59 protein-coding genes (1 of these 59 running past the window's edge) are annotated in these 57,173 nt (G+C 40.8%); 31 read left to right on the forward strand and 28 right to left on the reverse strand.

The window, feature by feature from the left end; genetic code table 11:
- Positions 1 to 122: 122 nt before the first annotated feature.
- Both ACFX4I_RS18580 and ACFX4I_RS18585 read right to left on the reverse strand, forming a co-directional pair.
- Positions 123 to 1,523, reverse strand: a complete 1,401-nt coding sequence (locus tag ACFX4I_RS18580) for a sensor histidine kinase (RefSeq protein ID WP_377422237.1) — start codon at positions 1,521 to 1,523, stop codon at positions 123 to 125.
- Positions 1,520 to 2,230, reverse strand: coding sequence for a response regulator transcription factor (locus ACFX4I_RS18585; protein WP_230300430.1), 711 nt, complete (start codon positions 2,228 to 2,230; stop codon positions 1,520 to 1,522). The genes ACFX4I_RS18580 and ACFX4I_RS18585 overlap by 4 nt, the downstream gene beginning before the upstream one ends.
- A gap of 372 nt (positions 2,231 to 2,602) precedes the next feature.
- Here ACFX4I_RS18585 and ACFX4I_RS18590 point away from each other — a divergent pair, with 372 nt between their 5' ends.
- Entirely contained in the window at positions 2,603 to 3,778 is a 1,176-nt protein-coding gene (locus ACFX4I_RS18590) for an MFS transporter (protein ID WP_377422239.1), read from the forward strand.
- A gap of 73 nt (positions 3,779 to 3,851) precedes the next feature.
- Here ACFX4I_RS18590 and ACFX4I_RS18595 read toward each other — a convergent pair whose 3' ends face one another.
- The 7 genes from ACFX4I_RS18595 to ACFX4I_RS18625 form a co-directional block, all read right to left on the reverse strand.
- The gene (locus tag ACFX4I_RS18595) at positions 3,852 to 4,589 is read right to left on the reverse strand and encodes an amino acid ABC transporter ATP-binding protein (protein WP_377422241.1); all 738 of its coding nucleotides are present in this window, start codon (positions 4,587 to 4,589) and stop codon (positions 3,852 to 3,854) included.
- A gap of 29 nt (positions 4,590 to 4,618) precedes the next feature.
- Entirely contained in the window at positions 4,619 to 5,323 is a 705-nt protein-coding gene (locus tag ACFX4I_RS18600) for an amino acid ABC transporter permease (protein ID WP_061461694.1), read from the reverse strand.
- On the reverse strand, positions 5,307 to 6,131 hold the full coding sequence (locus ACFX4I_RS18605) for an amino acid ABC transporter substrate-binding protein (protein WP_283932584.1): 825 nt from the start codon (positions 6,129 to 6,131) through the stop codon (positions 5,307 to 5,309). The genes ACFX4I_RS18600 and ACFX4I_RS18605 overlap by 17 nt, the downstream gene beginning before the upstream one ends.
- Positions 6,132 to 6,444: 313 nt before the next feature.
- The gene (locus ACFX4I_RS18610; RefSeq protein ID WP_377422243.1) at positions 6,445 to 8,034 is read right to left on the reverse strand and encodes an S-layer protein; all 1,590 of its coding nucleotides are present in this window, start codon (positions 8,032 to 8,034) and stop codon (positions 6,445 to 6,447) included.
- A 229-nt stretch (positions 8,035 to 8,263) separates the two neighbouring features.
- Positions 8,264 to 8,848 carry a YjgB family protein gene (locus ACFX4I_RS18615; RefSeq protein ID WP_309519431.1) on the reverse strand — a complete coding sequence of 195 codons (585 nt, stop codon included), beginning with the start codon at positions 8,846 to 8,848 and terminating at the stop codon, positions 8,264 to 8,266.
- A 371-nt stretch (positions 8,849 to 9,219) separates the two neighbouring features.
- Positions 9,220 to 9,690: a DinB family protein gene (locus ACFX4I_RS18620; protein ID WP_377422245.1), complete on the reverse strand. Its 471-nt coding sequence runs from the start codon at positions 9,688 to 9,690 to the stop codon at positions 9,220 to 9,222.
- Positions 9,691 to 10,192: 502 nt separating this feature from the next.
- A complete protein-coding gene (locus tag ACFX4I_RS18625; RefSeq protein WP_377422247.1) occupies positions 10,193 to 10,603 on the reverse strand; it encodes a GNAT family N-acetyltransferase in 411 nt (136 codons plus the stop codon).
- A gap of 537 nt (positions 10,604 to 11,140) precedes the next feature.
- Here ACFX4I_RS18625 and ACFX4I_RS18630 point away from each other — a divergent pair.
- From ACFX4I_RS18630 to ACFX4I_RS18645, 4 genes are all read left to right on the forward strand, one after another.
- Positions 11,141 to 12,031 (forward strand): TIGR01777 family oxidoreductase, encoded by an 891-nt coding sequence (locus ACFX4I_RS18630; RefSeq protein ID WP_230300438.1) that lies wholly within the window; start codon positions 11,141 to 11,143, stop codon positions 12,029 to 12,031.
- 62 nt (positions 12,032 to 12,093) lie between these two features.
- Positions 12,094 to 13,272 carry an LL-diaminopimelate aminotransferase gene (locus tag ACFX4I_RS18635; RefSeq protein ID WP_377422249.1) on the forward strand — a complete coding sequence of 393 codons (1,179 nt, stop codon included), beginning with the start codon at positions 12,094 to 12,096 and terminating at the stop codon, positions 13,270 to 13,272.
- A gap of 310 nt (positions 13,273 to 13,582) precedes the next feature.
- Positions 13,583 to 13,855, forward strand: a complete 273-nt coding sequence (locus tag ACFX4I_RS18640) for a phage holin (RefSeq protein ID WP_230300440.1) — start codon at positions 13,583 to 13,585, stop codon at positions 13,853 to 13,855.
- A 192-nt stretch (positions 13,856 to 14,047) separates the two neighbouring features.
- Positions 14,048 to 14,527, forward strand: a complete 480-nt coding sequence (locus tag ACFX4I_RS18645; RefSeq protein WP_377422252.1) for a C40 family peptidase — start codon at positions 14,048 to 14,050, stop codon at positions 14,525 to 14,527.
- A gap of 84 nt (positions 14,528 to 14,611) precedes the next feature.
- Here ACFX4I_RS18645 and ACFX4I_RS18650 read toward each other — a convergent pair whose 3' ends face one another.
- Entirely contained in the window at positions 14,612 to 15,148 is a 537-nt protein-coding gene (locus ACFX4I_RS18650) for a GDYXXLXY domain-containing protein (RefSeq protein WP_230300442.1), read from the reverse strand.
- Positions 15,141 to 16,199: a DUF2157 domain-containing protein gene (locus ACFX4I_RS18655; protein ID WP_377422254.1), complete on the reverse strand. Its 1,059-nt coding sequence runs from the start codon at positions 16,197 to 16,199 to the stop codon at positions 15,141 to 15,143. Before ACFX4I_RS18655 ends, ACFX4I_RS18650 begins: the two co-directional genes overlap by 8 nt.
- A gap of 226 nt (positions 16,200 to 16,425) precedes the next feature.
- On the opposite strand from ACFX4I_RS18655, the gene ACFX4I_RS18660 reads away from it, so the two are divergent.
- The 5 genes from ACFX4I_RS18660 to ACFX4I_RS18680 all read left to right on the forward strand — a co-directional run bounded on the left by ACFX4I_RS18660 (position 16,426) and on the right by ACFX4I_RS18680 (position 24,919).
- A complete protein-coding gene (locus tag ACFX4I_RS18660) occupies positions 16,426 to 16,746 on the forward strand; it encodes a PadR family transcriptional regulator (RefSeq protein ID WP_061461705.1) in 321 nt (106 codons plus the stop codon).
- Positions 16,743 to 17,297 (forward strand): DUF1700 domain-containing protein, encoded by a 555-nt coding sequence (locus ACFX4I_RS18665; RefSeq protein ID WP_377422256.1) that lies wholly within the window; start codon positions 16,743 to 16,745, stop codon positions 17,295 to 17,297. Before ACFX4I_RS18660 ends, ACFX4I_RS18665 begins: the two co-directional genes overlap by 4 nt.
- Complete coding sequence (locus tag ACFX4I_RS18670) at positions 17,290 to 18,084, forward strand: DUF4097 family beta strand repeat-containing protein (protein ID WP_377422258.1); 795 nt, start codon at positions 17,290 to 17,292, stop codon at positions 18,082 to 18,084. The genes ACFX4I_RS18665 and ACFX4I_RS18670 overlap by 8 nt, the downstream gene beginning before the upstream one ends.
- Before the next feature lie 786 nt (positions 18,085 to 18,870).
- Positions 18,871 to 20,076 (forward strand): MFS transporter, encoded by a 1,206-nt coding sequence (locus tag ACFX4I_RS18675; RefSeq protein ID WP_377422260.1) that lies wholly within the window; start codon positions 18,871 to 18,873, stop codon positions 20,074 to 20,076.
- 172 nt (positions 20,077 to 20,248) lie between these two features.
- Positions 20,249 to 24,919: a hypothetical protein gene (locus ACFX4I_RS18680; RefSeq protein ID WP_377422262.1), complete on the forward strand. Its 4,671-nt coding sequence runs from the start codon at positions 20,249 to 20,251 to the stop codon at positions 24,917 to 24,919.
- Positions 24,920 to 25,328: 409 nt separating this feature from the next.
- Here the strand turns inward: ACFX4I_RS18680 and ACFX4I_RS18685 are convergent, their stop codons facing one another.
- Complete coding sequence (locus tag ACFX4I_RS18685) at positions 25,329 to 26,255, reverse strand: glycine-rich domain-containing protein (RefSeq protein WP_377422264.1); 927 nt, start codon at positions 26,253 to 26,255, stop codon at positions 25,329 to 25,331.
- Between the two features lie 249 nt (positions 26,256 to 26,504).
- Between ACFX4I_RS18685 and ACFX4I_RS18690 the strand changes: the two genes are divergently transcribed.
- The 5 genes from ACFX4I_RS18690 (at position 26,505) to ACFX4I_RS18710 (ending at position 30,591) form a co-directional block, all read left to right on the forward strand.
- Entirely contained in the window at positions 26,505 to 26,735 is a 231-nt protein-coding gene (locus ACFX4I_RS18690; RefSeq protein WP_230300451.1) for an excisionase family DNA-binding protein, read from the forward strand.
- Positions 26,736 to 26,955: 220 nt separating this feature from the next.
- Complete coding sequence (locus ACFX4I_RS18695) at positions 26,956 to 27,975, forward strand: AI-2E family transporter (protein WP_230300452.1); 1,020 nt, start codon at positions 26,956 to 26,958, stop codon at positions 27,973 to 27,975.
- Positions 27,976 to 28,315: 340 nt separating this feature from the next.
- On the forward strand, positions 28,316 to 29,137 hold the full coding sequence (locus ACFX4I_RS18700; protein ID WP_377422266.1) for a basic amino acid ABC transporter substrate-binding protein: 822 nt from the start codon (positions 28,316 to 28,318) through the stop codon (positions 29,135 to 29,137).
- A gap of 78 nt (positions 29,138 to 29,215) precedes the next feature.
- A complete protein-coding gene (locus ACFX4I_RS18705; RefSeq protein WP_230300454.1) occupies positions 29,216 to 29,872 on the forward strand; it encodes an amino acid ABC transporter permease in 657 nt (218 codons plus the stop codon).
- Positions 29,869 to 30,591: an amino acid ABC transporter ATP-binding protein gene (locus tag ACFX4I_RS18710; RefSeq protein WP_230300455.1), complete on the forward strand. Its 723-nt coding sequence runs from the start codon at positions 29,869 to 29,871 to the stop codon at positions 30,589 to 30,591. Before ACFX4I_RS18705 ends, ACFX4I_RS18710 begins: the two co-directional genes overlap by 4 nt.
- 63 nt (positions 30,592 to 30,654) lie before the next feature.
- Here ACFX4I_RS18710 and ACFX4I_RS18715 read toward each other — a convergent pair whose 3' ends face one another.
- The 3 genes from ACFX4I_RS18715 to ACFX4I_RS18725 form a co-directional block, all read right to left on the reverse strand.
- Positions 30,655 to 31,026 carry a hypothetical protein gene (locus ACFX4I_RS18715; protein WP_230300456.1) on the reverse strand — a complete coding sequence of 124 codons (372 nt, stop codon included), beginning with the start codon at positions 31,024 to 31,026 and terminating at the stop codon, positions 30,655 to 30,657.
- Positions 31,027 to 31,188: 162 nt separating this feature from the next.
- On the reverse strand, positions 31,189 to 32,070 hold the full coding sequence (gene cidR / locus ACFX4I_RS18720; protein ID WP_377422269.1) for a cidABC operon transcriptional activator CidR: 882 nt from the start codon (positions 32,068 to 32,070) through the stop codon (positions 31,189 to 31,191).
- Positions 32,071 to 32,237: 167 nt separating this feature from the next.
- Positions 32,238 to 32,663: a universal stress protein gene (locus ACFX4I_RS18725; protein ID WP_137020306.1), complete on the reverse strand. Its 426-nt coding sequence runs from the start codon at positions 32,661 to 32,663 to the stop codon at positions 32,238 to 32,240.
- A 164-nt stretch (positions 32,664 to 32,827) separates the two neighbouring features.
- On the opposite strand from ACFX4I_RS18725, the gene ACFX4I_RS18730 reads away from it, so the two are divergent.
- The 5 genes from ACFX4I_RS18730 (at position 32,828) to ACFX4I_RS18750 (ending at position 38,183) form a co-directional block, all read left to right on the forward strand.
- Positions 32,828 to 33,223, forward strand: a complete 396-nt coding sequence (locus tag ACFX4I_RS18730) for a MerR family transcriptional regulator (RefSeq protein ID WP_098370602.1) — start codon at positions 32,828 to 32,830, stop codon at positions 33,221 to 33,223.
- Between the two features lie 74 nt (positions 33,224 to 33,297).
- Positions 33,298 to 34,065: a 3-hydroxyacyl-CoA dehydrogenase gene (locus ACFX4I_RS18735; RefSeq protein WP_283932588.1), complete on the forward strand. Its 768-nt coding sequence runs from the start codon at positions 33,298 to 33,300 to the stop codon at positions 34,063 to 34,065.
- 80 nt (positions 34,066 to 34,145) lie between these two features.
- Positions 34,146 to 35,291 carry an acyl-CoA dehydrogenase family protein gene (locus ACFX4I_RS18740; RefSeq protein WP_377422271.1) on the forward strand — a complete coding sequence of 382 codons (1,146 nt, stop codon included), beginning with the start codon at positions 34,146 to 34,148 and terminating at the stop codon, positions 35,289 to 35,291.
- Between the two features lie 27 nt (positions 35,292 to 35,318).
- Entirely contained in the window at positions 35,319 to 36,470 is a 1,152-nt protein-coding gene (locus tag ACFX4I_RS18745) for a thiolase family protein (RefSeq protein ID WP_230302715.1), read from the forward strand.
- Between the two features lie 132 nt (positions 36,471 to 36,602).
- Complete coding sequence (locus ACFX4I_RS18750) at positions 36,603 to 38,183, forward strand: fatty acid--CoA ligase (protein ID WP_377422274.1); 1,581 nt, start codon at positions 36,603 to 36,605, stop codon at positions 38,181 to 38,183.
- Between the two features lie 409 nt (positions 38,184 to 38,592).
- On the opposite strand, the gene ACFX4I_RS18755 is transcribed toward ACFX4I_RS18750, so the two are convergent.
- The 3 genes from ACFX4I_RS18755 to ACFX4I_RS18765 form a co-directional block, all read right to left on the reverse strand.
- The gene (locus ACFX4I_RS18755) at positions 38,593 to 38,775 is read right to left on the reverse strand and encodes a YfhD family protein (protein ID WP_230302717.1); all 183 of its coding nucleotides are present in this window, start codon (positions 38,773 to 38,775) and stop codon (positions 38,593 to 38,595) included.
- A 108-nt stretch (positions 38,776 to 38,883) separates the two neighbouring features.
- Positions 38,884 to 39,006, reverse strand: coding sequence for a YfhE family protein (locus ACFX4I_RS18760; protein ID WP_081088510.1), 123 nt, complete (start codon positions 39,004 to 39,006; stop codon positions 38,884 to 38,886).
- 53 nt (positions 39,007 to 39,059) lie between these two features.
- The gene (locus tag ACFX4I_RS18765; RefSeq protein WP_377422296.1) at positions 39,060 to 39,980 is read right to left on the reverse strand and encodes a TIGR01777 family oxidoreductase; all 921 of its coding nucleotides are present in this window, start codon (positions 39,978 to 39,980) and stop codon (positions 39,060 to 39,062) included.
- 125 nt (positions 39,981 to 40,105) lie between these two features.
- Between ACFX4I_RS18765 and recX the strand changes: the two genes are divergently transcribed.
- Both recX and ACFX4I_RS18775 read left to right on the forward strand, forming a co-directional pair.
- Positions 40,106 to 40,903, forward strand: coding sequence for a recombination regulator RecX (gene recX, locus ACFX4I_RS18770; RefSeq protein WP_309519437.1), 798 nt, complete (start codon positions 40,106 to 40,108; stop codon positions 40,901 to 40,903).
- 75 nt (positions 40,904 to 40,978) lie between these two features.
- Complete coding sequence (locus ACFX4I_RS18775; protein WP_034305394.1) at positions 40,979 to 41,290, forward strand: YfhH family protein; 312 nt, start codon at positions 40,979 to 40,981, stop codon at positions 41,288 to 41,290.
- 42 nt (positions 41,291 to 41,332) lie between these two features.
- Here ACFX4I_RS18775 and ACFX4I_RS18780 read toward each other — a convergent pair whose 3' ends face one another.
- Positions 41,333 to 41,488: a small, acid-soluble spore protein K gene (locus ACFX4I_RS18780; RefSeq protein ID WP_034305387.1), complete on the reverse strand. Its 156-nt coding sequence runs from the start codon at positions 41,486 to 41,488 to the stop codon at positions 41,333 to 41,335.
- Between the two features lie 113 nt (positions 41,489 to 41,601).
- On the opposite strand from ACFX4I_RS18780, the gene ACFX4I_RS18785 reads away from it, so the two are divergent.
- Positions 41,602 to 41,868 (forward strand): YfhJ family protein, encoded by a 267-nt coding sequence (locus ACFX4I_RS18785; RefSeq protein WP_098370609.1) that lies wholly within the window; start codon positions 41,602 to 41,604, stop codon positions 41,866 to 41,868.
- A gap of 55 nt (positions 41,869 to 41,923) precedes the next feature.
- Here the strand turns inward: ACFX4I_RS18785 and ACFX4I_RS18790 are convergent, their stop codons facing one another.
- Positions 41,924 to 42,901: a metal-dependent hydrolase gene (locus tag ACFX4I_RS18790; protein WP_076371135.1), complete on the reverse strand. Its 978-nt coding sequence runs from the start codon at positions 42,899 to 42,901 to the stop codon at positions 41,924 to 41,926.
- 206 nt (positions 42,902 to 43,107) lie between these two features.
- Between ACFX4I_RS18790 and mutY the strand changes: the two genes are divergently transcribed.
- Together mutY and ACFX4I_RS18800 are read left to right on the forward strand one after the other, a co-directional pair.
- The gene (gene mutY, locus ACFX4I_RS18795; RefSeq protein WP_230302719.1) at positions 43,108 to 44,226 is read left to right on the forward strand and encodes an A/G-specific adenine glycosylase; all 1,119 of its coding nucleotides are present in this window, start codon (positions 43,108 to 43,110) and stop codon (positions 44,224 to 44,226) included.
- A gap of 49 nt (positions 44,227 to 44,275) precedes the next feature.
- Entirely contained in the window at positions 44,276 to 44,545 is a 270-nt protein-coding gene (locus ACFX4I_RS18800) for a hypothetical protein (protein WP_377422277.1), read from the forward strand.
- Positions 44,546 to 44,626: 81 nt separating this feature from the next.
- Here ACFX4I_RS18800 and ACFX4I_RS18805 read toward each other — a convergent pair whose 3' ends face one another.
- Positions 44,627 to 44,851, reverse strand: coding sequence for a hypothetical protein (locus tag ACFX4I_RS18805; RefSeq protein ID WP_076371141.1), 225 nt, complete (start codon positions 44,849 to 44,851; stop codon positions 44,627 to 44,629).
- 69 nt (positions 44,852 to 44,920) lie between these two features.
- Between ACFX4I_RS18805 and fabL the strand changes: the two genes are divergently transcribed.
- The 5 genes from fabL to ACFX4I_RS18830 all read left to right on the forward strand — a co-directional run bounded on the left by fabL (position 44,921) and on the right by ACFX4I_RS18830 (position 49,205).
- The gene (gene fabL / locus ACFX4I_RS18810; RefSeq protein WP_230302721.1) at positions 44,921 to 45,670 is read left to right on the forward strand and encodes an enoyl-[acyl-carrier-protein] reductase FabL; all 750 of its coding nucleotides are present in this window, start codon (positions 44,921 to 44,923) and stop codon (positions 45,668 to 45,670) included.
- Between the two features lie 81 nt (positions 45,671 to 45,751).
- Positions 45,752 to 46,027 carry a gamma-type small acid-soluble spore protein gene (locus tag ACFX4I_RS18815; RefSeq protein WP_230302722.1) on the forward strand — a complete coding sequence of 92 codons (276 nt, stop codon included), beginning with the start codon at positions 45,752 to 45,754 and terminating at the stop codon, positions 46,025 to 46,027.
- A gap of 161 nt (positions 46,028 to 46,188) precedes the next feature.
- On the forward strand, positions 46,189 to 46,443 hold the full coding sequence (locus ACFX4I_RS18820; protein WP_063577340.1) for a YgaB family protein: 255 nt from the start codon (positions 46,189 to 46,191) through the stop codon (positions 46,441 to 46,443).
- A gap of 234 nt (positions 46,444 to 46,677) precedes the next feature.
- Entirely contained in the window at positions 46,678 to 47,208 is a 531-nt protein-coding gene (ntdP, locus tag ACFX4I_RS18825) for a nucleoside tri-diphosphate phosphatase (protein WP_063234823.1), read from the forward strand.
- A gap of 248 nt (positions 47,209 to 47,456) precedes the next feature.
- On the forward strand, positions 47,457 to 49,205 hold the full coding sequence (locus ACFX4I_RS18830) for an ABC transporter ATP-binding protein (RefSeq protein ID WP_377422280.1): 1,749 nt from the start codon (positions 47,457 to 47,459) through the stop codon (positions 49,203 to 49,205).
- Between the two features lie 80 nt (positions 49,206 to 49,285).
- Here the strand turns inward: ACFX4I_RS18830 and ACFX4I_RS18835 are convergent, their stop codons facing one another.
- The 5 genes from ACFX4I_RS18835 to ACFX4I_RS18855 form a co-directional block, all read right to left on the reverse strand.
- Positions 49,286 to 50,203 carry an EamA family transporter gene (locus ACFX4I_RS18835; RefSeq protein WP_377422282.1) on the reverse strand — a complete coding sequence of 306 codons (918 nt, stop codon included), beginning with the start codon at positions 50,201 to 50,203 and terminating at the stop codon, positions 49,286 to 49,288.
- 293 nt (positions 50,204 to 50,496) lie between these two features.
- Positions 50,497 to 50,844 (reverse strand): hypothetical protein, encoded by a 348-nt coding sequence (locus ACFX4I_RS18840; RefSeq protein ID WP_309519441.1) that lies wholly within the window; start codon positions 50,842 to 50,844, stop codon positions 50,497 to 50,499.
- Positions 50,845 to 50,857: 13 nt separating this feature from the next.
- Entirely contained in the window at positions 50,858 to 51,388 is a 531-nt protein-coding gene (locus ACFX4I_RS18845) for an NAD(P)H-dependent oxidoreductase (protein WP_063234827.1), read from the reverse strand.
- A gap of 18 nt (positions 51,389 to 51,406) precedes the next feature.
- Positions 51,407 to 53,026, reverse strand: coding sequence for a DHA2 family efflux MFS transporter permease subunit (locus tag ACFX4I_RS18850; RefSeq protein ID WP_230302725.1), 1,620 nt, complete (start codon positions 53,024 to 53,026; stop codon positions 51,407 to 51,409).
- Between the two features lie 40 nt (positions 53,027 to 53,066).
- Entirely contained in the window at positions 53,067 to 53,705 is a 639-nt protein-coding gene (locus ACFX4I_RS18855) for a biotin/lipoyl-containing protein (RefSeq protein ID WP_230302726.1), read from the reverse strand.
- A 322-nt stretch (positions 53,706 to 54,027) separates the two neighbouring features.
- Between ACFX4I_RS18855 and ACFX4I_RS18860 the strand changes: the two genes are divergently transcribed.
- Positions 54,028 to 54,486, forward strand: coding sequence for a MarR family winged helix-turn-helix transcriptional regulator (locus tag ACFX4I_RS18860; RefSeq protein ID WP_081395760.1), 459 nt, complete (start codon positions 54,028 to 54,030; stop codon positions 54,484 to 54,486).
- 57 nt (positions 54,487 to 54,543) lie between these two features.
- Here ACFX4I_RS18860 and ACFX4I_RS18865 read toward each other — a convergent pair whose 3' ends face one another.
- Together ACFX4I_RS18865 and ACFX4I_RS18870 are read right to left on the reverse strand one after the other, a co-directional pair.
- Complete coding sequence (locus ACFX4I_RS18865; RefSeq protein WP_309519442.1) at positions 54,544 to 55,635, reverse strand: FUSC family protein; 1,092 nt, start codon at positions 55,633 to 55,635, stop codon at positions 54,544 to 54,546.
- Positions 55,636 to 55,964: 329 nt separating this feature from the next.
- Positions 55,965 to 57,173, reverse strand: partial view of a glutamate synthase-related protein gene (locus ACFX4I_RS18870; protein ID WP_377422286.1) — the 3' portion only. It continues 3,264 nt past the right edge of the window; only the last 1,209 of its 4,473 coding nucleotides appear in the window; its start codon lies off the right edge, out of view; the stop codon is at positions 55,965 to 55,967.

Raw genomic sequence — 57,173 nt, forward strand, 5'->3', positions numbered from 1 at the left:
CGTTCCAATCAACGTCCAAATTGTACAAGCCATAAAAATAGACAAACTCGATTTTCATCGAGTTTGTCTACAGTCTGGAAGGGCTGTCTGTATGGACAGCCCTTTCTCTGCAAGAAAAATAATTATAAAAGTATAGTGATCGTGGTTCCCTTATTTTCAATGCTAGTCAGATCAAGTTTACCTTTATGAGCCAGGATGATGTCCCTTGCAATGGCCATTCCTAAACCGGTCCCATGTGTACTGGAAGTATTCGTACCTCGATAGTAGCGTTCAAAAACCTGTTCTAAATCTTTGGCGGGAATACCGCGGCCATTATCGGCAATGGTAATTTGGGTATGCATTTCTGATTGTGGACCAATATCATCAATTTGTATTTTCACAACGACATTTTCCTCGTTATGCACGAGTGCGTTATAGATAAGGTTAAATATCGCCCGTTTCAGTAATTTTTTATCCACTTTATGTGTTGCTTTGTCCACATTTGCCACAAACTCAACCTGTTGATCTCCAAATTGTGAATCATTTAAAAGCTCGATCGTCATTTCTCTTATAAACCCAACGATATCAACATCTTCAAATTGCAAATGAAGCCGTTGGTTGCGCAAACGCATCGTTAAATTCAGGTCATCCAACAAATCTTTCATATAAATGGACTGTCTATTAATAATGGATGTAAACTCATACAATTCCTGTGGAGTTAATTCAGTGGCGTTATCTTTCATCCATTCTGTATAACCATGGATGGAAGCAAGTGGTGTCTTCATGTCATGAGAAACATTGCTAATCCATTCCTCACGCATTTGGTCTAGTTGATCACGTTCTTTTTCATACTGATTCAACTTCACCGATAGTTCATTCATATTGCGAAATACATCTTCATAAACGCCTTTTGGTATGCTCATTTTTTTAAAGCGCCGCTCCCGAAGCTGCTGAATTCCTTCTATTAATATGTTCAGCGGACTCGTTAATTTTTTTCCAAATAAGAATCCAATGACTAATGCAATGATGATATCCACGATTAAAAATATTACTAGGAAGATGTTAAAGTTCTTAAAAACTTTTTCATAATCATAGGTTATTACATAGCGGCCAATTTTCTGTTCCTTAACTCCTACAAAATAGCTGAAATTATGGGCTTCGCCGACAAAAACAGTCGTCTCTGCATCAATTTCCTTATACTTATACATTTGGACGATTTCAACAGGAGAATAAACGGTTTGCAATTTTTGAGGTGTATAAAAGGCTGCAACTTGCTCACCCTCATCATTCAAAATTTGTATCCAGGCGTTATTGTTCCGCAGCTTTTCCAGCCCTTCTTCATTTACGATCGGTTTGTTATCTATTAGTTCCACATATTGTGAAAAGGTTCTGCTAAAGTTTTCAGCAGATAATTCTTCTGCCTCGAAATTATGCATGGCTCGATAAAAGAGTAGAGATAAAAGTAAAATTGTATTTACGATCCCTACGATTACGACAATTGTCACAACGGATCCTAAAAAGCGCCGTGTCAATTTCCACTTCATCTTGTTTCACCCTTGGTTTGTAATTTATAACCAAGCCCTTTAACGGTTATTAAAAAAGAAGGCTTTGAAGGATCTGCCTCGATTTTTTCGCGTAAACGGCGAATATGTACCATTACTGTATTATCAGAGCCAAAGAAATCATCGCCCCACACATGTTCAAATAAAGTTTCCTTGCTCAAAATCTGGTTCGGGTGATGCATAAAACAGCTCATCAGTCCGATTTCTTTAGCTGTGAGCTCAAGCGTTTTACCATCCTTTTTCACTTCATTTTCATTTGCACTAAGCTCAAAAGGACCAACTTGCCGTTTTTTCGGAACGGCCTTTTCCTCTGAAAAGCCCGCACGCCTCAGCTGCGCCTTTACTCGATATGCCACTTCTTTCGGACTGAATGGTTTGGTGATATAATCATCCCCGCCAATCGCCAACCCTAGAAGCTTATCAATTTCCTCATCCTTTGCCGACAAAAATAAAATGGGCACATTCGACACTTCACGAATTTGTTTGCATAAATCATAGCCTTCACCATCAGGCAGCATAATATCAAGCAAGACCAGTGATGGATCGAACTTCTGAAACTTTGCCCACCCATCCGCAATCGTCCCCGCCGTAACAATATTCGGGATACCTTCTTTATGTAAAACTGTCTCCATGAGACGTGCCAAATCTATTTCATCGTCAATAATTAAAATCCACTGATCATTAGACATTCTGCTACCTCCCAAACATCAATCATACCCTACAGTATAGAGTACCCATTAAGAAAAAATAAGAGGGGGAAAGATATTTAACGAACTCATTCCATTATTTTCACGAAACAAAGTGGAAAAACGTAAGCCATTACCTGAAAAATTACTGTAAAGATCAGGATTCTGATGCCTGGCCTTTATTTAGTTAAGGTAGTTTCGGAAAGAAGAGCGTACTTCATACTGATTTGGTAAAGGTTGTATGATAAACTGTTTAAAGTATTGTTAGGAAGATTATGCTAAATAATATGATTAAGGAATTCGTTGCTGTTCTTTTTACCCAAACCTTTATAAAAGTATGCAGCGAATGTGGAAGAATAAAAGGAGAAAAAAATAATGGAAACAAAAAAGGTGTTACCCGTTCTTTTTTTAGTGATGTTTTTAGTCATGGTCGGATTTGGGATCATCATTCCCGTCATCCCGTTCCTTGCCGAAAAGGTTGGTGGCAGTCCTACTGAGCTTGGTCTTTTAATGGCTGTTTATTCATTAATGCAATTATTTTTTGCCCCGATTTGGGGACGTATATCTGACCGGATAGGACGTAAGCCTGTCATGATTATCGGGATTGCTGGACTGGCACTATCGTTTTTCATCATGGCCTCGGCAGATTCCTTATGGGTATTATTTGTAGCTAGGATCGTTGGCGGGATTTTGTCATCGGCAAACATGCCAACCGCAATGGCGTATGTGGCTGATATAACGACGCCGGAAGATCGGGGAAAAGGGATGGGAATCATCGGGGCCGCTACAGGGCTTGGATTCATCTTCGGACCGGCGATTGGCGGGGTATTCTCCAAATCAAGTTTGAACTTACCGTTTTACATTGCAGGAATATCCTCTTTGATCACTTTATTCTTAGTGATTGCGATACTAAAGGAATCACATACGGTTGAAAAGAGGGCCCAACAGTCAATAAATAAAGAGTCCATGTGGAAAGCATTTAAAGGGCCTCTTAAAACCATGTTCTTTCTGCAATTGATCGTCACCCTTTCAATGGCAGGACTCGAAACGACTTTTGCCTATTTTGCAGCCAAAAGGGCTGATATAAGTCTTGTACAATTAGGCTATATCTTCATGATCATGGGGTTTGGCAGTGCAATCGTTCAAGGTGGATTAGTGGGTAGGATGACAAAGAAATATGGGGAAGGCGCGGTTATCCGAATGGGAATCATCGTGTCGGCAGTTGGTTTCCTTCTCATCCTGTTTTCTTCCGGTTTTTGGACATCGGCGATCTTCCTGACTATCTTCGGATTGGGTAATGGGTTCATCCGGCCGGCAATTTCGGCACTGCTGACCAAAAGTTCCATGACGGGCCATGGCAGTGTCACTGGTCTGCTATCTTCATTCGACTCGTTCGGCAGAATTGCGGGTCCTCCGATAGGCGGTTGGTTATTTTCGATTTCGATTGATTTACCATTTATATCGGGCGCAATCCTTTCCGTTTTTGCTTTGATTCTTTTTCAGCTATACCATGCACGGTCACAGACTGAACAGGTCCAAGCATCTCATTAATTTAATGTATGCAAAAACCCCCCATTTCTAAAAATGGGGGGGGGCGCGGGCGGTGCTTGAATAGCACCGTTTTTTATTGGATCATATTGAGGAATTTACGTGTACGCGCTTCTTTAGGATTTGTGAAAATTTGCTCGGGTGTTCCCCGCTCCATTATTTTTCCTTCATCCATGAAAATGACTTCGTCGGCGACTTCACGGGCGAAACGCATTTCATGGGTTACCACGATCATTGTCATGCCTTCTTCTTTCGCCAGGTCTTTCATGACCTGTAACACGTCTCCAACTAGTTCTGGATCTAAAGCGGAAGTGGGTTCATCGAATAGCATGACCTTAGGCTCCATGGCCAGGGCCCTTGCAATTCCGACCCGTTGCTGCTGCCCGCCGGACAATTGAAACGGATAAAAATCGATTTTTTCACCTAAGCCCACTTTTGTAAGCAGGGCAGCAGCCGTTTCTTTCGCTTCATGTTTGGCTATGTTTTTTACAATGATGGGGCCTTCCATTACATTTTCCAATGCTGTTTTATGGGGGAAGAGGTTATAGCTTTGGAAAACCATCCCTGTCAAACTGCGAAAAGATGTAATCGATTTTTTTCTAACGGTTTTTTTGAATTCCATTACGGTTTCATCGATTTCAATCGTCCCGTCCGTGGGTATTTCAAGGAGATTCAAACACCGAAGAAAGGTTGTTTTACCTGAACCCGAAGGACCGATCAATACAATGACTTTACCTTGCTCCACTTCCAAATCGATGCCCCTTAATACTTCAAGGTCACCAAATGATTTATGAAGATTCTTAATGTTGATCATTTTAAAATCCCCTTTAATTACTGCGGTTCTTATTTTGCTACATAACGATTAAGTCTGTCCTCTAAACTTCCTTGAATGAAAGATAGAATGGTACACAAAATCCAATATAAAGCAGCTGCTTCCATGTAAAGTAGTAGAAATTCATAGTTTTTTGCAGCGATTTCCTGGGCTTTACGGAATAATTCCGTTACAAGAATGAGTGATGCAAGCGATGTATCTTTTAAAAGGCTAATGAACGTGTTGGATAATGGGGGAATGGATACACGAGCTGCTTGCGGCAAAATGATGCGCTTTAAAGCTTGGGTATATGTCATCCCGATTGAATAGCCTGCTTCCCATTGTCCTTTTGGTATGGATAAAATGGCTGCTCGGATAATTTCCGAAGCGTATGCTCCTACATTTAAAGAGAATCCTATAATAGCCGATATGAAAGGATTAATGGTTACACCTAAATTTGGAAGTCCATAGAAAATGATAAATAATTGCACAAGTAAAGGTGTCCCGCGGATGATTGACACATATACACGCGCAATTATTTGAAAGATTTTAATGGAAGATAGTCTAGCCAATGCTGTGAGTACAGCGAGAATAAGTCCGAGAACGAATGTGATCAATGTTAGTGGAATCGTATATTTAATAGCTCCCTCTATCATAGGATAGAGGGAGGTTTGAGCGATGGAAACAAGCTGGTTCATACGCTCAGGGTCACTGAAAATATTACTTAGGAGAAACATCTTCACCAAACCATTTATCCGAGATTTTCGCGTACGTGCCGTCGTCTTTCATGGCTTTAAGTGCTTTGTTTACTTCTTCCACTAATTTATCGCTGTCTTTTCTGAACATTAAACCACTGGCGACTCCGCTTTCTTCCTCATCAGCCACTTTGATAGGTGCATCCGGGTGTTGCTTTTTATAATCAAGGTACGACAATTTATCATTGATCGTGGCATCTACACGTTTAGAACCGATTAGCTGTACAGACTGGGAAAATCCTTCTATACCGGTAACTTTAGCACCATGTGATTTGGCTATTTTATTGTAGTTACTCGTTAAAGATTGAGCAGAAGTCTTACCTTTCAAGTCATCGAATGATTTAATATCCGAATTATCTTTGTGAACAAGTAAAACGGCTCCTGATTGGATATATGGATCAGAGAAATCATATTTCTTTTGACGGTCTTCATCGATGCCCACTTGGTTTGCAATCATATCAAAACGTTTTGCATCCAATCCTGCAAACATGCCGTCCCATTGTGTTTCTTTGAATTCAGCTTTCACTCCAAGGCGTTTTGCCACTTCTTTAGCAATTTCCACATCAAACCCTGTTAGTTTGTCCGAATCATCGTGGAATGTGAAAGGAGGGTATGTACCTTCTGTTCCGACTGTTAATACGCCATCTTTTTTAACTTTATCATATAGATTTTCTTTTGAAGAGGATTTATTGCCGGTATCATTTGCCTCATCTTTTGTACTTGTACCACAAGCGGCAAGTACAACCGTGAACGCTAACAATAGCGATAAAAGTGTAACCATTTTTTTCATTTCGGTAAACCTCCTAGTAATCTGATAGGGATTGATACTCTGTGATACTATACAAGAAAAGGTGAAAAGTCAATGAAAATAACTTGTATCTTTAGTGTTAATGAAACTTGGTGAATTATACGGATTTTCACGCATTGAAGTGAAATAATACTAAAAAAAAGATGTATCGTTATCCGAGAAAGGATTTTAAAGAAAGGGAAGTGATCATTAAGAATCCAAGGGGACAAAAAGCCCCTCATCCACGTCGAATATTAGCTAAGTGGAAAAGGGGGTTTTTGGGGCCGTCCGGAACTATTGCGGGATACTTTTTAACTTAGTGTTTATCATGATTCCTATCCTCTACGCTGACGAATATAGGGTTCGAATAGAACCAAAGGTCTTTATAGTTACGTTTGTTTATTTCCAAAAAACGCGTTTCGTTATTCTCGATTTCAGTCTTTTCATCGATCAGCGGTTCACCGTCCATCGTTTCTCCAGAGACATTTTCCCCTAGGTTCGTGCCACGTAAACGGAAATAATGGTCCTTATTTGCTTTGACTTTGTAAGTGATGGTATGAAAACCATCGCGATTGGTTTTCCAGTCTTTACTGGTAAAGCGTTTAACCACTTTTGTCGTATCATTGGTGGCTTTATTATAAGCAGGTGTTCCAGGCACTGCTTTCCCGGTTACTTCCCCGGAAATTAGATCCACGTGATCCACCTTGACGGAGTCCCCGTTATTGTTCTTTTGGGGGCTCTTAAATCGGATGGTGATCTTGACCATCTGTCCTTCCTTCACTTTAAGGTTCCCCCCCATATCAACCGCGTTGTTTCCGTTTTTAGCTTGGAAATCAAGGGCATCGATCAAGTCACCAAAAACGGAGAAGGATTTCCCAGATCGCATGCCATCAAGGACGGATTTTATTGATGAGCCATTTACCCATGTATAATTCTTGGTATATTCTCCTGGCCAGTAACCGCTGGAGTATAGGCGGTTTTCACTGATTTCAAAATGGGAGTCCGAATTGGAAAAATTCCAGAACTTACGACCTTCCCCAAGAAGTGCATCCCATGCACCCCCTACCTTAGCAAGCATGTAATCGGAACCGCCATAGGTCCGGTTTTCCGGTGTTGTCAGATTTAAACCGCCTCTATCTGGCTCCATCTGGTTACCTGGCATACCTTCAAATCCGAACATGACATCCGGAGCGATATTGTTGAAGTCACGAAAATCAGATATGTTGTACACCCTTTTTCTTGATGGGTGGTTCAATACGGCATAACTTGTATGCTTATAATTTTTCTCAAGCCATGCCAATGCTGTTCGGGCATCCTCGGATGTCTTATTGGCTCTTTGATCCTGTGCTTTCCAGACGGCTATATCCTTAGAATCAAACATCTTTTCATCCTGGTTGGTGAACAGATATTCGAACTGATTGCCAGCTTTCAGACTTTTAGGTGAGCCCGGCTGATCTCCCAAAATGCCTATGCCGACATGCTCGTATGTAGGCATATCCCATTCGAAGCCTGAAAAGATGACTTTATTTTTAAATTTGCCCTCTTTTTGCAGTTGTTCCATTTTCGGGGCTTGATATTGAATGATCCCTTGAGACAGCGGTATCGGCCCGCCTGGAATCAAATTCCCCTCTTCATCCCTTGAAGACATCCTCAAGTGGTCGGAAATTCCCATCCAATCCATGTCATACTTATCAAATGCGTTATTTAGCAAGCTTTCAAGGCTCTGTGATCCCTCGGTATCATCTGACTGAGTGGTATGGGCATGATATTCCCCCTTCATCCATCTGCCTCCCAGATTTGTCTGATTGTCTTCTGCATCTTTTGCAGCACCCGCGACCGGAAGACCCTGAGAAAGGATGGCTATGCCTAGAACCGATACTATGAAAGCCCTGAACTTATTAATCATCTTACCGACAACCTCCATATATTGAAATAATATTGAACAAGCTAATTTTATTGTAAAAATATTAAGAATCCGTTTGGGGTGAGTATGGTTTTTGTAAATGGAAAGACCGATTCTGGTAACAGTGTTTTGGAAATTGAAAGGGAAAGAAGGGGGAGGGGCTTGAAACAAAAAAGGTTGTAGAGAAAATTTTCTTTCTCTACAACCTGTAACGACTATTTTGCCGTAAATATTATTTAGCTTCGAGTAAATTGATATGATCTACAGTTCGATCTTCACCGACAATGAATTGCAGTTCATAATTTCCTGTCTTGTAAATGTAGTTGATTTCATTCGTACTGGAAATATGGCGTATTTCGTCAGCACTGCCGAGTTGTTTTCCTAAAACTTTAGGTGTGATGCTTCCTAGATTATGGTCCCGTTCTACATTTGTCCCAAAATATCGGATTTGTGAGATGGTCTTGTCATCGTTATAGGCAAATGCAAATCCCGGATGCCCCATTTCTGCATGGTAATAGTCAAAAGTTTCTGTGTTACCTGGTTCAGGGGGAGAACCAAATGTCTCATATACTTCTTTTTGGGTGTTTTCATTAATTTTCAAACCCATGGCAGTATAAGGCATTTCTCCTGAAAAAGCTTTGTTGTAGATTTCATGTAAGGTGGTAAGAGCGTGTTCCTTAGCTATGGCAGAAGCGGAATCGATTGTGGATGCAGCCTCAACCGGTTCTGTTGAAGACGATGCACCTGCCCCTAAGAGTGAACCGGTTAGAATAACGGCGCTAACCATTCTGGCCGCTGGTTTTTTAGATAACATCATTTCTTATCCCTCCTATCATTACTTTTCCACAATTTCCTAGCATGAAACATTTTCTTGGTGATCGATTGGAATGTTTGAAAATGGTGGAGCATCAGGGAATATGGTTGGGTTGTCTGCTAAAGAGAACTATTTGAAACCATCTCCCCGGAGTTCCGGTTTTATGGATCAGAGCCATTTCACAGTTTTTCATTCTGTAAAAATGATTGGACCGCTTTTCTTACACATTTAGAGAGTATATAACAATAATTATAGATTTGATTATGGTAAGGCTATCTTTGAACTCAGGTTATAGGTCAATAAGGGATGTTTATGCAGTCGAAAAAATAAAAAGGTGCTTCACCATGATGAAACACCCTTTGAAAATGATGTGATTAATCCCAAACGTTAATTCTAGGAACTCCAGCAGTTCTTAAGTAGTCTAATAATTGACCAGTATGTACAGACTCATGATAAGCGATTCTTAGCAACATGTCTCCTAAATCCCTGATATATCCCATATCGGAGCGATCAATTTTAATATTGGATAAGTCGTCCTCGCTGAAGGATCTGATCGTTTCCAAAAAATCACGCCTGTAAGGTTCGGCAAAGTTTAATTCCGCCTCAACAGTGATAAGTGGCTGTTTTTCAAATGGTGATTCGTAAACTGGTAGGCTACCTTGATTTTTAATGGATAAATGATAGTAATGCTCACTATCAAGGACATGCCTAACCATTTCTAAACAGCTCATTGCCTTGTCGTCCGGTTTCCAATGGAGTGTGCTTTTAGGTATTGAGGTCCATAGTTTAATGTTTCTTCTTCTAACCTCTTCCAGATTTAAGATGATTAGTTCTATCGATTTCATAATTATCTCCCCTTTTAGCAGGTATACATTAACTATACACGAATGGATGCTGAAAATATGGGGTTATTTTGAAAATATAGAAAATTTAATGATCTGTTCAGTTGTTAATCTTTGCGTATTCCTTCTATTATGTAAAGTTTTAATTCAATCAGGACAGTTTATGTTCCTGGTTGCCTTTTTTATGGGAGTTCTAATATAGAAACAGCCTGGAGTGGAATTAAATAAAGGACCAGGGTTTAAGAGACTACAGGGAAAATGCCTATGAATCCGTGTAGAATTTACAGGCGATTTCATTCCATAGTTGTTCCATTACGTGGGGAATACAAGATTTATATATCCGTATAACCCTTATCTCCCTTATTAGGATTAGTATGAGACAGGGAAATCCTTTTAATGAAGGGGAAAACTGATGAATGATTCGTAATAGTTGTACACTGTATTACAAGATTAAGAAGGTATTTTAATCAATCTTTCTTTGCAAATAGGTGGCAGGAGGACCTTTTTAAAGTAAGGATTGAATTAGAATGTCATCATGATAAATTAAAACCGGTTTAAACCCAAGGGCTTTAAACTTTTGTAATGCTTCTGGGTTGTTTTTGTTCACAAAACCGGACACTACAAGGATCCCTTTTTTTCTCACATAAGTTACTAATTCGGGTAAAAGGGATTGCAGAATTCCTTTCCCTCTAAATTTCTTGTCAAGTACTACATAATTAATATGAGCCACTTTATATAAGTAGAGATTATAACAAAGAAACCCCACTACTTTACCTTTATCATTACAAACTACAAGTACCTTATGTGACTCTTGCAATATTTCATTCACTTTATTAGGCGAAACCCGAAAATTACTTACCGTAATATCCGTTAATTTCTTGATATCTTTTTTAGGTTTCCATTCTCGAAAATACATCATGACTTCTCCTTTAGCTCTATTAGATATAACAGTTATTCACCAGAAATATACGGCTTTTACATGTGAAAAAATAACAAACAGAAATCAGTAATAATGATTTATTAAGATGAATTCCTTTAGAATAATTCTAAAGGAATTCATCTTAATCTCAAAAAAGCAATCTCTTAATCCCTTTTAAATTGCTTGATTGAAGTAGGTTCCTTGATTGATGTACCTCTATTATTGTTTAATAAATTATTTAAGATTCTTCTCAAGGCAGACCTACGGTTGTTATTGCTAGTTCCGGAATTGACAGTTTTTCTCAGTTTTTTGTTTGACACTGAAATCATCCCCTTCGTATATAAATTTCCACATTACTAATTTATGTGTAATATTCCTTTTTGCTTGGACAAGTTCACCAATTGTTGCACGCGTATGTTATGTATTCGTGATACCAATTAATGTAATAAGATGGTATAATTGTGAAGTAATTCACAAAAAGGATCGAAATAGTTATTCGACCTATTCACTCTTAAAAGAAAGCGGGTTGGTTATATGCTGAAGAAAGTAGTTTTAGCTGGCGGGACTGGTTTTGTCGGTCAATACTTTGAAAAGCATTTCAGGAATTTGGGATATGAAGTAAGGATCATCTCCAGGCAAACCCTGCATACTGGCTGGGAAGATAAAGAAGGAATAAGGGAAACGATCGATAATTCGGATATGTTAATCAACCTAGCAGGAAAAACGGTCAATTGCCGCTACAATGCCAAGAATAAGAAAGAAATATTGGATTCACGAACTGATACGACTGAAGTGCTAGGTAAGGCAATTGAACAATGTGAAAATCCTCCTCCATTATGGATAAACTCAAGTACGGCAACGATATACAGGCACGCTGAAGATAAACCAATGACAGAGGAGGAGGGGGTAATCGGTTCGGGCTTTTCCGTTGATGTAGCGAAAGCGTGGGAGCGCTCCTTTTTCGATTTCCGATTACCGAAGACGAGACAAATTGCTTTACGGATCGCCATTGTATTGGGCGATGGGGGAGTGATGACCCCATATAGGAATTTGGTTAAATTCGGAATGGGAGGCCATCAAGGATCAGGAAATCAGAAATTCAGTTGGATACATATAGAAGATTTATTTAACATTGTCCTTTTTCTGAGAAAGAATCAGGAGTTGAGCGGGGTGTTCAATTGTTCATCGCCGCATCCAGTTACAAATCGTGAACTGATGGCTCATTTGAGAAAGCTTATGAATATTAGGATAGGACTTCCCTGTCCAACACCCATGCTTGAAATGGGGGCTTTCTTTATGGGAACCGAAACGGAATTGATATTAAAAAGCCGGTGGGTCATACCTGAGAGGTTGGAAAAGGCTGGGTATGCATTTAAATTCCATCATCTAGATGAGGCTCTGGAACAGATACTGATGAATTCTTAAAATACTCGAGATTGATTGCTATAATGATAGATAGAAAATCATTAAGAGAGGGGAATCGTAGAATGAATATTACTCCATCTGAAAAAGTCGGAAGATTCACAACAGGAATATTTTCAGAGTTGGCGACCCGCAAGCAGGATGCAATGAAACGAGGGGTGGATGTTATCGATTTGAGTGTAGGAAGTCCGGATCTACCACCGCCTGATTTTGTAGTGGATACGCTTGTGAAGTATGCGCAGGATCGCAATTCCTACGGGTATACGTTAAAAGGTACGCCTGAATTCCATGAGGCAGTCCGTTATTTTTATCGGATGCGTTATGGAGTGGAGCTGGATGCAGAAAGGGAAGTCCTCCAACTGATGGGGTCACAGGATGGCCTTGCACACTTGGCAACGGCGATGATAAACCCTGGAGATTATGTGCTCGTGCCAGATCCGGGATATCCAATTTATGAAGCGAGTGTAGAACTTGCCGGCGGAATCATTCATCCGATGCCGCTTACTGCCGAAAATGGATTCCTGCCGCAGCTCAACGTTATTCCGGATGAAATAGTTATAAAGACCAAAATGATGATCATCAGTTATCCAGGAAATCCTGTCACCGCCCTTGCTGATGAAGCTTTCTTTTCGGAAGTCATATCGTTTGCGAAAAAGAACGGGATCATGGTGGTTCACGATTTTGCTTATTCAGAGTTGATTTTTGATGATCATCCGCAAATTAGTTTTATGTCCATTCCTGGTGCCAAGGATGTGGGGATTGAATTTAACTCACTTTCCAAAACTTTTAATATGGCCGGCTGTCGCATTGGGTATGCGGTGGGCAACCGAGAGGCGCTGAACATCCTGGGAACGTTGAAATCACACATCGATTATGGGGTTTTTTATCCAATCCAAAAAGCTGCCGAGATGGCGCTAACTTCCAATCTTTCGCTGCTATCCGATCAAGTTAAGGAATACCAGTCCCGACGTGATGCCTTGATATCAGGTCTTGCGGAAGGGGGATGGCATGTGCCGAAAACCTCAGCTACCATGTTTATTTGGGCCCAAATTCCTGCTGGCTGGAAATCACGGGATTTTTCCTATGCATTGATTGAAAAAGCAGGGGTAACGGTCGTCCCAGGCGATGCTTTTGGGAAGCAGGGTGAAGGGTATGTCCGGATGGCATTAGTCCAGCCGGCCGAGAGATTGAAAGAAGCTGCTGAACGGATCAAATTGTTTTTGGAGAAAAAAATTGGAGTGTGAAAAATCTAGCATTTAAAATATTCAGGTTTTAAGAACGCTCGATCACGGGCACGCTGAGGAGTATATAGAGCATGAGGAAGTTGTTACTTACTTGTTAAAGTGAGGCGCACTCTAGTGTTTTTATAAAACTACTTTGAAAGTTTAAGAGAAGGTCCATCCTCGGATGGGCTTTTTTATGTTTATGGGAAACTAGCGTGATAGATTATGAATGGAATTTCCGAACGTAAGATGGACAAGCCGCATAATATATAGCAAGTCCGAAACCCTCTTAAATGAAGCGGGCTTAATATGATAGAGAGGGGGAAAAGCAATGATCAACTGGAAAGTGCGTTTTAAGAATCCTACGTTTATATTCACGGTACTCCTTCCTGGGCTTTTAATATTGGCGCAGATGATTGCCGCTTTCATAAACAATTTCATTACCCCTATAGGCTTTACCATTACTGATGATGCATTGAACGGGGCTTTAGGCATCATTAACTTCATAGCGCTTACATTCTTTGGGGTCGGCGGTGTGGTCGATCATACAACTAAAGGTCTAAGCGACAGTGAAAATGCCCGACAATACGAGGAGCCTAAGTAATGGACATTATTCTTTCATCTATTGAAGAGTAGAATATACCAGATAACACCGTTACTTGCTACACAACGGCGTTATCTGGTTATTTGTTTTTTTGGCAGAGATAATGATTGCGGAAAATGATTTTGGTCTAAAAACCGAAATGCAACATACATTTAAAATTGTGGTTCATTTTCAGTTTGGGGAGGAAAAAGAATGAGTTATAGTTTACCAGTTTCAAAATGGTTTGCAGCCATAGTTTTAATCGGGGCATTATTGATGGCATTCATTTTCAGTCCGGCTAATGCTTCAGCCTCTATCAATTATGGTGATGAAGTTGCCGCTTTGGCAAAGAAGCAGGTTGGAAGCAAATATAAATATGGGGGGACGACTCCAAAAGGGTTTGATGCTAGCGGTCTTACCCAGTATGTATATAAAAATGCCGCAACAGAAATGAAGATTCCGAGAACGAGTGCGGAACAGTATAAAACCGGAAAGGCCGTGAAGCAAAAAGATTTAAAAGCGGGCGATTTGGTCTTCTATGCGACAGGTAAGAAAGGGCAGGTCTCTTTTGTAGGAATCTATTATGGAAATGGTACATTTGTCGGGACCACCACCAAAGGGGTCAAGGTGGTCAAAATGAGTGATAATTATTGGAAGGAAAAATATATAGGGGCAAAACGAGTCATTAAGTAACAATCTGATGTTCATATGAAAAAGTCCTGCAAAAAAGAGCATCGCAAACCGATGCTCTTTTTGCTGGTCATATCCGGGGGTCATTCATTCAATGATGATATCGGTTAAAACAACGTTGCCATTACGAACTTTTACGACGGCCACTGAAGGATTGGCCAATGCGTCCTTCTCCATTTCCTTTGCCTTTTCTTCGGATGCGAAATAATTGTCCAGACCGTATCTGATTTGAATGGTTTCAGCATTTTGCAGGTCATATGGGATTTCCAATTCCCCTTTTAGGTAAACGCCTTTGCCGGGTTTTTCTTTCGTTACGTAATCGACAACGTATAGTCCATCAGTGTTTTGTTTTAAACGTACATATACCTTTTTATAATCACCCATATTTCTTGTATTGAACCCGGTTTTAATCGAGTCATCGACTTGTGATGGCTTAACTGATTCAATTTCGTATTTCAAAGCCACATAGCTTCCCCTAAACAAATCAGTCGGGTCGACCGGGGCAGTTTTGATCTTGATTACATCTCCTGTCATTGTTGTCCAGACCGGAGGAAACGCCAAGACTAACAGAATCAAGACTGGAATGGAAAATACGATGAGTGGCCGGAATGATGGATTACTCATTGAGTTCCCCTCCTTTTTTTCGTTGATTTTCAAAGAAGAAGCCAAAACCGATAAGCATGATTCCACCAATGATGAATGTAAGTGATTTTGGCAGGAAGTCAAAGGAGTAGATGTAATATCTGAAAATCAGTGCACATATTATCACGATGCTGGTCAAACTGCCTTTTAGAATGAGATAAAGCAGAAAAACGAAATAAGCTAAAGGAAACCAGATTGAAAAATCAAAGGTAAGGAAGAGTGCGGTAATACCATGTAAGATATGCCCTTGTATGTGTGTGATGTTCTGCAATTTTGATCTTACCGGAATATAGGCAAGCACGATTCCCAATACAAACAGAATGGAAAGGACAATCGTATTCGATTTTTCAAAACCCAGCTTCGGCACGAATTCCATAAGAAATAAGGCAATTGTATTGATGGCTAAAGCGTTAATGAAAAAGGTCAGATATTTAGGGTAATCGAATTTCTTTAACAGAATGTATAAAGCCGGTAGAAATATAAGAATGGCAAGCGGATAAGACGTTTCATCAACGAATATACTTCCGTTAATATAAATGAAAAGCAGGAAAGATGTAAAAAGGAGAACAAAGACATCCTTCAAATAGTAACCAATGAATACCGTACCGATCGCCCATAATAAAAAGGAACTGTTGAAATTGATGCTGATGTTAAACATCTGCTCGATTAGAAAAATCCCTGCACCAAAAATCAGAATACCTGCATAATGTAGACTTCGTGCCGTTTTGGGCAAGCGTGCCTGCACCTTCACACCAGCAAAGTTCACTCCGATGAGGCATGCAATGATAAGCAGGAATTTAACCGCTTTACTTAAATAGATCCAGTTACTGGCTACGAAGGTCAATACGCCTAAACCTAAAAGAAGTGCCCCAATTGATAATAGAATAGTGATGAAGTTCAATTTACCTTTTACATCATAGGAACCTAACATCCTCACTTTCTCTTGCTGGGAGATGACTCCTTCCTTTTCAAGGTAATTAAATTCATGTTCAAGAAATTCGAATTGCTTTTTTGTTATTTCTTTGTTGGCCAAAGTAACTCCTCCTTCCACATTTTACTATTATACATCGTATTCTCTTGCAGCTTTGAATATAATGTTAATTTTCTTCTACCCTAATAGGAATGATGTAGTACAAAAAAAACAGTACCTTGCAATAAACAGTACCGTGTGGTAAATTATTTACATAAGATGTATTGTTCGGTGTTCAGTACTGTTTATTGAACTATACTAAAAGACTCTTGGAAGGAGTGATGGTGCTATGAATGTACAATTTAAGAAAGGTGTCCTGGAACTATGTGTCCTGGTCTTACTGGATAAGCAGGATCGCTATGGATATGAACTTGTCCAAAAGATTTCGGATCAAATTGAAATATCGGAAGGGTCGGTATATCCACTTTTACGACGCTTGACGAAGGAGGAGTATTTTACGACATATTTGCAAGAATCAACAGAAGGGCCTCCGCGCAAGTATTATAAATTAACGGACAAAGGCCGGAGATACCTTCAAGAGCTGCTGACGGAATGGAATGAATTTTCCAATGGGGTCAATCAATTAATCAAGGAAGGTGTGAACCAATGAATAAAGAACAATTTTTAAAACAATTGAATGCCTCTTTAACCAGACTTTCCTTAGAGGAACGGGAAGATATCCTTCAAGATTACGAAGAGTATTTCGAAATTGGAATGGAAGAAGGGAAGTCAGAGCAGGAAATCTCCAAATCTCTAGGGAATCCTAAACAGATTTCCAAGGAACTGATGGCATCCTATCATCTTGGTCAGGTCGAACAAACGACTTCGGCAGGTAATGTAATGCGGGCGGTTTGGGCAGTCATTGGTTTGGGATTCTTTAATTTAGTGATCGTTTTGGGACCATTAGTAGCATTGATTGGAGTTGTCATTGCAGGATGGGCTTCGGCGATCGCGTTCATTCTTGCTCCGTTTGGCGTTCTTTTTAACCTTGCGATAGGTAACTTTCAATTATTCGATCTTTTCTTCGCATTGGGACTATGCGGGATTGGCATTTTCATTGCCATGGGATTGTTTGTCGCGACGAACGCTTTAACTAAAGGATTCATTCGCTATTTAAAATATAACGCTTCCCTTGTGAAAGGCGGTTTGAAAAATGATTAATGTAAAAAAATTATCGATCATTGCACTTGTATTGTTACTGGTCGGAGTAATAGGAAGTCTGTTTACGTTTTCCCAAGTGACGAATAAGGAAACGACTACAGAGGAAAAAACGATTTCGGAGATCATGACGGACATTCAGATCGACACTGACAATGCAGCTGTAGAAATCGTTCCAACGAAGGATAAGGAGACCAGGATAGAATTGGTCTCAAAAGGGATGGATGTTTCCAAGTTGGATTTCACTGCCGATGTGGAAGGGAAGAAGCTTTCGGTACAATTAAAAGATCGACGTACCTTTAGCTTTGGTTTTCATATTCAATCCTTACATTTAAAGGTGTATGTGCCTGATGAATCTTATAAATCCTTTGTCGTCGAATCTGATAATGGAAAATTGCAAATATCAGGATTGAAAAGTGAAAATCTGAATGTGAAATCTCAAAATGGCCGGGTAGAATTAAATGATATAATAACCGAAAAAGTTGAAGTGAAATCTGCTAATGGAAAAGTAAATCTTAATAATGTGGAGGGAAAACTGGTTGGGTCATTGAATAACGGTAAAATTACATTGTTCACGAAAGACTTGGATAGGGAGATCGACTTCAAAAGTAATAATGGTAAAATCATGATCAAAACGGAGAATGAACCGACAAATACAACTTTCGATGTTCATGTTGACAATGGGGGAGTGGATATCCTTGGTAAGTATGAGGGCGATACTGTCATTGGCAAAGGTGAAAACTTAGTGAAATTGGAAACGAATAATGGGAAAATCGAAGTAACGAAATAGTCGTGAAGCATAAAAAAGCCGATCCAATTGGGATCGGCTTTTTTCAATTATGCGGCCATTTCATCTTCATGAACAGCAGGTGTTTTATAATAATGCCAATTTAGAAATGAACCATAAACAGAAGCCTATATTTGTTGGAACAAAGTACTGACTGGCTGGAGAGGAATAGACGAGTTTCCGATAATAGAGTTTTAGATGTTTAGAATTATAATACGAAAAGGGAAATTATGTTAAAAGTAATGAGTGTAAGTCCGCCATCAAATCTAAGGAAAAGATTTTAATGAAAATGACTTCAAAAGTTTGGGGGCCCACATCAGTTTGTCATATGGGCATGCTTACCGGTCGCATTCCAAAGGGAATATGGATAGCTTATTCATGGAAGCGGATCAAAAAATGTTTCAAGATAAACGGCGAAAAAAAGAACAGAAACTCGTTCGGGCGGGTAGATGAAAGATATGGGATACAATAAGATAGGGCAAGGTAATCCTACCATTCCTCACTAGCAGAATGGTTGATACGTGGGTGGTTTAATGGAATTTTGAAATAAAACAATTCGTTGTAAGAATGATGAATAGAAAGCCTGGCGAACTTACATTGTTAGTTTGCATAAGGAAGGTAAGTGGACGGAAACGAACATATCGGCATTTTGTTATGAAGGGGGAGCCCAGTGTCATACTGGGCTTTTATTTATATATATATATTTAGGTATACGAAATAAATCATTCGCTTATTTTAACCAATTTTAGTAAACTGGCAATGACTATTTTAATTAGAAGGTGAAGGGATATGAAGGAAACCTTAGTGGATGAACGGGTAAGAGGGACTGATAAAATCTGGACACGTGATTTCATCATGATCTGTTTGGCAAATATGTGCATCTTCATGGGGTTTCAAATGACGATGCCGACCCTCCCGCTGTTTGTAGAACAGCTTGGCGGTGACGACCGCCTGGTAGGGGCTGTCCTTGGAATCTTCACTTTTTCGGCCTTGCTTGTTCGGCCAATTGCCGGCAGATTATTGGAGACTAAGGGAAGGCGCATCGTTTTTTCTGCCGGATTAGCCATTTTTGCATTGTCCGTGGGTTCCTTCGGGTTTATGGGGAGCATCGGCCTGTTATTTCTGATGCGGATTGTACAGGGCGTCGGCTGGGGATTTTCTTCAACGGCATCAGGAACGATTGCTTCCGATATAATCCCTGCGAAACGGCGTGGCGAGGGGATGGGGTATTATGGATTATCGGGTAACTTAGCACTGGCATTCGGGCCATCATTGGGTCTTTTTCTAGTTACGGTCCTTCCGTTTCAAGAATTGTTTTTGATTTGCTCATTATTAGGTTTGTTTGCCATCATTGCAGCATCACTTATTCGGTATCAAAAAGTGGAAAGTGATCCTTCGGCGGCTTTCAGAGCCAAAAGGTTTGATATATATGAAAAAAGTGCCCTTCAGCCATCTTTGCTCATTTTCTTCATCTCCGTTACATTTGGTGGAATTGCAACCTTCCTTCCCCTATATACAGCGGAAAAAGGTGTAGATGGCATTCAGTGGTATTTTTTAGTATATGCAATGGCCCTCATGGTCACGAGATTATTCGCGGGTCGATTATATGACCGAAGGGGACACCGAGCCATATTCGTGCCTTCAACATTACTCATCATGGCTGGGATGCTGCTGCTTGCGTGGATGCCGAGTGAAGCGGTCCTTTTCATTGCGGCAATGCTTTATGGATTTGGATTCGGTTCTGTTCAGCCGGCGCTTCAGGCATGGTCGATTGAGAAGACGGCACCCAATCGGAAGGCGATGGCGAATGCAACATACTTTTCATTTTTCGATCTTGGAGTGGGCATAGGTGCCATCGTGTTCGGGCAAATAGGCTTCCTCTTCGGCTATAGGAGCATCTATATCACGGCAGCCGCCTCGATTTTCATCTCAATGATCGTTTATTTATGCATCATCAGGAGCGAGGATAAAGTAAAATCAATGGAAAGACGTTGAATGGCTTCAATAGAAGTCATTCTTTTTTTGAGTCAGGAGGAACACCACTGGCTTCCTTGTTTCATCAGTGTATCATCCTTAATATATAAAAAATGGAAAAACTTTGTTATTATCAAAAAGAGAATATACATAAGATGATAGAAGGTCTATTTGAAGGAAGGGGAATCTTGGGATGAATGATTCTTCAAACGAAGAAATGACATTAGAAAGAAGGAAGCGTATTTTCCAAGAAGAGCTGGATGTTTTATGGGAAAGGCGGCTCATCCCTAAATCAGAATATATCCGGATTAGCAGGGCATACAATCGGCATTTCCAATTAGCCCTCCATAAACAAAAGCGCTTAGGGCATGAAAAAAAGAAATCCATCCAAGGACAAGAAACGATTATCGGTGAAAGTGCCGAGGTGAGGGTACAAGATAGCCTGATTGAAGAATCTTCATTCAAATTACGTGAATCTAGTGGAGTGAACGAATCGATAACGAAAGATGAGAAGACCTCGTATGAAACTAATGAATCAGTTTTCGAGGAAAGTCTTGAACCTTTCAAGGATATCACTGATAGGAAACCTGTTATTCAAAAGCAGGCCATCAAGCGGGAGAAACCGGTAAAACCGGCAAAGCCGAAGAAAACACCTGAGCAAATCAGGGAACGGAATATCTCAGTCATCCTTCTCACCGGGGTCATATTGCTTCTGTTCGGCGGGTTGATTTTAGCAACTTCCTCATGGGGAGATCTGAATGCGGTCCTGAAAGTTTTCTTCATTGGAATGGTATCCGTCATTTTTGCAGGAATGGCCTTCATCGCTTCAAAGCTGAAAATTGAACAGACAGCTTTTGCATTCCTGACGCTAGCGGGTTTATTCATTCCGATTACGATTTTATCAGCTTCATATTATCGGATTTTTGGAGAGTACCTTTCACTTAATGGTGGAGGGAAGGGGCTTTTGGGTTTTTTTGGGGGATTACTTTGTTTAGCGATTTATTGTAAGATTGCTGACTACTTTAAGTCGAAAATATTCATTTTCATTTCGATATTCACGTTTGGCATTACCTGCTATTTCGGATTGGCCTTTGTGACGCCGACTATCGAGTGGATGTTTTTGGCGATTGGCATTCTTAATTTAATACTATTATGGAATATCGAGCAATTGAAAAATCAAAAAGCATTAACGTTATTCAAACCATTCATTTTTCAATTCATCCAGTTTAAGATCATCGTGGAAGCCTTTGTGATCCTGACGTTATTTTCAAGTAACTTGGTGTACTCGCTAACGTTGATGGTCTTTTCTGTGTTATTTTTAATTTTTTCGGTCAAATTCCAAAAAAAATATTATGAAATGGCTTTTAGCGCCGTTTTCACGTATGGATATATCCATTTAATCTTTAACTCATTTTTAAGTGAATATATGATCATTGCTTTTGCACTTGTACCAATCATTTTTACAATGCTATCGAAATATCTGGCTAAATCCAAAATGACTAAGCTTTCCAAGAACTTCATGTTCACCAGTTTGATTGAAAGCGGGATCGTTTTCTTATATAGTAACGCGATGGTGTACCAGGAGAACTATGCGCAAATATTCATCGTACTCATGATAGTATCCGCTCAGCTTGTCCATGTTTCCCTTCATTCGAGAAATTCAAGCTTCACGTACCCGGCTGTTGTTGTTTTCGACTTAGCGTTCCTGTATCTTTTCTTTGCCATGCCAGTCTCTTTTTCTACCATTTTAAATCTTGTTTTCGTTCTTCAGGTCATTCAATATGTTGGAGTATATTTATATAACCGTCACCCAAGGTACAGCCTTTTTAAAAAGAGTATCTTACTTATCTCCCCAATGATCATGTTAGTGATACTGACCAGTAAATTGAGCGAAATGGATTGGCTTGCAGTTAGTGCTGCGTTCGCCATGATCTCGGGGCTTTTCTTCATCACATATATAAAAGACGAATCAAAGCATATGAAGGAAAACGCCATATACGGATTTCCAATCACTTTCGTACTGGCTTTGGTTGCTCTCTATCCATATTTGTTGGAGGGTTTAGGGTGGGTCCGATCAAATATAATGCTCAGCGTCTATTTAATGGGGGTTTCACTGATTTCCATCGGTGCAGCTTACACATTTAAAAAGGGATATTATAAATTTTTTCCTGTTTTTGCATATTGCGCACAGATCCTCTCCTTCCTTTCCTTGGTATCGATTCCATTCGATTCACTGAAGCCTTTGGAGGAAAGCGGAGTCATTGCCATAGCTACGGCAATAAACGGCTGGTCCGTCCATATACATCGGAAGCACATATTCTGGGTGCCTGTCGTGATTACAAGTGCCAGCCTATATGCTTCACTCTACGATGTTTTTGATTTGAGTTCAATGGTATTGAAGATTGCGTTTGTGCTGCTAGGTCCTATTATCTTTTTCCTTTTAGGAGAAGGGCTTGGGAAATATTCGAAGAAAGGGAAATTGTACTTCCAATATACTAGTCACCTTGCCAATTTACTGGCGATTCCCGTTGGATATTTGCTCATTGTTAATACGGAAAGTTCACCATCCCTATTTGCTGCACAACTGTTGATTTATATTTTGAGTGCTTTAAGGGCACATGTGAAATGGGAAAAATACGTTTTTACGTACCTAGGTTTTTCAGCCCTTTTCCTGCAGGTCCATTTATTTTTTGCAAACGTGGGGCAAATGGCATTCATTACATCAATATCCATGATGATTACAGCAGGACTCATAACCATTCTGTGGTCGGTTTCCAATAAGAATTGGAAAGGAATCATGGAGTATTATCTTATTCCGTTCATTCATATAGGAATAAGCATTTCCATATTGGAAACGGCAATCCGGGATCTTCCGCTTAACAGGGAATTGGTCTGGGTAGGAGTGATGACTGTACAGTTCTTGTTTGCCTGGTATCTGCTCATGAAAAGGAATTGGCGGAACTATGTTGTGGTTCCTCTAAGCCTGGCGTTCATCTTCTATAATATGTATGTAAATACAATACCTTTGGTTATGGCGATTATCGTATTGCTTGTATGCATGACTGTGATGGTGATGGCTAGCAGACGCCATTTCAATGGATTGGTCAACCAAGATGGAACGAAGACAGTCATTGATTATTATCGGATTTTTGGCTTGTTATATCTGTGCACTCTGAATCTGGAAGTGTTTATGAGCGATACAGGTTTTGCAATTTTGGGGATTTTTGTTTCCCTGCTGTTGCCTAGCTACTTCATCCTTATGGGAAGATTCACGATCCATACGAAAGAAAAAAGCATTAACTCACGAATAGCGGCCATCATCGGACTTTTCCCGTTCATCAATATCATAGACTTTGCCCATGCACTCCCAGTCGTCACGAGTTTGGCAGTTCTTTTTGGCTGTATGGCAGGAATGTTGTTGTTAAGCAGGCTGTATTCCAAATGGTTACTCAAGAAAAATGGATCAGGAATCGTCAGCTTTGATCCTTTCAGTATCTATGGTTTATTCTTTTTGATCGATATGAATGTGGAGGTTTTTAATGATACTAAATATCAGTTACTCCAAGTCTTTGTATCGCTTCTGTTAACCGCTTATTTCATTTTCCTGAGAAACTTGACAGCGGAAAAGCCAGAAAGGAAAATCTATTCCAATATTGCTGCTCTAGTCAGTCTGTATCCCTTCCTAAACATCGTCGGCTATGCCGACAGCCTATCGGTTGTAAAGGGATTGATGTTCCTTTTCGGCTGGATGTCAGCGATGCTGCTTTTAAGCCGGCGTTATTTCGATGGTTTAATCAAAAAGGAAGAAACAGGTATTACCATCGATGCATACAGGATATATGGCCTGCTGTTTTTACTTGCCATGAATAGGGGAATTCCAGTAACTGAATCATCAAGCCAGTTACTCCAGGTTGTCGTCTCGCTCTTGATCACGGTTTACTTCATCTTGATTGGAAGTTTCACAAAGGATGTAAAAGAAAAGGGCATCTACGTTTGGCTGACGGGAATTCTCAGTTTGTATCCGTATTGGACCATCACCATCTACGCGGACACATTACAGCCTTTCGTTGGGGCGGCAGTCCTTTTTGGGTGTACGGCCGTGATGGTACTGTTAAGCAGGAAATTCTTTAAAGGCTTGCTGTATAAAGACGGGGCAGGACTTCAATTGGATTTTTACAGAGTCTATGGTCTGCTGTTTCTTCTTGCCATGAACATGGATGTTTTGACGGAAGGACCAGCACATTTCATTTTGGAAATCTTCGTGGCACTTCTGATTCCGGCCTATTTCTTTTTGATGAGAAGCGCGACTACAGGAACGTTGGAAAGAAACTCCCAGATGGCTGCAGCGATATTGTTCAGTCTATATCCGTATTGGGTCATTGTCGGTCAGCTCACGATACCTCCTGTACTTGAAGAGGAGGTGAACATTCTGCCGCTGTTCATTGTCAGCACCACTCTGCTGAGGAAAATCTTTGTTAAAGGCAAAATCACACAATATATCGAGAGTGGTATTGTTTTCCTCTTGTTTTCAGCCTTGATCATTGATGCAATGGCAGGAAACACCTTATATGATGCTCTCATTATCGGCACGGTGTCATTGGCAGCAATGCTCTTTGGATTCATGATGAAATACAAATCCTATTTCATCGCTGGAACTGGGACCATTTTATTCAATGTCTATATGAATACCAATTCGATGTGGGGCGAGATGCCATGGTGGCTGTATTTAATCATCGGCGGAGCGCTGCTTATCGGAATTGCATCTTTCTTTGAATGGAAAAAACAAAAAGACAACCGGACATCGAAGGAGGTTCTTGAGAAAAATAAACAAAGGATCAAGAATTGGTTCAATCGGTGGAATTAATGAAGAAGGAAATGAAATGCGTCAGATGCCCAATCTCTTAACCTTGGAAAAAAAATTCAAAGGAAATCTCAAAAAGGGGTTCGGAATTTATAAATTCCGAACCCCTTTTGTCTACAAACTGAGAGCACTTAAAAACTCTCTTTCTCTTTTTCTGATTTTTTTAATTCCTCTTCCTAAACATGAATTTCCATTTCCCACTGATCTATATTAGTTTGCAGAACATTAATTAAAAATGGCGAAAGGACATTTCTGTATTTTTCCAATTGGTTTCGCTCGATTTTCAGTTAAGCCTAGTATTTTTTTTCTTATTTTCCATATTTGCTTATATAAAAACTGGTCTGAATTTTCGTATCTCATTATCATATCAAGTTTATATGCTTGTGCATACAAACTGAAACGCTTTAGAAGCTCAAGAGGAACAAGAACTGCATGAAGAACAGCTTGAAGACGAATCAGAACTGCTGTCATGGGAACCGTTATGACCACCATGATCGGCATGGCCGGATCCAAAGGAAACTGTGTTCGATTCATTCCCGAAAATATCTTTAAATTCGCTGTCAAAATCATCAGTGCTTGCATAAGTGAAATAGGCAGGAGCTGCGTAGTCCGTCTGTTCGTACGTTTTCCGCCAATTCAATTCTGTCATGGGGCGATTTTCTTTAAATCGGGAAGTGAAAGATTCAAAGGTCCGTTCCGCTTGCATACTTGTCGGTTTCCGCATATATTTCTCTTTTAACTGCTCCAGCTCCAACGTTTCAAAGTCGCAGAGAAGCGTTTGCCCTTTATCATGTTTGAAAAATTTGCCCCATTTTTGAATGGAATGGGAATCCACGGTAAATAGCTGTACATAGTAAAAGTCAAAAAGAGTGCGTTCTTCAGGTTTGAAAACAGGTCCTGAATGAGGATGGTGGTGAATGGTCCTACCGATGAAAGATTGGCAAAACTCATCATATTCCCGTCTATCTTTCAGCATGATATGCCACAACTCATCGATGACTGAATTAAACATTTCAATTTTTCCAAACACTGCAGCCATAATCAAGTAGCGTTTCAATTCACGCCATGCCTGATTGACCTTTATCTGTGAGTCCCGTGGATGCTTCAGGCGGAATTCAGTATTGACCTTTTCCATATAATTGAAATCCAGTGCTTTATTAAGCTTTTCTATCAATGCTTCTGAAACGATTTCCGTTGCATGCAGATCTAAAGTTTCAGAATGGTATTTACGGAATTCATTTTGATAGCGTTCTAATTTAGCCGGTTCACTTAGCCCTTTAACGAAATTGACCAGGAAAACAGCAAAAATTGCCGCAAGAATGACATAAAAGAAAGTCATTTTTGTCCACTCCTCTTAATATATGGATATATTACTTTAATATTATCTTACATGTTATTGGAAGGGATTGTAAGTTTTTTGCCTAAAATGTTCCATTTAAGGAACTCGATTAAGCTGTGGTCGTTGCATGCCAACACCCTGAAACGGTTTCGTCCTTTGCTTGTCATGCAAGGGATTTTCAATCAAAAACCAAGCACTTCAAATAATGCTTCATATCTAGTATAGTTAGAGAGGAAAAGGGGTGAAGGCATGTACTTGACAGTAAAAGAGACTGCGGAATATCTATCGATGCCGGAATCTTATATAGAAAGTTTGATCGTTCAAAATAAAATTCGTACCGTTCATGATGGTGAGCAGCATTTGATTTTTAAAGATCAATTTAATATGCATTTTGAACAGATGGAGAAGTATAAGAAGGATTTAGCGGATTATTATAACGAACCCATCCCCGAAGATATCGATGTGAAGGATGAAGATTAGCATCTGCCGATTTGGCAGATGTTTTTTCATGCAGAAATGGCTTGGGGTAAAAGATTGAATTTTCTAAAAAGTCTATAACGGCGTCTCCATCATGGGTTTTACTGATCATTCAAATAATTTTGTTGTCAATTGAAGGTAATTGTAGTAGAATTCCTCAATTCCGTGTAAAATGAAAGGTAAAGGAATTATCACGGCAGAACGGTAGTTAGGAGATAGGTAAGTGGTAAAAGAGTATTTGCAAAGCGAAGGTTTTTCAAGGTTAATTACATTAATTGTGTTAGTCCTCTTTTTAATAAGCATCGGTAGTATGGTTAATATCGTGTTATTCACATTTGTTTTCACTTTCTTGATGGGAAGACTGGAGCAATTTATCATGTTTCGGCTGAATAAAGTGATGCATATCAACTCCAAGGTTGTTATAAGCTTTTTATATGTAGTCGTCATTTCTTGTTTAGCCATCGTACTTTATAAATATCTACCGGTCATTACGCTGCAATTCACGGAATTAGTGACACAGATCGTTTTCTTCTTTCAACATCCACCAGATAGTAGGGTCATTCAATATGCCATTAATATAATGAACGAGCTGGAATCGCCGCTCGATCTTCAAAAACAGATGAATACACTCTATCTGTATATATCCGATTTCGGTAAACTGGCATTTCAAATTTTCATTTCCATGTTGCTTAGTCTATTTTTCTTATTGGAAAAAGATAAAATCATTCGTTTCACTTCTAAATTCAAGCGGGCCAAATTTAAATCTTTCTTTATAAACTTAAGCCACTTTGGCGTCAAATTCATCAATTCATTCGGAAAGGTTATTGAGGTCCAGTTCTTGATAGCCATCACGAATGCTGTCCTATCTGTCACTTTCTTATGGATTCTTGGCTTCCCGCAGTTGCTCGGTCTAGGGATCATGATTTTCTTCCTGGGTTTGATTCCGGTTGCAGGGGTCATCATCTCCCTCATTCCACTTAGCATGATTGCCTATAGTATCGGCGGCATGCCCAAAGTGATTGCTGTATTTATCATGATTGTTGTGATCCATGCAATTGAAAGCTATATTTTAAATCCGAAATTCATGTCGGCAAAAACAAATCTTCCAACATTTTTCACCTTCATCATCCTATTGTTTTCCGAGCATTTCCTTGGGATATGGGGATTGATCATCGGAATACCGATCTTCATCTTCCTGTTGGATATGTTGGATATTGAAGAGGGGAATATGGAAGTCACATAATATTCATTTGAGCAGCAGCCACGCTAATATGGCCGCTGCTTATTTTTGTTCTATTAAACCTTTGAAAGATGGCGCTAACTGTTTTCAATATAATATCCATTAATTCGAGTAAAGGGGAAAAGGGTGCACCTTTCCTTATTAGAGCATAGTTGCGTTTTTGATTTACCGAGTTAATTGATTAAAATTTTATTTTACTAAAGTTATGTATCGACTTTTTATTGCATAAAAAAACAAATAAACGTATAATATTCTTAAAAGAATATACTGAAAGTTCTCTAAAGTTAGATTTATCTGATTTTTTAAAAAAAAGAGAGTTTACGAGAGAGAAGAGGGGATTATTTTGAAAAAGGTTTCTTTTTTAGTGTTTGCCATGGTTGCTTCTTTGTTACTAGTCATGACAGGATGCGGGAAGGGTAAGGAAGTCTCGACAACTGGTAAAGAAGAAGAGTCCAATGGGAAAACACTCAGGATCGTGACGGACGCCAACTATGCCCCATTTGAATATCTTGAAGGAGATAAAATTGTAGGATTCGATGTTGATTTCATCAAGGCCGTTGCAAAAGAAGCGGGTTATGAAGTTAAATTGGAAACTGTTGGTTGGGATCCGATTTTTGTTGAAATCGAAGGTAAGAGAGCGGATGTCGCCATATCTGCGATTACAGTGAATGACGAAAGAAAACAATCTTATGACTTCTCTGTTCCGTATTTCTTATCCACAAACAAGATTCTCGTTCCTGAGAATAGTGATATAAAATCAGGAGATGAATTGAAAGGAAACGTCATTGCCGTTCAGACTGGTACTACTGGACAGGAAGCGGTAGAGAAACTCCTTGGAAAGAATCACAAGGATATCAAAAAATTCGAAAATAATAACCTGGCCATTCAGGAATTACTAAAAGGCGGAGCTTCGGCTGTCGTAGCTGATAATACGGTTGTGGAAGAATATGTTAAAAATAACCCCGATCAAAAACTGAAAGTCGTTGAAGATAGCAAAAGCTTCAATGAGGAGTTTTATGGTCTTATGTTCCCAAAAGGCAGTGATTTGAAATCGGAGTTCGATAAAGCCGTGAATGCCATTTATGAAAATGGGAAATATGCAGAAATCTATAAAGTGTGGTTTGGTACTGATCCAGATATTGAAACGTTGAAAGCACAACAATAAAAACAAAAGGATAGTAAAAGATTGCGTAACTTTACGTGTGAAGTTACGCAGTTTTTTTGGTCTTAGGAGGGAAACAAAATGAGTTTTCGCTGGGATATTATTTTTGAATATGTTCCTTTCTTATTAAAAGGAACGTTGCTTACAATAGGGCTGTCGGTTTCCTCCATCCTCATCGGAACTTTTTTAGGGTTATTGATCGGTTTAGGGAAACTCATGAGAAACAAAGTGCTTGCCTTTCCATTTTACTGTTATGTCACGGTTTTTCGCGGAACACCGCTTTTAGTTCAAATCTTTTTAATCCATTTTGGAATTGTGCCCTTTTTTACCGGGGAAACGAATGCAGTTACTGCCGGTGTCATTGCTTTATCTTTAAATGCAGCCGCATATATTGCCGAAATTTTCCGGGCGGGCATTCAATCCATCGATAAAGGGCAAATGGAAGGGGCGCGTTCATTGGGAATGACTCATATCCAAACAATGATACATGTTATATTGCCTCAAGCTTTCAAAAGAATGATTCCTCCGTTAGGAAATGAATTCATCGTATTATTGAAGGATTCATCCCTGCTTTGTGTCATTGCTGCCCCGGAATTGATGTATTGGGGGAAAGCGATGGGGAGCCAGTACTTTAAAGTGTGGGAGCCATACTTGGCGTGTGCCTTCATCTATTTATTCCTGACCCTCATTTTAAGTTTCGTATTAAATAGACTCGAAAGAAGGTTGAAAACAGAATGATCAAGGTGGAGAATCTAAAGAAGTCATTTGGCGAAAATGATGTATTGAAAAATATCAATGCAATCGTTTCCCCACGGGAAGTAGTCGTGGTGATTGGTCCATCTGGGTCGGGTAAATCCACTTTCCTCAGGTGTATCAATCAACTTGAAACAATAACGGGTGGCCATATTTTCATTGAAGGGCTTGATACGACAGACAAGAAGGTCAATATCAATAAAGTCCGGACGGAAGTTGGCATGGTATTTCAGCATTTTAACTTATTTCCACATAAGACTGTTCTTGAGAATATAATGCTTGCGCCTATAAAGGTCCGCAAAATATCCAAAGAACAGGCTTCCCAAAGAGGGAGGGAGCTGCTTAAGAAAGTGGGACTTGCCGAGAAAGCGAACGCATATCCGGATTCATTATCGGGGGGACAAAAGCAACGCGTCGCAATTGCCAGGGCGTTGGCGATGGAGCCCAAAATCATGCTATTCGACGAGCCGACTTCCGCTCTAGATCCGGAAATGGTAGGTGAAGTTCTTGAGGTCATGAAGCAACTGGCTAAGGAAGGCATGACCATGGTAGTTGTGACCCATGAGATGGGGTTTGCAAAAGAAGTTGGAGATCGCGTGATTTTCATGGATGAAGGTTATATTATTGAAGAAAATATTCCAAGCGAGATTTTTAATAATCCCCAGCAGGAAAGAACTAAAGCCTTTTTGAGTAAAGTGCTTTAATTACACGTAAAGAAAAAAACCTTCCTTAATGGGAGGTTTTTTTTCGGAGCATATCAGGGGGCTTCATTTGATATAGGAAGCGCCTAAAAGCGATTCAGGGCTTTTACCGAGCACGAGCATACTGATTTTGGCATATCCAATATTTTTAAATTGGGAGAAGGTCTGAAGTAATACCTGGATATTCGGATCATCCTTTAACTTTTGAACTTCCTCTATATATAATCCGATAACGGAGGGCATAACGAATTCAGGGGTGTATTCGTTAGGGTTTTCATCCATGATTAATGTGCCCATAAATTGATATTTAAATTGAAGAGCCCGTGTTAAGGCAACGACATGGAGCAGTTTATTAAATAGTTCGGGGTATGAATATTTAATTTTCTCCAGAGCTGCTTCTGTTGCCTGTAACTCATCGACACTAGATAAAGTGATCATGAATATCTCCTTTTTAGAATATATTGAATCCATCAGCATTTACCGTGCTTTTTACTTATACTAGTCTACCCCCGACGTAACGCCTTGTAAAATGGTTAAATGTTATCATGTGCATAACCCAAATCTATGATAGTGCTTACATCAATCATGCTAGATAATTCACTACTTATGAGACAACGCTTCCCTCGTATATTTCAGCCATTCTTTTGCAGCGTATGAAAGGTAATGGTCCTTACTCCATATCAAACCCAAATTCCAACTGATGGAGGGGTTTTTAACCTTGATTGTCTTTACGCGCTCATCATGATGGCATAAACTTTCCGGTAATAGAGCAACGCCAAGTTTACAGTAGACCATTTCCTCAATAAAATCCCAGCGTGAGCTTTCAGTAACGATATGTGGAGAAAAACCAGCTTCATTACAGGATGAAATGATGAGATCTCGAAGGACGTAATCTTTATTGAATAAGATGAAAGATTCGTTTTCCAGGTCGGCCAAATCGATTTCTTCCTTACAAGCATGCGGATGGGTGGGATGAACAATCAAGTTGATGTCTTCTTCCAAAAAAGCAAAATGATGAAAATGTGCGGTGTTGGTTGGCAGGACTATTACTCCTATATCAATTAAGTCATTTTGGACGGATTCTTCTATTTTCTTTGAACCATCCTCTACTAATTGAAAGGTAATATTGGGATAGTCCTCGTGAAAACGGCTAAGAATTCGGGGGAAGAAAGAAGCGTCGATGATCGGCGGCAGCCCGATGCGTATATGTCCCTTTTTTAAACCTAATAAATTGTCCATTTCCGTTTCCAAATTGTGAAAGGCCTTATCAATCAATTTTGCCTGCTCTAAGACAACCCTGCCTGCATCGGTCAAGATCAGTTGCTTACGTGAACGATCAAAAAGCTCAACACCTAGCTCGTTTTCCAGGTTTTTAATCATCTTGCTGATGGTCGGCTGGGTAATGAATAAATGGTCGGCAGCCCGAGTGAAGCTATTGAAATTGGTTACCTCTATAAAGTATTGCAAATGTTTAATATCCATTGCGTCACCTGTTATCCTCGTTTAAAATTAGTTTCATTTTACCCGTAAACGGAAGTGTTTGTAAAACATGATAAGTTTTGCTGGGGTTTCATGCACGCATGAAAAAGCTGGACTCCAAAGGGGAACCCAGCTTATGAAAGGGCTGGCAAGAGTATCTGCCGTAAATTTTATTTGACCAACAAGACGGGCACTGGGGAATGTTGAACGATATAGTGGCTCACGCTGCCTAAGAATTCCTTGAAACCACTCAATCCGCGGCTGCCCATGATGATAAGGTCACAATTCTGGGATTTTGCATGTTCCAATAAAGTCGTGATGGCTGAACCCTCTACGACAAATGTCTGGGATGCATTCGGGATTTCGGATAAAAGCGCTTCCGCTTTTTTAATCACTTCCTTGCCATATTTGAGCATGGATTCTTCAATTTCCTGAAAGGCATTGCCATATATATTTGGTTTGATCGGCAGCGTTACAGCGTGAAGCACTTGGATTTCGATAGCGGGATCCAGCTTCGCTAATTCAATCGCTTTTTCTAAAGATTTAAGTGCCAATTCAGATTCATCATAAGCAACTAATATTTTTGAACATAGCATTGATCGATCATTCCCTTCTTTTAAAGAATATACTCCTAGTATATCAATATAAATCTTTCATGCAGTTTCATATATTATAAATTTTGTGAATATTTATTGAAGTTTACGTTAACGTCAATGTTAGAATAAAGGTAAATAATCCCTTTGCAAAGTGTGGTTTTAGCATGTACACCATTTCTGAGTTAGCAAAAGAATTCGGATTGACGACAAGGACCCTCCGTTATTATGAGGAACTGGGTATGCTTAGGCCAAAGCGTACCGAATCGGGAAAAAGAGTTTACGGAAAGAAAGAATATGCACAGCTCAAAATCATAATGCGCGGTAAGAAGTATGGTTTTTCGTTAGTGGAAATAAAGGATATAGTCCTTTTATTCGATAAGGATAGGACAGGCATTAAGCAATTGGAAAAAACGATTGAAACGGCAGGACAGAAATTAAACGAAATTAATGAACGCATTAAAGAGCTGGATGGGTTGAAGCAGGATTTTGAACAGGTAATCAAAGGCTTTACCGAAACCCTTCATGACTTGAAAGTGAACGATGAAACAGGCAAGCGGTGAAATTAATCTTGAAAATAGGTTTTGATGATAGTGAGAGATGAATATATATTCTAGAAAACAAATGGGGTGCGAATTTGGAAATTCAAGAAACCATTGCAGTTGTGACAGGCGGGGCTTCAGGTCTGGGAGCTGCGACAGTAAGAAACATCATTAAAAAAGGTGGAAAAGCGGTCATATTTGACCTCTCGGAAGAAAACGGCGCTAAAATGGCTCAGGAATTGGGAGATTCAGTGCTGTTTATTAAAACGGATGTAACTAGTGAGGAAAGCGTATCGATAGCATTGGATGAAGGAATGAAAAAATTCGGGAGCATCAATACGGTCATCAACTGTGCAGGCATTGCGATTGCAGAGAAGGTAATAGGCAGAAAAGGTATACATGAATTGAAAGCGTTCTCAAGTGTCGTTCAGATCAATTTGATCGGTACGTTTAACGTAATCAGGCTTGCGGCGGAAAAAATGGTCGGAAATGTACCGAACCAAGAGGGGGAGCGTGGGGTCATTATCAATACAGCTTCGGTAGCTGCCTTTGAAGGACAAATCGGACAAGCTGCATATAGTGCCTCTAAGGGGGGGATTGTTGCTATGACTTTGCCGATCGCAAGGGAGCTTGCCACCAAAGGGATACGTGTAGTATCGATTGCACCCGGTCTATTCCATACTCCGATGTTCGATTCATTGCCTGAAGAAGCTAGGACGTCATTAGGTAAAACCGTGCCATTCCCACCAAGGCTCGGGTATCCCGATGAGTACGCTAAACTAACGGAAAGCATCATAACGAATCCAATGCTGAATGGGGAAACCATCAGGCTTGATGGGGCCATTAGAATGTCACCCAGGTAAGTTGTTAATTCCTTCAGGGCAATCCATTATAAATCTGGAAAAAGAGCCTCCGACAAAGAAATGGAGAGGAGAGAAAACAGATGAAGCATCCATACCTAAGTGAAGATCATGAAATTTTCCGTAAGTCATTCCGAAAGTTTTTAGAGAAAGAAGCAGTTCCCAACTATGAACGATGGGAAGAAGAGAGAATCATTCCCCGGTCATTTTGGGTGAAAATGGGGGAACAGGGTTTTTTATGTCCGGACCTTGGAGAAGATTATGGGGGTTCCGGGGTAGATTGGGGCTTTGCTGTCATAATTAATGAAGAATTGGAAAGAGTCGGTTCTGGTTTCATTGGTTTCGGACTTCACAGTGACATCACCGTTCCGTATATTTCCGCATACGGAAATGAGTCACAGAAACAGCGCTGGCTTCCTAAATGCACGACAGGGGAAATCATTACAGCCATTGCCATGACAGAGCCTGGCACAGGTTCGGATTTGGCCAATATTAAAACGACTGCCATTTTGGATGGAGATCATTACATATTAAATGGCCAAAAGACATTCATCACAAATGGCATTCATTCGGATTTGGTCATCGTTGCCTGTAAAACGGATCCAAGTGCCGTTCCGAAACATAAAGGCGTTAGCTTAGTCGTGGTTGAAAGGGATACACCCGGATTTTCCAGGGGGCGAAAACTGAAGAAACTTGGCTTGCACAGTCAGGATACAGCAGAACTCATCTTCGAGGATTGCCGTGTTCCAAAGGAAAACCTGCTTGGTGAAGAAGGCAAGGGGTTTACTTATTTAATGGAAAAACTGCAGCAGGAACGCCTTGTGGTGGCAATTTGTGCTCAAACCGCATCTGAGGATATGCTAGCCGATACGATTGAGTACGTGAAGGGCAGGGAAGCGTTCGGAAAATCCGTAAGTCAGTTTCAAAATACCCAATTCAAAATCGCGGAAATGGCAACGGAAATCAAAATGGGGCGTGCCTTCCTAGATCAATTGATCGCCAAACATATGGCTGGTGAACAGGTTGTAACGGAAGTTTCGATGGCAAAATGGCGTTTGACGGAGACTGCCAGAAAAATATCCATTGAATGCATGCAGCTCCATGGCGGCTATGGATTTATGGAGGAATACAAGATTGCCAGAAGGTATCGGGATGTTCCGGTAGCAAGCATCTATGCCGGGACAAATGAAATCATGAAGAAAATCATCGCTAAGAATCTGGGTCTATAATAAAAGGATGAGAAGGGGAGAGAGTATATGAGGGAAGTGGTTATCGTTGAAGGGATCCGCACGCCAGTAGGCAGAAGGAACGGTGTCTTGAAAGACGTTCGCCCTGATGATCTGGCAGGGGAAGTATTGAAGAAGCTGATTGAAAAGGCGGGCATCGATCCGGCTATTGTCGATGATGTCATTTTAGGTTGTGTTTCACAGTCGGGAGAACAGGCCGGTGATATAGCAAGGGTCGCTGCACTGATTGCCGGATTTCCGATTGAAGTGCCGGGAACGACGATTGACCGTCAATGCGGATCAAGTCAGCAGGCAGTCCATTTCGCTTCCCAGGCCATCTTGTCAGGTGATATGGATGTGGTAGTGGCCGGTGGTGTGGAAAACATGTCACGAGTTCCCATGGGGTCTAATTATCAAGGTGCTGTAACAAGCCAAAAGTATATGGACTCGTATGAGGTGATCAACCAAGGTTTGTCAGCTGAGAGAATCGCCGATAAGTGGGGAATAACACGGGAAGATTGTGATCAGTTTTCCGTTGAGAGTCATGCCAAAGCAATACGTGCTCAAAAGGAAGGGCATTTTAACCGTGAAGTGATATCAGTAACGGGTACTGATAAAGAAGGAAACCAAATCGAAGTTACGGAAGATCAAGGACCAAGGGGTGGAACTACGCTTGAAGTACTTGCTGGATTGAAACCGGTTTTTCAAGAAGGCGGTTTAATCCATGCAGGGAACTCAAGTCAGATCAGTGACGGTGCTGCCGCTTTATTATTGATGGAACGCAGTAAAGCCGAAGAACTTGGATTGAAACCGCGCTTTAAAGTGCATACACGGGTTGTTGTCGGGTCAGATCCCACCCTGATGCTTACTGGACCGATTCCCGCCACCCAAAAAGCTTTGGAAAAAGCAGGTCTTACAATTGATGATATCGATATCTTTGAAGTGAATGAGGCTTTCGCTCCTGTACCGATTGCCTGGCTAAAAGAAACGGGGGCAGACCACAAGAAGCTGAATCCAAATGGCGGGGCGATTGCCTTGGGTCATCCTCTTGGCGGAAGCGGGGCCCGATTGATGGTGTCGATGATCCATGAGTTAGAAAGGACGGGCGGCCGTTATGGGCTGCAAACAATGTGTGAAGGCCACGGCATGGCAAATGCAACCATCATTGAAAGATTGGACTGAAGCCGGATTATCCATTTATGAACATTCGTAATTCGCACGAAAGTAAAAGCTGAAAAAGGGATGAAGCCGACCATCGGCAGGCTTTGCCTGAACTCTTCCTGTTGATGGTGGTTACTTGAGGAGGAACATGATATGTCAGTAACGATTAAAAATATCTTTGATCAGACGGTTCAGAAATTCCCCATTAAAGAAGCTATCTACGACGTGAGAAGAAATATCCGTTATACGTACATTCAATGGAATGAGCAGGTGAATAGGTTGGCGGCGGCACTTCAAGCGGAAGGGGTGCGAAAAGGGGACAGGGTCTCTACGTACCTTTACAACAATGAAGAGCTTGCAACTGCATTCTTTGCCTGTGCAAAAATCGGTGCAATCTTTAATCCAATCAACTTCCGTTTAATGCCGGAAGAGTTGGCCTTCATCTTGAAAGACGCCGCTCCAAAGGTCGTTTTATTCGAACACGAACTGGAAACGAACGTTGCCGCGGTTGAAAAGCGATTTCCGGAAACGGCTTTTTGGTATATTGATGATGATGTGCCTGGATATGCAAAAGGTTACCGCCAGAAAATGGCCAGTATCTCATCAAAGGCAGATGAAGTGGATGTTCACGAAGATGATATCTATGCCATCATGTATACGAGCGGGACAACCGGACGTCCCAAAGGGGTCATTCACCTTCATAAAGACATGGTCAAACAAGCCGAGATTTTAATAGAGGCCATGAAGTATGAACGCTCTGATATCGGTTTGATCACTGCACCGATGTTTCATTGTGCTGAATTGCACTGTTCCTTTTTACCTCGCATACAGGTCGGTGCCGCAAATGTCATATTACATCAGTTTAATCCCAAAAAGGTCATGGAACTGATTGAATCCGAAGGGATCACCAAGTTTTTTGCTGCACCTACGATGTGGAACATGCTCATCCAGGAAAACTTGGATGAGTACAAATTCCAGAGTTTGAAGCTTGGGCTTTATGGAGCAGCCCCGATGGCTCCAACACTTGTACGTGCCTGTCAGGAGAAACTCGGCATCCAGTTCATCCAAGCTTATGGAATGACTGAAATGGGTCCTGCCATCACTCTCCTAATGGAGGAAGATCAAATTAGGAAAGCGGGTTCTGCCGGCAAGGCTTGTTCCGATCATGAAATAATCATTGCCCGTCCGAATGACGAAGGGCCATCGGATCCCGAGGATATGCTGGAACCTGGGGAAACAGGGGAGATCCTTGTGAAGGGTCCGTGTATCATGCAAGGTTATTTTCAAAAAGATAGAGAGACCGAAAAGGCGCTTTACAAAGGCTGGTACCATTCCGGTGACATCGGTTTCCTGGATGAAGATGGATATCTGTGGGTCAAGGACCGGGTGGACGACATGATTATTTCTGGAGGGGAAAATATTTATCCACGTGAAGTGGAAGATACACTATATGAGCACCAAGGAGTTCTCGACTGTGCAGTACTTGGTCAGCCGGATGATCAATGGGGGGAAATGGTGACGGCCTTCATCGTAGCCAAAGACCCAACGCTTGCGGAAACCGATTTAGAAACCTGGTGTAAAAACAGTGTTACACTAGCGAACTATAAACGTCCAAGAAGATATATCTTCTGTAATGAGCTGCCTCGAAACGCAAGCGGGAAGATACAAAAGTTCTTGCTTCGTAAACATTTGGAAGAAAATGTTGATGGCAAAAGTTTGGGGAACCTTCTTTAATGCCGGGGTCAGTAACCGATACAACCACTGACAAGTTAGGGGGTAAAAGTCATTTAGACTTGCTTGGCATGCGATTTATTTTGGAAGGAAGAAATTTAATAAAGACCGTAACAGATATAGATGAATTATTATATAAATAATAATCCTGTGGAAAAAATCAAGTAGCGAGAATAGTTATCCACAACAAAAGTGCAGCATGGTTAGCATAACATCCCATTTATCCACATAATCCACAGGGTTATCCAGAAATAACATTATTTTCATGGTGATAAGGTGAGTTATTACACTTATGGTTTGTCAGTATTTTCAGAATATATCCACAATATACACAGGGTTGTGGATAAGCTATGTAAATAAAGAAAACATAAGGGGCTGATTTACAGCCCCTTGGTTTGGTTTATCCTGCATATTAACGACTATTATGAGCACGGCGGTCAGCCGCATTTGCCCGGGCTTGTGCCTCGATGTCTTCCTGGTCAGCCAGTTCGGAAGAATATTCAACGTCAAGTCCGTCACTCTTCAGGTTTTTAGGAACCTGAGGAAGTTTCTGTTTGTTCTTATCTCGATTATGGTGTATGTTATTTCGTCCCATGTTAGCGCCCCCTAGAATGAAAAATAAGCTGGAGATGAATTCACTAATCATCTCCAGCTTATTTTGTGTAGAGTGGCTGTTCAAAATGTACGGGAAAAAACTCCAAACTTAACGACGGGATTTCTTCTCGGTATATCCACCAGCTCGATCTGCTTTTTTAAATTCGCGAGCATAAAGAATCGCTTGGGTACTAGTTAAGTTACTTTTCTCTTTATCGTGTTTTTTGAGCAATTAGATCATCTCCATTTCACTTAATATCCCTATTTTTTCCTAAAATGACCCTTTCATACGTGAGAATCTTCTTTCAAGATATTTTGTAAAGCTTCTTTAAGGGTTGGAAAGGAGAAAGTGAATTCTTCCTCTTTAAGTTTAGTGGGAAGGACATTTTGTCCTTCAAGCACAAGTATGCTCATTTCCCCCAGCAGTTTTTTGAGAAAGAAGGGAGGTACGGGTAACCAATGTGGCCGGTGCAGGACAGCTCCTATCGTTTTCCCGAATGTATCCATTTGAACGGGGTTCGGTGCCGTAAAATTGACTGGACCTTCCATCCGCTCATCGTTCATGCAAAAGATGATTGCACGGACCACGTCATGGATATGAATCCAGGAAAGCCACTGATTCCCTTTGCCCATCTTTCCTCCGCCGAATAGTTTATAGGGGAGGACCATCATTGGCAGTGCGCCATCTTTTTCTCCAAGAATCACCCCAAATCTAGTAAAGACCAACCTTTTACTGTAAGAGCGTGATTTAGCCGCTTCCTTTTCCCATAGTTGAACAGTACGGGCCAAGAAATCATCACCAATGGATCCAGAGGTTTCGGTAAAGGTCTCATCGTCCGAAATACCATAATATCCGACTGCACTTGCATTAATGATGACGGACACTTTATCGGGCAGGTTGGAAATGATCCGGTTCATCTCTTTGGAAGCTTCGACCCTGCTTTCGACAATCCCGCGTTTTCGTTCAGGTGTCCAACGCCCGCTGTTCAGGGATTCACCAGCAAGGTTAATGAAAACATCTAGCCCCGCCAATTGCTTTTCCGGCTTTGCCTCCTTGGTCAACCAGCCGATATATGTCAAATTAGTCTGTTTTTTAAATTTTTCGGGATGACGGGTCAAAATATATATATCATGATTTTCTTTTGATAATTCATCAATAAGGGCTGTGCCGACAAAACCGGTTCCACCAGCAATGGCTATTTTCATGAAAACCACTTCCTTTCCCTTTCTTTCCTTCACTTTAACATGCCCATGTTCTTTTTTCATTTTTAGACATGCTATATATAGAAATGGTAAACGTAAAGGGGTAAAGTAGGGGTGGGGGTGGATTTATGCCAAACATAACAAAAATAACAACCCAAAAGAAACGTATAGATCGTTATAACATTTTCGTTGACGAAAAATATGCCTTCAGTGTAGATGAAGAAGTGCTATTGAAATTTCATTTGAAAAAGGGTATGGAACTTGATGACCTGCTTTTGGCTGAAATACAATTCCATGACGAAATCCAAAAAGCATTTACCGATGCACTTAATTATTTATCATACCGTATGCGCTCGGAATCGGAAATTCGCCTTTATTTAAAAAAGAAGGAGACGGAAGAGCCGATCATTAAAGAAGCGATACATAAACTATACAGTTTTAACTATTTAGATGACCTTGAATTTGCCAAGGCTTACGTACGGACCCATGTGAATGGAGGCAATAAAGGGCCCACTACCCTTAAGCTCGAGCTTAAGGAAAAAGGGGTGCAAGAAAAGTTGGTTGTCGAGGCATTGAAGGAATACCCCTATGATATTCAGATTGAACATGCAAGGAAACTTGCTGGAAAAGCGGTCAAAAAGGAAAAAAACATTTCCGAACGAGCTTTAAGGCTGAAAGTTGAACAAACCTTGTTACGAAAAGGTTTCCCTAGAGATGTCATCCATGAAGCACTTGAAGATGTGACGGTTGAAAAGGATGAAGATGAACAATGGGATTCTCTTTGCCACCATGCCGAAAAAATGCAACGCCGATATAAAAACCATGAAGGCTTCGAATATGAACAAAAAATGAAGCAGGCATTATACCGAAAAGGTTTTCCAATAGAATTGATTGAGCGTTATCTTTCCAATCCTGATGGGGATTAAGTGCATAGATAGCCAAATCACTAAATTTTGTTTAATATAGAAGTAAATTAATATTTCATTTAAGGAGTCATATATATGAGCGACGTAAGATACAGCAAGTTGTCCGCCTATGAACTACAACAGGAAATTGCAGCGTTGACTGAAAAAGCGAGAAAAGCAGAGCAATTGGGAATGGTTAATGAATACTCCGTATTGGAACGAAAAGTGACGATGGCCAAGGCCTATTTGTTAAATCCGGATGATTTCAAAAAAGGTGAAATATATCAAATTGACGGAGATCCCGGAGTCTATTTCAAAATTGATTATATGAATGGCGTATTCGCCTGGGGTTACCGCTTAGGTGGTAGCGGTAAGGAAGAAGCACTTCCGATTTCAATGCTGAAATAAAAAGGAACCGGGGAAGAAACCCGATTCCTTCTGGTGTACCAGTTAATTCGATCGCTCGTTTGATGCTTTCATTCTTTCTTGAGGGTGTGTATTAATACTGCCATCTGCACGCTTTGAAGCATATCTTGCCTTTGCACGAGGCTCGCCTTGGAATTTATTATTGTTTTGGTTGGGGAATCCTTTTTGTTTATTTCGCAAATTTTTCTCCTCCAAGCATCAGATTAAAGAAAGAAGCGTTTCCGCTTACAACTAGTATGGGTATGGGACAGTATAGTTCATTCTGTAAAAATATTGGCAATGAGGTGGTTCTAATGAATGATTACCATGAAAGATTAACCAAGATACTGCTTGAGAAAAATGAACACATCACGTATGAGCAAGCTTTGACTTGGGTGGAATTATTATGGGAAGATTTCGAAGCGACCTATGCAAAGGCTGGGCATGAATATGCCGGAGAAGAAATGACATCGCGCGTTGTAAGGACCTGGATTGATAACTATGGTGAGCAATTCCACGAATTCATTGCAAAGAACCCTAAATATCGACAGTTATTAAATCAGCAGAATCGACTGCATTAAAAAAGCTGATTCCAGAGGAGTTCCCTGGAATCAGCTCTTTTTCAATATACAGCGACTACAAAATAATATTCAATTTCTTCTGCAGTTTCGCTTCGCTAAAGATCCAGCCGGTATAAGAATTCAAGATATTCAATTCGCTGTCTAAATGGACTACTGCCACAAACGGGTAATATCCATTGCTTCGGTATCTTAAATCGATAAAACGGACTTCATAATATTCTTTTATCTGTTCAATTTCAAAGCGGTAAACCGGGGAAAAGGAAAGAAAGGCTGCCAAGTTGATATCCTTCTTGGCGGCTTCGAGAATTTCACTTTCAGGTAATGGCACTCGATCGAACGTATCAAGAATCGTCACATATCCATTATCGGCTCGTGCCACATAATAATTCTTTTCGGTAATCACCGCAATTTTCCAGCGGTGAAAACGCATGGTCGGTGATAAAAGAATTTTCCTTGCTCCAGGAATTTGCCGTTTGACCACTTTTTTTATAAAAGCTTGTTCCCTGAATCTGGAAATGTAATAAATGACGAGTATTCCGTAAATGGAAAGAAATAAATAGCCTGGAGGAAATCCAAAGCCCCATAATATCAGGCCGGCAACATGTATTCCAAAAATGAACGGGTCAAATGTATTGATGACCCCTAAAGCTACCCATTTTGATGAAATTGGCCTAAGAGCCTGGGTCCCATAAGCATTGAATATATCCACGAATACATGAAGGAATACGGCTAAAAAGGTCCAAAGCCAAAGATGAAGGTAATTTGCTTCAGGTATGATGGCGAAAAGTGCTCCGCTGATAATCAAGGGCCAAAGTAAAACAGCGGGAATGGAATGCGTGATTCCACGGTGATTTCGAATATATACAGCGTTATTCCTTAATTTTAAAACGGTGTCAATGTCTGGAGCTTGTGATCCCAATATCGTACCTGCTATGACTGCACTTGCAGTGACTGGGCTCTGCGCAATGACAGGATCTAATGTGGCAAGACCTCCAAGAGCAATTCCCATGACAAAGTGAGTACCTGTATCCAAAAAACTAACCTCCCTGCCACAATTTGAAAAAAATGGTCTTCTCTCATCATACCGTATTTATATATTAACCATCAAATGAATAAAATTTTTACTTATTTTCGTGCCCGTTACAAATAAATGGATATGAACATGATATTAAAAAAAGAATGACCTACTATAGGTATTCCCATTTTTGATAAGAGTTTAACATCTTTGGAGGAACTGATGTGAAAGAAATAACGATCCCGACAATAGAAAAAATAAAAATCGAAGAATTTCAAAAAGATTTGGTTTCCTGGTTTCTCGAAGAACAAAGAGAATTGCCATGGAGGGAAAATAAGGATCCATACCGTGTTTGGGTTTCTGAAATAATGCTGCAGCAAACGAGAGTGGACACGGTGATTCCTTATTTCAACCGATTTGTGGAATGGTTCCCAACACTCGAGGATTTTGCCAATGCCGATGAAGAGAAAATCCTAAAGGCATGGGAAGGGCTGGGATATTACTCACGTGTAAGGAATCTGCATAGTGCCGTTCAGGAAGTGAAGGCATCCTATAATGGAATCGTACCGGATGATCCCGAGGAAATTTCAAAATTGAAAGGTGTCGGCCCTTATACAGCTGGTGCGATTCTTAGTATCGCATACGGCAAGCCTGAACCAGCCGTTGATGGAAACGTCATGCGTGTTTTATCAAGGATATTGATGATATATGAAGACATAGCAAAGCCGAAGACAAGAAAAACATTCGAAGCTGCCGTCAGAAAGCTGATCGATCATGAACATACCTCTGCATTCAATCAAGCCTTGATGGAACTTGGAGCATTAATCTGCACACCGGGTAAGCCTGCCTGTCTATTATGTCCCGTTCAAAGTCATTGTCTAGCATTTGAATCCGGGGTCCAGTCGGAGTTGCCGGTGAAAATCCAAAAGAAAAAAACGCGGGATGTACCGATTGTAGCGGCCGTTTTAAAGAATGAAAAAGGTGAATATTTAATTCACAAGCGAGCATCAGAAGGATTGCTTGCAAATCTTTGGGAATATCCGAACTTCGAAAACCATTCATCCCTTTTGCATAAGCGGGAATTCTTCGAGAGTCGGTTTCAGGAAATGTATGGCGTCAAACCTGAAATCACCGAATCACTTGTGAGAATTGAACATGTTTTCTCACATCTCGTTTGGAAAGTGGACACATATATCGGAGTGGTCAAAGAGGCCATCAGTGAAGAGACACTAAGAGAACAGCAACTTAAGTGGGTCAGTGAAGCAGAGATGGAGGAGTTGGCATTTCCGGTTTCCCACCAAAAAATGATGAAGGCGTATAAAGAAAAAGAACGTATTGAATAAAGGCTCTCATTTGGTTGTGTGGTAATATAAGGGTATTGGGGGCATGGAAATGAGGATAGTCATTCAAGCATTCATGGGTTCAATCATCATTCATGCTTTATATTTTGGGAGTGCGCTAATGGTTGGGTCCCTAAAAACGAGCCGATATAAACCGGACATTGAAAATGCGTGGGAACAAGCAGGGGCACTTCAGAATGAAACGGTATTCGGTAAGGTAATTTCACCTTCTTTATATTCGTTAACATTCTTGGGGACAGCCCTGATTTGCGCAATGGCTATAACGTCATATAAAAAAATTGTGATTAAAAAAAGGTGCTAGTGATATTGGGAGCATGAAAGAGGATATCCGCTAAGATATCCTCTTACTTTTGTTGATTTTCAAAGCCATATCCGTATAGAATCAATCATAAAGGGTTTTCGTTCCATGAGTATAATCGGCTTCCTGCCTGTTAAGTCCGCCTCTATTTTCAATTTCTTTGACGATTTCGCTATGGATACTCTGTCCTTCTTGGTTTAAATAAGGTACCATTTGTTGAAGGGAGTGATGAAAATAGGCAAGTTCACTATTTTCCCAATCCGATTTTTTCATCATCGACAACTCTGTCATATCACGTCCAACATACATAACAGTAACACTCCTTAAAAAAAATGATTTTTATTACTCGGTGTTTACTCAGAAAGGATGAATAAACGAATGGAACAAAAAGTGGCACTCGTTACAGGTAGCAGTAAAGGTTTAGGCAGAAGCACGGCAATAAGGCTTGCAGAGGAAGGTTACGACCTCGTTATTAATTATGCCCGGAGCAAGTCAAAAGCATTAGAAGTGGCAGCCGAAATTGAAGCGTTGGGGCGTAAAGCCCTTGTAGTTAAGGCAAATGTCGGTGACGTTGCGAAAGTGAAAAGCATGTTCGAGGAAATCGATGCTTATTATGGACGTTTGGATATCTTCATCAATAATGCGGCCTCAGGAGTGCAGCGTCCGTTGATGGAGCTGGAGGAATCCCATTGGAACTGGACCATGGACATCAATACAAAAGCCCTCCTTTTCTGTGCACAGGAAGCGGCGAAATTAATGGAGAGGAACGGCGGGGGGAAAATCGTCAGCATCAGTTCACTAGGATCCATTCGCTATTTGAAAAATTATACGGCTGTTGGAGTTTCCAAGGCTGCGCTTGAAGCCCTGACAAGATATTTAGCGGTCGAATTGGCTGCAAAAAATATTTGTGTCAATGCCGTTTCAGGCGGTGTGATCGATACAGATGCCCTGAAGTCTTTCCCGAATCGGGATGAAATGCTTGCCGAGGCGGCAGAACAGACTCCGGCTGGACGGATGGTCGAGGTGGAAGATATGGTGAATACCATCCTGTTTTTAATTTCCGATGGAGCAAGTATGATTCGTGGACAAACTTTAATAGTTGATGGAGGCATTTCATTGCTTGTTTAATGTAACTGGAATAATTTAAATGTTTTTAGTTGGATAACACTCCTGGATAATGGTTATCTTATTATCGTGGAGGTGATATCAATGGCTAAAAACATGAATAAATCACAAGCAGGTACTAATGTTCAACAAGTGAGACAACAAAACGCGCAATCTCAACAAGGTCAAGGCCAATTCGGTACAGAATTTGCTTCTGAAACTAACGTTCAAGAAGTGAAACAACAAAACGCGCAATCTCAGCAAAAAAAAGGTCAAGGTCAAGCACAAGGCCAATTCGGTACAGAGTTTGCTTCTGAAACTAACGTTCAAGAAGTGAAACAACAAAACCAAAAATCTCAAAGCAATAAAAGCCAAGGCTAATCGCCGATGAAAAAGCATCCTTCTTTTGAAGGGTGCTTTTTTTTTGCCTTACATTGGATTCGACAAATGTTTCGTCGTGTTTACATATTATGTCAAAGGAGAAAACGGATAAAAATAGAATATACATACTATAGAAAAAATACAGTTTAGGAAGGTGTTTCATGGAGGAATTTAACCGGCTTATAAACAACCAGTTGAAAACGATGGATAAGCTTTTACTTTTACAATCCGAAATCGAAAGATGCCAAGATATAGAGAAGCAACTCCTTGCCCTGGAAGAGGAGAGTGAAGCAGTCACCATTCAGGAAGAGATTCAACTTAAAAAGCAGGAATTGAAAAGTATCCATGATATGTTCGAGAAACAAACGGAAGAAGTCATCCGTTATTTTCAGCAAGGACAGGCTGCCATACGATAAATAACCGGCTAATTTCTTAGTTAAAATGGGTGGATGGTCAGACTTTTTCGACTTATTTACACATTTTCACTGGGAGATTAGCCACTTTTGTTTTAAATTTATGAATAAATCGCTATAATAAAGGAATATAGGGTAAATGGAAAAAAGTATATATTTTTAAATACACACAACAACTGCAAACGGAATAGGGCACAGTACGCTGTCAGGGTGTCTATAGAAAGTAGGGAGAGATAAATGGGGATTGTTCCTGCCGAAGGAGGAAAAATCCAAATCCATAGCTATAAACATAATGGACATATCCATCGTATCTGGGAAGAGACGACCGTTTTAAAAGGGACCCAAAATCTGGTGATAGCAGCGAATGACCGTACTATGGTAACGGAATCAGATGGAAGGACCTGGATTACGAGAGAGCCGGCGATTTGCTATTTTCATTCAAAGTATTGGTTTAATGTTATTGGTATGTTGAGAGAGGACGGGGTTTATTATTATTGCAATATCAGTTCGCCGTTCACATACGAATCGGGAGCATTGAAATACATTGACTATGACCTGGACATTAAAGTATTCCCAGATATGACGTTTAATTTGCTGGATGAGGATGAATATGAAAGGCATCGGAAAGAAATGAATTACCCGGATGCCATCGATTCAATATTGAAACAGAACGTAGACTATTTGATTTATATGATACGCCAGCGAAAAGGACCATTCTCCGCAGAGTTTATTGATAGTTGGTACGAACGCTTTTTAACCTATCGATGATAGAAAAGGCCTGCTGCATAATTGGCAGGCTTTTTCATTATGTATCGTGCCTACACATCTGATTCAATCTTTCAAGAATGCAGGAACCATTAAACCTCCTATAAATGGTTATGAAAGTTAGTGAATGAAATCCTTTTGATAGTTAATCATCGAAAAGGAAAATATAATTGAATGGTGCATATACCAAATTGACTGTTATGGACTTTTATTATCATTTGGATTTAATGATTCAGAAAAGGAGGAAATCCGTGGGGAGCATTAAGAGATATTTGCAATTCGTCAAACCATATAAATGGCAGATAATCGGGACGGTACTGATAGGATTGCTAAAGTTCGCGATTCCGCTTTTGCTTCCATTGCTCAGTAAGTATATTGTGGATGACATCATCGGAAATGGTGACCTGTCCAAAGCCGTGAAGTCTGAACGCCTTTTATGGGCAATGGGCATCATGATATTCATTTTCGTTGCAGTCAGACCGCCGATTGAGTATTACCGTCAATATTTCGCTCAATGGACCGGAACGAAAATTTTATATGATATTCGTAATGATTTATTTACTCATATACAGAAACTGAGTTTTAAATATTATTCCAATACAAGGGTGGGCGAGGTCATTTCAAGGATGATCACGGATGTGGAACAAACGAAGAACTTTGTCATCACGGGTCTGATGAACCTTTGGCTCGATATCGCAACGATCATCATAGTGATAGTCATCATGTTTACGATGGACGTGAAGTTAACCATTGTATCCATCATCATGCTTCCATTTTACGCATTTTCGATTAAGCATTTCTTCGGCAAGCTGAGAACCTATACAAGGATTCGGTCCCAAGCGTTGGCGGATGTACAGAGTCACCTTCATGAACGGGTTTCAGGGATGTCAGTCATCAAAAGCTTTGCGATAGAGGACAGGGAACAGGAATTGTTTGCGAAGCAGAACAAGAATTTCCTCGATAAGGCCCTAAAGCATACGAGCTGGAATGCTAAGTCATTTGCTGTCGTGAATACGATTACGGATATTGCCCCCCTCCTCGTGATAGGATTTGCCGGTTATCAGGTCATTCATGAACAATTGTCACTGGGTACCATGGTTGCTTTCGTCGGTTTCATAGACCGGCTATATAATCCCCTCAGACGTTTAGTTAACTCCTCGACGACAATGACCCAGACATTGGCGTCCATGGACAGGGTTTTTGAGTTTGTGGATGAGAAGTATGATATCGACGATGAACCAGGGGCGAAAGAGCTGAAGCATGTGGATGGCCGAATAACCTTTCAGGATGTATCGTTTGCTTATGACGAGAAAGAGCCACCCGTTTTGAAACATATAAATTTGGATGTTAAACCAGGGGAAACCATTGCACTTGTCGGAATGAGCGGAGGAGGGAAATCCTCGATCGTCAGTTTGATTTCCCGTTTCTATGATGTGACGGAGGGAAGGGTATTATTGGACGGGACGGATATACGTAAATATCAAGTCCGCAGCCTAAGAGATAAAATAGGAATGGTTCTACAGGATAATATCTTATTTAGTGAATCGGTTAAGGCCAACATCCTTATGGGACGACCTGATGCAAGTGATGAAGAAGTGTTTGAAGCGGCAAAGGCGGCGAATGCCCATGACTTCATCATGGGTTTAAAAGAAGGATATGAAACGAAAGTCGGGGAGCGGGGAGTTAAATTATCCGGGGGCCAAAAGCAACGGGTGGCCATTGCGAGGGTATTTTTAAAAAACCCGCCAATACTTGTTCTCGACGAAGCAACCTCCGCATTGGATTTGGAAAGTGAACACTTTATCCAGGAGGCGTTGGATATTTTGGCGAAAAACCGGACCACGATCATCGTCGCCCATCGGTTATCAACCATCACCCATGCCGATCGGATCGTTCATATAGATAATGGGGAAATTACGGAAATGGGAACACACGAAGAACTTATGAAAAAGCAAGGGAATTACTACAACCTATTTCAAGTGCAACAATTGGATTCTTAAGGATACAAGATGAAAAAGAAGGCCATTCCGCTAAAGGAATGGCCTTCTTTTTTATTCTGATACGAACTTGTGCAAGCACGTTATGAAATCCTTTTTTCATGCAGCGTTTTTTTTCCAGGAAGGAAATGCGGCAGATGCTTTATTCCCTCAGGCAAGGCGATGCCGACGATGATCAAGCACATCCCGAACCATTGCAGTGACGTAACCTGTTCATTCAAGAAGATGACGGAAACGACCATCGCTGAAGGCAGTTCCGCAGCACAAAGAATCGTTCCAAGCCCGACCCCCACTTTCGGTAAACTGACAGCAAAGAAAAAGAAAGGAACTAAAACACCGAAAGTGCCGAGCAGCAGACCGTAGTACCATAGGTTCGTTTGGACAAGATTCGTTACAAGTGTGACGGGGTTAGTCGTGAATACAGCAGTCAGCATACCACCCGTTGCAATGAAAAACAGCCGTTTCATGGAAGATTCCCCAACAGCGAATTGAGAGTTGCAGTACATATACAGCGCAAAAAGCAATGCAGACAATAGTCCGAACAATACGCCTTTTAGGCTTAGGCTAGATAGAGGCTGACCAAAGATCGCCCCTGCCAATAATGTACCAATGAAAAGAACGAAAATGGCAATGAGTTTATTTTTATCCGGGCGTCTTTTATTTAAGAAGCTTTCAATAAGGACGCCTATCCAGGTAAATTGAAATAAAAAGACAACGGCAATCGAAGCGGGAAGCTCGGATACGGAAACGGCATATGCCTTTCCGACGAAAGTGGACATCATGCCCGTGATTAAAAGTAATCCGGCACTCTTCCATGAAACTTTATATTTAAACGAAAAAAGAAATAACACGGAGACAATCAGCCAACCGACGAGGTATTGACTGCCGACCAGTTCTCCGGAAGAATGGCCATCCATGAATCCAAACTTGATCATCGTGGATAAAGTGCCATATGAGATCGAACCGATTAAGACCATTATGGAATACTTCAAAAGTTGCATGTTTTTCACCCCTGTAAAAATAAAAATCGCCACCTGCCAAAAAGGCAAGTGACGAACGAAAAAAGGAAATCCTTTTAAAATTCCGTCTCTCAACAAAAGCTGAGTTTAAAAAATTGTTTGTGTTGCATTACCTTAGCTTAAAGTCTTTGTGAATATTTGTCAACCAGAAAAATAAGTTAGGCCTGCAGTCAATCTTTAAGCTAAAGGCGGTGGCAGAGGTCGGAAATGTCTCTTTTATGCATAGTAATTGAAAACCCCCAAAGAGGCGAATAGCCTCTTTGGGGGGATGTGTTTCAGTCACGATTTTCCTGGAAGTCTTCCAATGTACCACGATATTCCGCGTCTTTCATTTTGCGAAGATTAGGCTTTTTTTCTGCAGTTGGCTCATCATTTGGCTTTTGATTGTGAAGCTTGGAAAGAGCCAAACGATAATCCTGATCTTTCATTTTCAATTCATCATTGTCTGTTGGGGAGATGATTTCGGTAACAGTATCATCTGCCGAAGAGAAAGAGGACTCTTCCAATGAGTTCTCTTCCTCGACACCCGGCGGCTTATCTTCAGGTGATAAGGCTTTGATATTGAATGTGATCAAGCCAGTAACCGCTATTATGGCAACGATGATAATTAGAATTATGCCCATTGAATCAAGCCTCCTAGAGCTCGTTTATGAATGAACGGGTGACATGGGCTACCCGTTTTCCTAATGCTTCTCCAAGCTGCAAGTCATTTTTGGTGATATTGTCATCCACACCGGGCGGACAGCTTATCCCTACTCCATAGTAGGAACCATATAAGGCGTTTTCCGGGACAGTGCCGGGTAAGCCGACTATGATCATGCCTTGATGAAGCATTGGGGTGATTAAGTTCAGCATGGTAGCCTCGAGTCCGCCATGTACGGTGGCCGTCGTACAGAATACAGCCCCCACTTTATTGATCAGCGCACCTTCCGCCCATAGATACCCAAGTTTATCAATCCATGTTTTCAAACTCGAACTGATGGTGCCGAAATGACCGGGACAGCCCCAAATGATTGCATCCATTTCCTGAAGCTTATAAACATCCGCCTCGTTTACATGGTCAATGAGAACCTCAGCCCCAGGAACCGCAGCGGCTCCTTGAGCTATTGATTCGGCAAGTGCTTTCGTATGGTTACCTTCACTGTCGTAAACAACATAGATCTTCATTTTTATTCCCCCATTTAGTTAAACCGATTTTTTTACTGGTGAAGGAAGCAAAGGTACATCCAAATGTTCCTGTTTAGCTTTTTTCATTGCTTTGTCCTTCCGAACGTCACGCAAAAACAATGAGAGAACGATACCGGCAATTGCGAAGCCTGTTGCCCAAAAGAATGCATCATTGATTCCCATCACATTTGCTTGACCCTGGATTTGTGAAGAAATCAGCGACATGGCAGTTTCCTGTGCCTGTTCACTAGTTTGATTCATCGAACTCATGATGGATTGGACGATTGTTTGGAAGTTCTGAACAAAACCGGGATCACTCGTACTCATTTCCGTTCCTAAAGCAGTTCCATGGAAAGAAGCACGGGTAGTATAAATGGTCGTCACGAAGCTCGTACCAATGGCTCCGGTAACTTGTTTCAGCGTATTGCTCATTGCCGTACCATGTGTATTCAAATGCTTAGGAAGCTGGTTCATCCCAGCTGTCATGATCGGCATCATCAGTAAAGACATTCCAAGTGCACGGATGGCATAGATGATGACCAAAGTCGAATAGGTCGTTTCCGTAGTCAAATTAGCAAATTCGAAGGTTGTGACAGCAGTGATCGCTAAACCAAAAAGTGCTAATGGACGAGGACCGATCTTGTCAAATAATGCTCCTGAAATGGGTGACATCACCATCATCACAAGGGCTCCGGGTAACATCAATAGACCGGATTGAACTGGTGTGAAGCCTCTTAAAGTCTGCAAATATATTGGCAATAAGAATATCCCGGTAAACATGGCCACTGTGACGATGGCGGAAATGATATTCGATAATACGAACATGTCATACTTGAATACACGGAAGTCGAGCATAGGTGTTTCCGATTTTAGCTGTTGAACCACAAATAGGGTCAATAGGATCAGCCCGATGATGATCGTTCCCAGAACGATTGAATCCGTCCAGCCTTTGGAACCTGCTTCACTGACACCGTATAGTAATGATGCAACACCTAGCAAGGATAAAGAGGCGCCCAATAAATCCAATTTGATTTTCTTTGGTTCTGCTACATTATGCATGCGTAAAAGCGCAAGTATTATGACTATCATGCCTAATGGCACCATTGCGTAGAACATGACCCGCCAGCTATATTCCTGAATGACCCAACCTGATAAAGTCGGGCCGATGGCAGGGGCAAACATAATGGCCAGTCCGAATATCCCCATTCCTTTCCCGCGCATTTCCGGAGGGAAGATGAAAAGGATGATCGTCATGACCAATGGCTGGAGGATCCCGCCGCCAGCCGCCTGGATCAGCCGGCCTGTAAGGATGACGGGGAAATTAGGTGCAATGCCGCAGATGAATGTCCCGACAGTGAATAGAAACATGGCAGCAAGGAATAAAATCCGCGTGCCAAACCGTTCTATTAAAAAAGCGGACAGTGGGATCAAGGCTCCATTCACGAGCATGAATCCAGTTGATAACCATTGAATCGTAGTCGCAGCTACATTGAATTCTGCCATCATCCTCGGCATGGCGACACTAAGCAGAGTTTGATTCAAAATGACCATGAACAAACCTAGCATTAAGATAATTAACATGGGGGCAAACTGTTTCATTCCCTTGTTTTCATTTACTGAGATGGTTTGAGAAGCCATTTATTGAAAAGCCTCCTTTCTGTATAACTGTGTAGCCGGTTTATTTAGTTGAAATTTTCACTTCTGCGTTCATTCCAGGAAGAACTTTATCGGATGGTGCCTTGATGGAAATTTTAACTGGTACTTTTTGAGTGACTTTCGTATAGTTTCCGCTGCTGTTTTGATTGCCCATCACTGAAAAGACAGACGTTGTGGCATAACCGATCTGTTCCAATGTACCTTCGAAAACAGTATCGGGATCTCCATCGATGATAATATCGACGCTGTCACCCTTTTCGATATCCTTCAATTTTTTTTCCTCAATATTAGCCGTTATGGACAGATCATCCATATTGATGGTCTGAGCTAGCGTTTGACCCGCTTGAACAAGCTGCTCATCATGCACTTGTGTTTTAACGATTGTACCTTGTGCTGCGGTTTTTACTGCTTCTTTTCCATCTAAGGTGGTTACATTGGCAACTTGGTCATTCTTATTTACACTGTCTCCTTCGTGTAAGTCCCAATCTGCTAATTTACCGGCAGCGGGGGCCACGATGGTATAAAGCTCTCCCGACACTTTCGCTTCATCCGTTTTAATGAAATTCGTGCTTTCATAATAGTAATAAGCCCCACCGGCTAATACTGCTACTATAATAACCAAACCAATGACATTGATTAAAACTAAACGTCCTCTATTCACTTGTTTCGCCTCCAAAAATATTGATGATGTATTCCCTTTGATTAACGTTCATTAGCTAGAAAGGATACCGCCTCCTATTATATAGTTTATTTATTAATTTTAATAAATATTAATTTTTATAAGTATTAATATTATTAAGTAAAGAGTTTACCAGTTTAATTATTTTTTGTCATGTAATTTATTCGGTATAATGGTGGGAAATAAATACAGAGAAATAGTAAAAATTTGAATTTTTTTTAGTTTTAAGGATATATGGAAAGTAAATTTGACAATGGAATGTCATTTAATTAAATTTAAGAGGTAGGATTGTCCTATATAAGGAGTGAGAAGGCTGGAATTTAAATGGGAAGTAACTAATAGTATAGAAATGCAGATTTTTCGGATTAGGAAGAAGCTTAGGGCCATCGTAGCAAAAAATCTTCAGCCTTATGGATTAACGTCGCCTCAGTTTTTCATATTATTGATATTGAAAAAAGAGGGGTCGATCAAATCGACCAAGCTTGCTGACTTCTTAACCGTAAAGCCAAGTGCGATTACCGTATTTGTAGATAAGCTGGTCGAAATGGATTATGTAAAACGGCAGCCCTCTGAAAAGGATCGCCGGGTCATCAATCTTGAATTGAAAGAGGCAGGGGAAGCTATTTTGGGGAGAGTCCTTGCGGATCATAACCAATTGATGGGCAAGAACTTCAACTCATTCTCAGAAGATGAGCTTCAGGATCTTTTGCAGAAATTGGATACGATTGAAAAGGCTGCTGATAAGAACCTTTTGGATGATTGAATGAGGGGCCTGCTCTAAATAGAGACGAAAAAAGACGGTTCCCGGGAACCGTCTTTTTTAATCTTCTTCATACTGGACAGATAATTCGTTATCTTCCTTATGGAAGGACTGGAAGCTGACGATCAGCTTTTCAAGATGTTCCAATTGTTCGTCATATTCTATGACTGCAGAAATCAATGGTACAAGACGGGCAGAGAGATGGCCCAGATTATCATGCATTTCGTCCACTTGATTTTGCTGTTCGAAAAAGTGGGCGAGCAGATCTTTACGACTTAAACAATCCTGGTTCCAATCTTCAATCTCGTCGATGGACTTGATTTTTTCGATATGCAGTAATATCAACTGTTCATGCTTGCGGATCAGGGAATCAAGCTGCTGTAAGATGCTCCGTTGGAAATCTTCAGGCATTTGATATACTTCATTCTCGAATTTATGGACTCTCTTCAAGGTTTCAAACGCTTTTTTTGTAGTTATGATCATCTGCCGATAAATGACAAGCTTTCTTGCTTTAGCTACACTGTTCTTTTTGAAATATTCCCGTTCCTCTTTGTACATGGAATAGATATGTTCCAGATCGAGTAACTCCGCCTTCAATCGGCTGATGTCTTTTTTCAATAAAGTGTGTTCTGTAGCGTGCCTTGTGCTGATTCTGATCCATTTCAAGATGTCTTCCGTTACATCTGTAATGCGTGTATAAAGCTTTGCCTCGTACTTTGGAGGAATGAAAACCAGATTCACGATGAACGAAGAAATGATTCCAAGCAAAACGGATGAGAGACGAATAAAGGCAAAATTCAGGAATTCCCCGTCCTGGCTTTCCATGATGGCAATGACCGTCACGATGGAAAGGACAATCGTTTTATCCATTTTCAGTTTTAAATTGATGGTTATGACAACCATTACAGCAAGACCGATTATAAAAATATCATTTCCGAACAACAAAACGAAGGAGACAGAAACCAATGCGCCGATGATATTTCCTTGAATTTGCTCCAACACCGTTTGATATGAACGGTAAATAGTCGGCTGTATTGCAAAAATTGCAGCAATCCCAGAAAGGACAGGAGCAGGAAGATTAAGCAGTTCCGATAGATAAAGCGCTAAAACAATTGCTATTCCTGTTTTGAGAATGCGGGCACCAAACTTCATATATGGGTTAATCCTTTCTTTGTGTTGTAATGGATCGTGGTAAGCAAAGGCTCTATTTATATATAAGCCTTTGCTTAAAGTTGTATTCTAACTTATTTGTTAGTACTTTACACTAAAATAAGAAGATGTAAACAAAAAGTAATATACAGGATTTTCCTAAGAGTTACAATACTAAAATCAAGTTTAATATATAAAGAAACGATAGGCAATTTCTTGATTGCTTTCAACTGTGTTTTTCCATCGTTTGAAGACTATCCCAGAGGTATATGATAGGAAAAGGCTGATGCTCAAATTGAAAAGCATCAGCCTTTTTTAATATATTTTCGGCATCACTCCGTGGATACGGCAGGATCCGCCTGTTCTTTTACTGGAACGACCTGAAGGAAGTGTTCTCCAGGATTTTGTAGCAGTGTCTCTAAAGAGGCAGCTTCTTCGGGTTGGCCATGATCTTTCAAGAGGGTCGTGTATTTGCCCAGAAGTTCGGTCACATCCCGCAGGCCTTTTGCGGATAGGGGCTCAATGGAAATCTTTGCCCCTTTCGCAACCCGTTTCTTAATGACCTCTTTGGTTAATCCAGATTCGGGCTGTTGCCGTAAATAAACGACACCGCCTGTCATCCCTGCGCAAATCCATGGGCCGGGATCGCCCAGAACTAAACCTCTTCCATTTGTCATGTATTCAAAGGCGAATCCCTTAATATTGGAAGTTACAGCAATATTACCGTTTTCCTTTTCAGGAAGCGGTTGTTTCAATAATCCCCCAATGATCATATCCGCTCCGGAAAGCCGGATTCCCGCCCTGGCATCGGCATCGCCTTGGGCAATGAGGAGACCATGCTGTGCACCGTAACCAAAGCCCTTGCCGACGGAGCCATTGTAGAACTTCCCATCTTTTCCTGGAGATTTAAAGATGGCAATATTACCGCCAATCGATGTTTTGCCAATGCCATCCTGGGCACCGCCATTCACGCTGATTGAAATTCCCTCCGTATTGTATGCCCCAAGTCCATTACCCGGAATGGAACCATCCAGGTAGGATAGGTGAACGGGAGGAAGTTTTTTGTATGATCCATCCAATCTGCCCCTAACGCGGTGACAGGACACCCTGCTGCCGAGTACACGCTGCTCGGAGGTGATCGAGCTATAGCTACGGGATTGCTGCAGATCATCTACATGCGAATCAAGATATTCAGCGCCAACGGCTACCTGCATGGAGCCTTCATTTAAATATGCCGCCGTTTCTTTATGGGAGAACGGTGTTATATCCAGGTTTTTCAATAAATAGGTTAAATCCAATGATTGTTGACCTTTAACTTGCTGTAGCAAATCGGAACGTCCGACGATATCCTGAAGATTCTTCACCCCAAGTGACCCGGTCAAAGATTTGAGTTCTTTTGCAAATGCACTGAACATATTCGTTAATCCTTGAACGGCTAAATCAAATTTTCGTGGAACAAAACGGCGCAGCCCATGTTCTTTCGCCTGCGCTTCCGATTCAATTTGGGTGGCGATTCCCACATGACAAGTATCAAGGTGACA

Source organism: Peribacillus sp. YIM B13472 (genome assembly GCF_042788005.1).
Lineage (GTDB): Bacteria > Bacillota > Bacilli > Bacillales > DSM-1321 > Peribacillus > Peribacillus simplex_E.

Excerpts from the sequence above, each read along its gene's own strand:
- ACFX4I_RS18635 (WP_377422249.1), top strand. The coding sequence starts at position 12,094 with ATGAATATTACTCCATCTGAAAAAGTCGGAAGATTCACAACAGGAATA.
- ACFX4I_RS18750 (WP_377422274.1), top strand. The coding sequence starts at position 36,603 with ATGTCAGTAACGATTAAAAATATCTTTGATCAGACGGTTCAGAAATTC.
- ACFX4I_RS18740 (WP_377422271.1), top strand. The coding sequence starts at position 34,146 with ATGAAGCATCCATACCTAAGTGAAGATCATGAAATTTTCCGTAAGTCA.
- ACFX4I_RS18715 (WP_230300456.1), bottom strand. The coding sequence starts at position 31,026 with ATGATCACTTTATCTAGTGTCGATGAGTTACAGGCAACAGAAGCAGCT.
- ACFX4I_RS18690 (WP_230300451.1), top strand. The coding sequence starts at position 26,505 with ATGTACTTGACAGTAAAAGAGACTGCGGAATATCTATCGATGCCGGAA.
- ACFX4I_RS18745 (WP_230302715.1), top strand. The coding sequence starts at position 35,319 with ATGAGGGAAGTGGTTATCGTTGAAGGGATCCGCACGCCAGTAGGCAGA.
- ACFX4I_RS18580 (WP_377422237.1), bottom strand. The coding sequence starts at position 1,523 with ATGAAGTGGAAATTGACACGGCGCTTTTTAGGATCCGTTGTGACAATT.
- ACFX4I_RS18670 (WP_377422258.1), top strand. The coding sequence starts at position 17,290 with ATGATTAATGTAAAAAAATTATCGATCATTGCACTTGTATTGTTACTG.
- ACFX4I_RS18785 (WP_098370609.1), top strand. The coding sequence starts at position 41,602 with ATGAATGATTACCATGAAAGATTAACCAAGATACTGCTTGAGAAAAAT.
- ACFX4I_RS18660 (WP_061461705.1), top strand. The coding sequence starts at position 16,426 with ATGAATGTACAATTTAAGAAAGGTGTCCTGGAACTATGTGTCCTGGTC.
- ntdP (WP_063234823.1), top strand. The coding sequence starts at position 46,678 with ATGGGGATTGTTCCTGCCGAAGGAGGAAAAATCCAAATCCATAGCTAT.
- ACFX4I_RS18650 (WP_230300442.1), bottom strand. The coding sequence starts at position 15,148 with ATGAGTAATCCATCATTCCGGCCACTCATCGTATTTTCCATTCCAGTC.
- ACFX4I_RS18620 (WP_377422245.1), bottom strand. The coding sequence starts at position 9,690 with ATGAAATCGATAGAACTAATCATCTTAAATCTGGAAGAGGTTAGAAGA.
- ACFX4I_RS18605 (WP_283932584.1), bottom strand. The coding sequence starts at position 6,131 with ATGAAAAAAATGGTTACACTTTTATCGCTATTGTTAGCGTTCACGGTT.
- ACFX4I_RS18665 (WP_377422256.1), top strand. The coding sequence starts at position 16,743 with ATGAATAAAGAACAATTTTTAAAACAATTGAATGCCTCTTTAACCAGA.
- ACFX4I_RS18615 (WP_309519431.1), bottom strand. The coding sequence starts at position 8,848 with ATGATGTTATCTAAAAAACCAGCGGCCAGAATGGTTAGCGCCGTTATT.
- ACFX4I_RS18630 (WP_230300438.1), top strand. The coding sequence starts at position 11,141 with ATGCTGAAGAAAGTAGTTTTAGCTGGCGGGACTGGTTTTGTCGGTCAA.
- ACFX4I_RS18725 (WP_137020306.1), bottom strand. The coding sequence starts at position 32,663 with ATGCTATGTTCAAAAATATTAGTTGCTTATGATGAATCTGAATTGGCA.
- ACFX4I_RS18800 (WP_377422277.1), top strand. The coding sequence starts at position 44,276 with ATGAGGATAGTCATTCAAGCATTCATGGGTTCAATCATCATTCATGCT.
- ACFX4I_RS18645 (WP_377422252.1), top strand. The coding sequence starts at position 14,048 with ATGAGTTATAGTTTACCAGTTTCAAAATGGTTTGCAGCCATAGTTTTA.
- ACFX4I_RS18850 (WP_230302725.1), bottom strand. The coding sequence starts at position 53,026 with ATGGCTTCTCAAACCATCTCAGTAAATGAAAACAAGGGAATGAAACAG.
- ACFX4I_RS18865 (WP_309519442.1), bottom strand. The coding sequence starts at position 55,635 with ATGAAGTTTGGTGCCCGCATTCTCAAAACAGGAATAGCAATTGTTTTA.
- ACFX4I_RS18840 (WP_309519441.1), bottom strand. The coding sequence starts at position 50,844 with ATGGGCATAATTCTAATTATCATCGTTGCCATAATAGCGGTTACTGGC.
- ACFX4I_RS18835 (WP_377422282.1), bottom strand. The coding sequence starts at position 50,203 with ATGCAACTTTTGAAGTATTCCATAATGGTCTTAATCGGTTCGATCTCA.
- cidR (WP_377422269.1), bottom strand. The coding sequence starts at position 32,070 with ATGGATATTAAACATTTGCAATACTTTATAGAGGTAACCAATTTCAAT.
- ACFX4I_RS18590 (WP_377422239.1), top strand. The coding sequence starts at position 2,603 with ATGGAAACAAAAAAGGTGTTACCCGTTCTTTTTTTAGTGATGTTTTTA.
- ACFX4I_RS18685 (WP_377422264.1), bottom strand. The coding sequence starts at position 26,255 with ATGACTTTCTTTTATGTCATTCTTGCGGCAATTTTTGCTGTTTTCCTG.
- ACFX4I_RS18610 (WP_377422243.1), bottom strand. The coding sequence starts at position 8,034 with ATGATTAATAAGTTCAGGGCTTTCATAGTATCGGTTCTAGGCATAGCC.
- recX (WP_309519437.1), top strand. The coding sequence starts at position 40,106 with ATGCCAAACATAACAAAAATAACAACCCAAAAGAAACGTATAGATCGT.
- ACFX4I_RS18680 (WP_377422262.1), top strand. The coding sequence starts at position 20,249 with ATGAATGATTCTTCAAACGAAGAAATGACATTAGAAAGAAGGAAGCGT.
- ACFX4I_RS18815 (WP_230302722.1), top strand. The coding sequence starts at position 45,752 with ATGGCTAAAAACATGAATAAATCACAAGCAGGTACTAATGTTCAACAA.
- ACFX4I_RS18600 (WP_061461694.1), bottom strand. The coding sequence starts at position 5,323 with ATGTTTCTCCTAAGTAATATTTTCAGTGACCCTGAGCGTATGAACCAG.
- ACFX4I_RS18755 (WP_230302717.1), bottom strand. The coding sequence starts at position 38,775 with ATGGGACGAAATAACATACACCATAATCGAGATAAGAACAAACAGAAA.
- ACFX4I_RS18820 (WP_063577340.1), top strand. The coding sequence starts at position 46,189 with ATGGAGGAATTTAACCGGCTTATAAACAACCAGTTGAAAACGATGGAT.
- ACFX4I_RS18765 (WP_377422296.1), bottom strand. The coding sequence starts at position 39,980 with ATGAAAATAGCCATTGCTGGTGGAACCGGTTTTGTCGGCACAGCCCTT.
- fabL (WP_230302721.1), top strand. The coding sequence starts at position 44,921 with ATGGAACAAAAAGTGGCACTCGTTACAGGTAGCAGTAAAGGTTTAGGC.
- ACFX4I_RS18710 (WP_230300455.1), top strand. The coding sequence starts at position 29,869 with ATGATCAAGGTGGAGAATCTAAAGAAGTCATTTGGCGAAAATGATGTA.
- ACFX4I_RS18595 (WP_377422241.1), bottom strand. The coding sequence starts at position 4,589 with ATGATCAACATTAAGAATCTTCATAAATCATTTGGTGACCTTGAAGTA.
- ACFX4I_RS18845 (WP_063234827.1), bottom strand. The coding sequence starts at position 51,388 with ATGAAGATCTATGTTGTTTACGACAGTGAAGGTAACCATACGAAAGCA.
- ACFX4I_RS18675 (WP_377422260.1), top strand. The coding sequence starts at position 18,871 with ATGAAGGAAACCTTAGTGGATGAACGGGTAAGAGGGACTGATAAAATC.
- ACFX4I_RS18775 (WP_034305394.1), top strand. The coding sequence starts at position 40,979 with ATGAGCGACGTAAGATACAGCAAGTTGTCCGCCTATGAACTACAACAG.
- ACFX4I_RS18625 (WP_377422247.1), bottom strand. The coding sequence starts at position 10,603 with ATGTATTTTCGAGAATGGAAACCTAAAAAAGATATCAAGAAATTAACG.
- ACFX4I_RS18730 (WP_098370602.1), top strand. The coding sequence starts at position 32,828 with ATGTACACCATTTCTGAGTTAGCAAAAGAATTCGGATTGACGACAAGG.
- ACFX4I_RS18705 (WP_230300454.1), top strand. The coding sequence starts at position 29,216 with ATGAGTTTTCGCTGGGATATTATTTTTGAATATGTTCCTTTCTTATTA.
- ACFX4I_RS18805 (WP_076371141.1), bottom strand. The coding sequence starts at position 44,851 with ATGTATGTTGGACGTGATATGACAGAGTTGTCGATGATGAAAAAATCG.
- ACFX4I_RS18640 (WP_230300440.1), top strand. The coding sequence starts at position 13,583 with ATGATCAACTGGAAAGTGCGTTTTAAGAATCCTACGTTTATATTCACG.
- ACFX4I_RS18585 (WP_230300430.1), bottom strand. The coding sequence starts at position 2,230 with ATGTCTAATGATCAGTGGATTTTAATTATTGACGATGAAATAGATTTG.